This window comes from Propionispora hippei DSM 15287 (assembly GCF_900141835.1).
In the GTDB taxonomy this organism is placed as follows: Bacteria; Bacillota; Negativicutes; order Propionisporales; family Propionisporaceae; genus Propionispora; species Propionispora hippei.
The window spans coordinates 1-57671 of the sequence record NZ_FQZD01000004.1 but is presented as its reverse complement, the minus strand read 5'-3'; the positions used below and the strand labels follow the sequence as shown (position 1 = coordinate 57671).

The 57671-nt window shown below is 48.3% G+C and carries 52 protein-coding genes and 1 other annotated feature (1 of these 53 running past the window's edge); of the genes, 5 read left to right on the top strand and 47 right to left on the bottom strand.

Annotated elements, in window-relative coordinates; translation table 11 throughout:
* From F3H20_RS00270 to F3H20_RS00260, 3 genes are all read left to right on the top strand, one after another.
* Positions 1–491 carry the 3' portion of a lysophospholipid acyltransferase family protein gene (locus F3H20_RS00270; protein WP_188128150.1) on the top strand. Its footprint begins 745 nt before the window's first position, so 491 of the gene's 1236 nt are visible here — the last part of the coding sequence; its start codon lies beyond the left edge, outside the window; it ends in the stop codon at positions 489–491.
* 52 nt (positions 492–543) lie between these two features.
* Positions 544–1704 (top strand): MGDG synthase family glycosyltransferase, encoded by a 1161-nt coding sequence (locus F3H20_RS00265; RefSeq protein WP_149733001.1) that lies wholly within the window; start codon positions 544–546, stop codon positions 1702–1704.
* Between the two features lie 306 nt (positions 1705–2010).
* The gene (locus tag F3H20_RS00260) at positions 2011–2280 is read left to right on the top strand and encodes a hypothetical protein (protein WP_149733000.1); all 270 of its coding nucleotides are present in this window, start codon (positions 2011–2013) and stop codon (positions 2278–2280) included.
* Between the two features lie 50 nt (positions 2281–2330).
* Here F3H20_RS00260 and F3H20_RS00255 read toward each other — a convergent pair whose 3' ends face one another.
* Genes F3H20_RS00255 through F3H20_RS00240 form a run of 4 tightly spaced genes read right to left on the bottom strand, consistent with a single transcriptional unit; the run spans position 2331 to position 6654 of the window.
* Positions 2331–3869 (bottom strand): ArnT family glycosyltransferase, encoded by a 1539-nt coding sequence (locus tag F3H20_RS00255; protein WP_149732999.1) that lies wholly within the window; start codon positions 3867–3869, stop codon positions 2331–2333.
* Entirely contained in the window at positions 3857–4792 is a 936-nt protein-coding gene (locus tag F3H20_RS00250) for an NAD-dependent epimerase/dehydratase family protein (protein ID WP_149732998.1), read from the bottom strand. The genes F3H20_RS00255 and F3H20_RS00250 overlap by 13 nt, the downstream gene beginning before the upstream one ends.
* 31 nt (positions 4793–4823) lie before the next feature.
* Complete coding sequence (locus tag F3H20_RS00245; RefSeq protein ID WP_149732997.1) at positions 4824–5807, bottom strand: lysylphosphatidylglycerol synthase transmembrane domain-containing protein; 984 nt, start codon at positions 5805–5807, stop codon at positions 4824–4826.
* Complete coding sequence (locus F3H20_RS00240; protein WP_149732996.1) at positions 5800–6654, bottom strand: ChbG/HpnK family deacetylase; 855 nt, start codon at positions 6652–6654, stop codon at positions 5800–5802. Before F3H20_RS00240 ends, F3H20_RS00245 begins: the two co-directional genes overlap by 8 nt.
* Before the next feature lie 182 nt (positions 6655–6836).
* On the opposite strand from F3H20_RS00240, the gene F3H20_RS00235 reads away from it, so the two are divergent.
* Positions 6837–7055 carry a hypothetical protein gene (locus tag F3H20_RS00235; protein ID WP_149732995.1) on the top strand — a complete coding sequence of 73 codons (219 nt, stop codon included), beginning with the start codon at positions 6837–6839 and terminating at the stop codon, positions 7053–7055.
* Between the two features lie 43 nt (positions 7056–7098).
* On the opposite strand, the gene F3H20_RS00230 is transcribed toward F3H20_RS00235, so the two are convergent.
* The 41 genes from F3H20_RS00230 to F3H20_RS19785 all read right to left on the bottom strand — a co-directional run bounded on the left by F3H20_RS00230 (position 7099) and on the right by F3H20_RS19785 (position 53778).
* Complete coding sequence (locus F3H20_RS00230; protein ID WP_149732994.1) at positions 7099–9051, bottom strand: Eco57I restriction-modification methylase domain-containing protein; 1953 nt, start codon at positions 9049–9051, stop codon at positions 7099–7101.
* Between the two features lie 187 nt (positions 9052–9238).
* Positions 9239–10030: a GTP cyclohydrolase FolE2 gene (gene folE2, locus F3H20_RS00225; RefSeq protein WP_149732993.1), complete on the bottom strand. Its 792-nt coding sequence runs from the start codon at positions 10028–10030 to the stop codon at positions 9239–9241.
* Position 10031: 1 nt separating this feature from the next.
* Positions 10032–10715 carry a 7-cyano-7-deazaguanine synthase QueC gene (queC, locus tag F3H20_RS00220; RefSeq protein WP_149732992.1) on the bottom strand — a complete coding sequence of 228 codons (684 nt, stop codon included), beginning with the start codon at positions 10713–10715 and terminating at the stop codon, positions 10032–10034.
* A 132-nt stretch (positions 10716–10847) separates the two neighbouring features.
* Positions 10848–11936: an HD-GYP domain-containing protein gene (locus F3H20_RS00215; RefSeq protein WP_149732991.1), complete on the bottom strand. Its 1089-nt coding sequence runs from the start codon at positions 11934–11936 to the stop codon at positions 10848–10850.
* 276 nt (positions 11937–12212) lie between these two features.
* Positions 12213–12701, bottom strand: a complete 489-nt coding sequence (locus F3H20_RS00210) for a hypothetical protein (protein WP_149732990.1) — start codon at positions 12699–12701, stop codon at positions 12213–12215.
* Between the two features lie 272 nt (positions 12702–12973).
* Positions 12974–13711: a YebC/PmpR family DNA-binding transcriptional regulator gene (locus tag F3H20_RS00205; protein WP_149732989.1), complete on the bottom strand. Its 738-nt coding sequence runs from the start codon at positions 13709–13711 to the stop codon at positions 12974–12976.
* A gap of 113 nt (positions 13712–13824) precedes the next feature.
* Positions 13825–14508, bottom strand: a complete 684-nt coding sequence (gene yunB / locus F3H20_RS00200; RefSeq protein ID WP_149732988.1) for a sporulation protein YunB — start codon at positions 14506–14508, stop codon at positions 13825–13827.
* Positions 14509–14802: 294 nt separating this feature from the next.
* Positions 14803–16017 carry a tyrosine--tRNA ligase gene (tyrS, locus tag F3H20_RS00195; RefSeq protein WP_149732987.1) on the bottom strand — a complete coding sequence of 405 codons (1215 nt, stop codon included), beginning with the start codon at positions 16015–16017 and terminating at the stop codon, positions 14803–14805.
* Positions 16018–16137: 120 nt separating this feature from the next.
* Entirely contained in the window at positions 16138–16797 is a 660-nt protein-coding gene (locus tag F3H20_RS00190; protein WP_394349554.1) for a L,D-transpeptidase family protein, read from the bottom strand.
* A gap of 184 nt (positions 16798–16981) precedes the next feature.
* Positions 16982–17710 (bottom strand): 3D domain-containing protein, encoded by a 729-nt coding sequence (locus tag F3H20_RS20335; protein WP_149732985.1) that lies wholly within the window; start codon positions 17708–17710, stop codon positions 16982–16984.
* A 377-nt stretch (positions 17711–18087) separates the two neighbouring features.
* Complete coding sequence (locus F3H20_RS00180) at positions 18088–19311, bottom strand: Zn-dependent hydrolase (protein WP_149732984.1); 1224 nt, start codon at positions 19309–19311, stop codon at positions 18088–18090.
* 149 nt (positions 19312–19460) lie between these two features.
* Positions 19461–19844 (bottom strand): biotin/lipoyl-containing protein, encoded by a 384-nt coding sequence (locus tag F3H20_RS00175; RefSeq protein WP_091752255.1) that lies wholly within the window; start codon positions 19842–19844, stop codon positions 19461–19463.
* 61 nt (positions 19845–19905) lie between these two features.
* Positions 19906–20061, bottom strand: a complete 156-nt coding sequence (locus tag F3H20_RS19790; RefSeq protein WP_177173702.1) for a hypothetical protein — start codon at positions 20059–20061, stop codon at positions 19906–19908.
* Positions 20062–20077: 16 nt separating this feature from the next.
* The gene (mmdA, locus tag F3H20_RS00170; protein ID WP_149732983.1) at positions 20078–21607 is read right to left on the bottom strand and encodes a methylmalonyl-CoA decarboxylase subunit alpha; all 1530 of its coding nucleotides are present in this window, start codon (positions 21605–21607) and stop codon (positions 20078–20080) included.
* 23 nt (positions 21608–21630) lie between these two features.
* Positions 21631–22038, bottom strand: coding sequence for a methylmalonyl-CoA epimerase (gene mce, locus F3H20_RS00165; RefSeq protein ID WP_091752260.1), 408 nt, complete (start codon positions 22036–22038; stop codon positions 21631–21633).
* A gap of 24 nt (positions 22039–22062) precedes the next feature.
* Entirely contained in the window at positions 22063–23001 is a 939-nt protein-coding gene (gene meaB, locus F3H20_RS00160; RefSeq protein WP_149732982.1) for a methylmalonyl Co-A mutase-associated GTPase MeaB, read from the bottom strand.
* Positions 23002–23013: 12 nt separating this feature from the next.
* Complete coding sequence (locus F3H20_RS00155; RefSeq protein ID WP_149732981.1) at positions 23014–23406, bottom strand: cobalamin B12-binding domain-containing protein; 393 nt, start codon at positions 23404–23406, stop codon at positions 23014–23016.
* Between the two features lie 57 nt (positions 23407–23463).
* The gene (locus F3H20_RS00150; protein ID WP_149732980.1) at positions 23464–25116 is read right to left on the bottom strand and encodes an acyl-CoA mutase large subunit family protein; all 1653 of its coding nucleotides are present in this window, start codon (positions 25114–25116) and stop codon (positions 23464–23466) included.
* 27 nt (positions 25117–25143) lie between these two features.
* Entirely contained in the window at positions 25144–26649 is a 1506-nt protein-coding gene (locus F3H20_RS00145; protein WP_149732979.1) for an acetyl-CoA hydrolase/transferase family protein, read from the bottom strand.
* Between the two features lie 519 nt (positions 26650–27168).
* Positions 27169–27822, bottom strand: a complete 654-nt coding sequence (locus tag F3H20_RS00140; protein WP_149732978.1) for a redox-sensing transcriptional repressor Rex — start codon at positions 27820–27822, stop codon at positions 27169–27171.
* A 207-nt stretch (positions 27823–28029) separates the two neighbouring features.
* A complete protein-coding gene (locus F3H20_RS00135) occupies positions 28030–29217 on the bottom strand; it encodes an O-antigen ligase family protein (protein ID WP_223191537.1) in 1188 nt (395 codons plus the stop codon).
* Between the two features lie 143 nt (positions 29218–29360).
* Positions 29361–30668 (bottom strand): bifunctional folylpolyglutamate synthase/dihydrofolate synthase, encoded by a 1308-nt coding sequence (locus tag F3H20_RS00130; RefSeq protein WP_149732976.1) that lies wholly within the window; start codon positions 30666–30668, stop codon positions 29361–29363.
* A gap of 10 nt (positions 30669–30678) precedes the next feature.
* The gene (locus tag F3H20_RS00125) at positions 30679–33330 is read right to left on the bottom strand and encodes a valine--tRNA ligase (RefSeq protein WP_149732975.1); all 2652 of its coding nucleotides are present in this window, start codon (positions 33328–33330) and stop codon (positions 30679–30681) included.
* Positions 33331–33380: 50 nt separating this feature from the next.
* Positions 33381–33611 (bottom strand) — a binding site (T-box leader).
* Between the two features lie 41 nt (positions 33612–33652).
* The gene (gene gltA, locus F3H20_RS00120; RefSeq protein WP_149732974.1) at positions 33653–35062 is read right to left on the bottom strand and encodes an NADPH-dependent glutamate synthase; all 1410 of its coding nucleotides are present in this window, start codon (positions 35060–35062) and stop codon (positions 33653–33655) included.
* The gene (locus tag F3H20_RS00115; RefSeq protein ID WP_149732973.1) at positions 35047–35901 is read right to left on the bottom strand and encodes a sulfide/dihydroorotate dehydrogenase-like FAD/NAD-binding protein; all 855 of its coding nucleotides are present in this window, start codon (positions 35899–35901) and stop codon (positions 35047–35049) included. Before F3H20_RS00115 ends, gltA begins: the two co-directional genes overlap by 16 nt.
* A gap of 36 nt (positions 35902–35937) precedes the next feature.
* On the bottom strand, positions 35938–37605 hold the full coding sequence (locus F3H20_RS00110) for a formate--tetrahydrofolate ligase (RefSeq protein WP_149732972.1): 1668 nt from the start codon (positions 37603–37605) through the stop codon (positions 35938–35940).
* 50 nt (positions 37606–37655) lie between these two features.
* Positions 37656–38525, bottom strand: coding sequence for a bifunctional methylenetetrahydrofolate dehydrogenase/methenyltetrahydrofolate cyclohydrolase FolD (gene folD / locus F3H20_RS00105; protein ID WP_149732971.1), 870 nt, complete (start codon positions 38523–38525; stop codon positions 37656–37658).
* A gap of 24 nt (positions 38526–38549) precedes the next feature.
* Positions 38550–39398, bottom strand: coding sequence for a UbiA-like polyprenyltransferase (locus tag F3H20_RS00100; RefSeq protein WP_149732970.1), 849 nt, complete (start codon positions 39396–39398; stop codon positions 38550–38552).
* Positions 39391–40851, bottom strand: a complete 1461-nt coding sequence (locus F3H20_RS00095; protein WP_149732969.1) for a menaquinone biosynthesis decarboxylase — start codon at positions 40849–40851, stop codon at positions 39391–39393. The genes F3H20_RS00100 and F3H20_RS00095 overlap by 8 nt, the downstream gene beginning before the upstream one ends.
* A gap of 49 nt (positions 40852–40900) precedes the next feature.
* On the bottom strand, positions 40901–41644 hold the full coding sequence (gene tatC, locus F3H20_RS00090) for a twin-arginine translocase subunit TatC (RefSeq protein ID WP_149732968.1): 744 nt from the start codon (positions 41642–41644) through the stop codon (positions 40901–40903).
* A gap of 10 nt (positions 41645–41654) precedes the next feature.
* Positions 41655–41843 carry a Sec-independent protein translocase subunit TatA/TatB gene (locus F3H20_RS00085; RefSeq protein ID WP_091752039.1) on the bottom strand — a complete coding sequence of 63 codons (189 nt, stop codon included), beginning with the start codon at positions 41841–41843 and terminating at the stop codon, positions 41655–41657.
* Between the two features lie 510 nt (positions 41844–42353).
* Entirely contained in the window at positions 42354–43313 is a 960-nt protein-coding gene (locus tag F3H20_RS00080) for a polyprenyl synthetase family protein (protein WP_149733276.1), read from the bottom strand.
* A 137-nt stretch (positions 43314–43450) separates the two neighbouring features.
* Entirely contained in the window at positions 43451–43927 is a 477-nt protein-coding gene (gene ahbB, locus F3H20_RS00075) for a siroheme decarboxylase subunit beta (RefSeq protein ID WP_149732967.1), read from the bottom strand.
* 18 nt (positions 43928–43945) lie between these two features.
* On the bottom strand, positions 43946–44407 hold the full coding sequence (gene ahbA / locus F3H20_RS00070; protein WP_149732966.1) for a siroheme decarboxylase subunit alpha: 462 nt from the start codon (positions 44405–44407) through the stop codon (positions 43946–43948).
* Positions 44408–44648: 241 nt separating this feature from the next.
* Positions 44649–45302 (bottom strand): ribosome biogenesis GTP-binding protein YihA/YsxC, encoded by a 654-nt coding sequence (gene yihA / locus F3H20_RS00065; RefSeq protein WP_149732965.1) that lies wholly within the window; start codon positions 45300–45302, stop codon positions 44649–44651.
* Positions 45299–47614: an endopeptidase La gene (gene lon / locus F3H20_RS00060; RefSeq protein WP_149732964.1), complete on the bottom strand. Its 2316-nt coding sequence runs from the start codon at positions 47612–47614 to the stop codon at positions 45299–45301. The genes yihA and lon overlap by 4 nt, the downstream gene beginning before the upstream one ends.
* A 270-nt stretch (positions 47615–47884) precedes the next feature.
* A complete protein-coding gene (gene lonB / locus F3H20_RS00055; RefSeq protein ID WP_149732963.1) occupies positions 47885–49567 on the bottom strand; it encodes an ATP-dependent protease LonB in 1683 nt (560 codons plus the stop codon).
* Positions 49568–49673: 106 nt separating this feature from the next.
* Positions 49674–50936, bottom strand: a complete 1263-nt coding sequence (gene clpX / locus F3H20_RS00050; RefSeq protein ID WP_149732962.1) for an ATP-dependent protease ATP-binding subunit ClpX — start codon at positions 50934–50936, stop codon at positions 49674–49676.
* Positions 50937–50959: 23 nt separating this feature from the next.
* Positions 50960–51553, bottom strand: a complete 594-nt coding sequence (clpP, locus tag F3H20_RS00045; protein WP_091752019.1) for an ATP-dependent Clp endopeptidase proteolytic subunit ClpP — start codon at positions 51551–51553, stop codon at positions 50960–50962.
* 75 nt (positions 51554–51628) lie between these two features.
* A complete protein-coding gene (tig, locus tag F3H20_RS00040; RefSeq protein ID WP_149732961.1) occupies positions 51629–52918 on the bottom strand; it encodes a trigger factor in 1290 nt (429 codons plus the stop codon).
* 596 nt (positions 52919–53514) lie between these two features.
* Positions 53515–53778, bottom strand: a complete 264-nt coding sequence (locus tag F3H20_RS19785; protein ID WP_188128149.1) for a hypothetical protein — start codon at positions 53776–53778, stop codon at positions 53515–53517.
* Between the two features lie 641 nt (positions 53779–54419).
* Between F3H20_RS19785 and F3H20_RS00030 the strand changes: the two genes are divergently transcribed.
* On the top strand, positions 54420–56264 hold the full coding sequence (locus tag F3H20_RS00030; protein ID WP_149732960.1) for an APC family permease: 1845 nt from the start codon (positions 54420–54422) through the stop codon (positions 56262–56264).
* A 128-nt stretch (positions 56265–56392) separates the two neighbouring features.
* Here the strand turns inward: F3H20_RS00030 and F3H20_RS00025 are convergent, their stop codons facing one another.
* Positions 56393–57046, bottom strand: coding sequence for a YczE/YyaS/YitT family protein (locus F3H20_RS00025; protein WP_149732959.1), 654 nt, complete (start codon positions 57044–57046; stop codon positions 56393–56395).
* A gap of 142 nt (positions 57047–57188) precedes the next feature.
* Positions 57189–57671, bottom strand: a 483-nt coding sequence (locus tag F3H20_RS00020) for an IS256 family transposase (RefSeq protein ID WP_188128148.1), incomplete at its 5' end; no start/stop codon positions are given.

Here is a 57671-nt window from a genome sequence, read left to right as displayed (position 1 = left end):
AACGAAGCATGAACAGCCGGCAAAACAAGCTATACTGCGAAGCCTGCGGCAATACGGCACTGCTTGACAGGCATGGCTTCCTACAGCCTGCCTATGCTCAATGTATTACCTTTGCTACACCTGTCCAATGGTCAGCCTGGCAGCAGCAGCAAATGCTCTCGCTCATAGAAAATAAAAACTTCCGCCTGCAGTTGCCGGTAAAGGAAATCCGGGTTGCCGATCCGCTATACGGTCCCTATCGCCGTTGCAGCAACAGCGGTCAGGTAAACCTTTACCAGGAAGGTCTCTATTTTCACGGAAAGATTGACGGGCAAATGAGGGATTTATTTTTTCCTATTGAACGGCTGCCTACCGTATCCACCGAATTCAATTACGATTTCGAGATTTGCGACACCCATAATGCCTGGTGGATCTTTCTGGAAGAACGGCAACAAACCATTCGCCTGGAAAACGCCATAGCTTTATTGCACCAATTAAGATCATCGGGGTAAGGTACATTCCCTTTAGAATAAATTAAAAAGTTCAAATGTGGAGGTGTCCAGTATGACAGTCACGCCTAAAAAGCTTTTATTTGCCATTTCCGATACCGGTGGCGGCCATCGCAGCGCGGCTATGGCTATCAGTGCCGCGATTAGAGCCAGGGCAGGTTCAGGCATAGATTGTCGCACTATCGACTTTCTGCGGGCAACAAAGCTGCCTGGTTTGAGCAAGGCACCGGAAATTTACGACTATTGCTCCAAAGAACACGTATGGCTTAATAACTTACTTTTTAAAAAAACTAATACCCCTTCCCGGATTACCACCCTGACCAATATTGTCTATCATCAATCCCACCGGCATATTGAGAACGAACTGAGTATCGCGCAACCCGACGCAGTCATTGCGGTCCATCCGCTGGTCATCGGCCTTTTAGCTGCCGCCCGCCAAAGACTGCAAGCTAATTGGCCTATTATAGCAGTGGTTACCGACCTGATAACGATTCACGCCGCGTGGGCTTCACCCGGTGCTGATCTTTATTTGGTTCCCACGCCGGAAGCCGCCCGCTTGCTGACAAAATATAAAATACCGCCGCAACGCATCTTTCAGGCCGGTTTTCCCGTCCACCCTAAATTTTTGCAAAATAAACTTTCCAAGGTGCAGGCCCGCCAAAAGTTAGGACTACACCCCGATTATTTCACCATTATGCTGACAGGAGGCGGTGTCGGTGCCGGCAGCATGGAAGAATGGGTTCAAATGCTGCAAACCCGGTGCGCCGGCAAACAACTTCTGGTGATTACCGGTAATAACAAAAAATTATACCAGACACTGCTCCAGCGTCAAGCCACTCCTCTGCTCCACCTATACGGCTTCGTCCAGAATATGGAACTCATGATGGCTGCCAGTGACCTCATTATCACCAAGGCCGGTCCGGGAACCATTCTGGAGGGTATTGCCATGAGTCGTCCGCTGATCATCACCGGAGCGATCGGCATCCAGGAGACAGGCAACATTGATTATGTCCGCCGTCACCGGTTTGGCTATTACTGTCCCGCTCCAGCCCAAGCCTGTAAAACCATTAATGAGATAGACGCCGGTCTTGACCTTAATTCCCAGAATCCAGCCCTTCCCAATACAACTATTGTCGATGGTTCGGCGATGATTGCAGATATTATCCTCCAACAAGCCGGCTGGACTTATGCCGACCTGCTCGGTGGCGCTTCTTAAAAAAGCTTTCCGCAGGCCGTTTTCAAAGCAATCAGACAAAACAAATTCACCAAACCACCTGCGGGACAAATTCGGCTAGACTAGAACCGCTAAAACATCCTGCTTAAGCGGTTTTAGTCATCCACTACAGAATTGCCGTTTATCCTGCGTACCATAGGCCGTTTGTCATATTGGATCGACAAACCTTCCGGGTTATTGCGATACATAATACAAATTAACAATTTTTTAACAAAAATGTCCTGGTTTTCAGGATAATTATTCGCTATATTGTAAGAATACATAGTTCATGATAACGGAGGGTTTGCCTTGAGAGAAACCATTACAGTCAATCGGATTATCTTATGTTCTTTTATAAACAAGGAAGTTGCTCAACAGGTTTCGGCCTATACGCTCACCGAGCAGGGCAATGCCCAGGTCAGCGAATTACTGACCAAATATTGCAGCGGCGCCCATGCCTGTCAAAGTCCCGATTGTCAGTTTATCATTGGTCCTGCAGGAAAAAATTACTCTAAAACTTTGGAAAGCATCTATCAATACTGGAAAAACCCTGCCCTGGCAGAACCGGATAAAAGATAATTACCCCAATGAATAACCCCGGAGTTATGGCACTCCGGGGCTTGCTTTTTTTATGGTTTTAACAGCACCAGCTTATCGGCGTCCCGGACAAGGACTTGAACGCGCTGCAGCTCTTCAGGGGTCAGGCGCTGATAATCCAGATCCCGGATGACAAAGTAGGACCGCGCCTCCTGGCGAATCCTCGCTCCCACTTCCTCTTTATCTATTTCCTGACCATACAAGCCGGAATAAAAGGTAAAGCCGGGATGCAAAATTTTCATAATGTAAATAGACGAACGTCCATCATAAGCCTGAGAAAATTGAGCAGCCAAATCCTTCGAGGAAAAGTACGGAGCGGCAGCCGGCAGCAAACTGGTCATTAATGCAGCCACAAGCAGCAGCATGCCGCCAACCTGAACGGTAAAAGAAGCGTAAATGCGGCGGCACCAAAGAAAATAAACAGCTATGCCACACACCGTCGCTAGCAAGGCCGCCACCAACACCGCACCGGTTTCCATTACCGGCAGCAGGCGCCCGCCGGTTACGACCGCCACAATCAACAGCGCACAGAGCACCATCAGCAAACCGATCCAGCCCCAGCTCCGTTCCTGGCGCCACAGCCGGCCTGCCAAATCGTCAATATACCAGCCGGCCAGCAAGGCCGCAGGCGGAAACATCGGCAGAATGTACGATACCAGCTTAGTCTGGGAGATGCTGAAAAAGACAAATATGAACAAGGTCCAAATAACCAAAAATAATAAAATTCGTCGTGTCTCCCGTTCATTGTGCCATAGCGCCCGGTAAACAGCCTGGGCGAACACGGCGGTCCAAGGAAAAAAACCGGCCGCAAATACCGGAATATAGTAATACCACAGTGCACCCTCCGGATGCTCCGGCGATGTAAATCGGGTCAGGTTGTGAAACCCCAGGAAGGTGTCAATAAAGATCTGACCATGGATTTGATACATGCTCCAGTACCAGGGCAAAGCAATCACCAAAAACAAAGCGGTCCCCGACAAAAGCCGCATTTCTTTCAGTACCGAAAACTTACGGGTAAACAAGAGGTATAAACAAATAATAGCGCCGGGAAACAGAAAACCGACCGGCCCCTTCGTCAGCGTTGCCAGCGCGGCAAACACATAAAGAAAATAATACCGTTTCTCAATAAAACCAAGCAGGGACAGGGTCAGGCACAGCGTCAGGGTAACATCGGTTACCGCCGCCTTGCCCAAATACCAAAATTCAATGCCTGTGGCAAGAATAAATGCGCCGGTCAATCCCGCCCGCTCGCCCAACAAACGGCGGCCGGCCGCATACACGGACAGAATACAGCCCAGCGCCAATAGCGCCGAAGGAAGCCGGGCGGCAAATTCGTTAATGCCAAACACTTTAAAGGAAGCCGCCACCAGCCAGTAGTACATCGGCGGCTTATCATACCAATATTCCCCATAAATCCGTGGAGAAACAAAGTCCCCGTAGACAAGCATCTCCCGCGGGGTTTCCGCATAGACCGGTTCATCGGGATCCAATAAGGGAGTAACGCCTAAATTAAAAAACAAAATAGTAGAACTAATAATAATGAGCAGCAGCAGACCGCTTAGGTTACGCAACCGTGTTCAACTCCAGTCAGGGAAGCATATGTTCTGGCCAATCCATCCTTGAGCAAGGTTTGGGCACTCCAATTCAAATTTTCGACCGCTCTTTCATTACAGAGTGAAGAACGGTAAATATCGCCTTCCCTCGCACTTTTATACCGTTTCTCAACAGTTTTACCGGATATCAGTTCCAGTTCTTCGACCAGCAAGTTCACACTGCTTTCAGTCTGGGTACCAATATTGTATATTGAGTTTTTAGCAGTTGTCCCCAGCGCCAGCCAGTTGGCTGCGGCCACATCCCCGGCATAAACGAAATCGCGTGTCTGGCCGCCGTCGCCAAATATGGTAACAGGCCGGCCACCACATATGTTGCGGACAAAAATGCTGATTACCCCGCCTTCTCCAAAATCTCCCTGCCGTTCGCCATACACATTGGCATAGCGTAGTACTACATACTCTAAGCCGTATAGCTCCTGATAAAGCGACAAATACCGCTCCACCGCCCATTTGCTTAAGCCGTAGAAAGAAGCCGGCTGCAAGGCGGTTTCCTCCCGCACCGGTACAGCAGTGGTATTGCCATAAACGGCAGCCGTCGAAGAGAAAACTACGCGCTTGACACCGGTCTTGCGGGCGGCCTCCAATAATTGCAGCGTACCGGCTATATTTACATCACTGTCATAGACAGGGTTTTCCAGAGATTTGGGAACCATAGTTTGCGCTGCCAAATGAATGACAGCATCAAACTGCTCACTTTCAAACAGTTGCAAAATTTCCGGACTGCGGATGTCCAACTGTACAAAAGCTGCCGCCTGGTTTAAATTCTTTACCGAACCGGTCGATAAATTATCCACCACGGTTACTCGACAGCCTTGCCCGATTAATTTATTTACAACATGGGAACCGATAAATCCGGCACCCCCTGTTACCAGTACCTTCATAATTTCACCCCTTTACCTAGATCAGAAAAGCCTATTTTATCTGACTCGCCAAGAAGTTGCGGCCAAACACCTTTACGGTAAAATACAGGCCAATAACAAACGGAATATATTCGACAATCATACGCCATACCACTGCCGTGATGCCGACAGTGCCGGAAGGAAGAAACTCGCTGAACAACACGATAAAACCTCCTTCGGCAATTCCTGAACCGCCCGGTGTCGGTGCAAAATACAACAAAAGATTAAGCAGCACCATTCTCCCCATCACACGGACCAGATCAGGGTCTACCCCCATCCCCATAAAGAGTACGGGGACAACGCTGTATAAGGAAAGCAGGCTGGCCGCCGACTCCAAAAATACCCGCACCATACTAACTGGAGCGGAAGACAGCATTAATATAGCCCCCCGCACGTCGCGGTATACCGAAAAAATACGGCGGCGTCTGGTATAATGCAATCGTTTGGTAAAAAGTACTAAAAAATAGGCCAGCGTATTTTTACGTAACAGCCAAATGATAGAAAAAATGCCCAGAATAATCGTCGCCGATATGGCCCGCAGCAAATTCTCCGATAGCCAGGGCATAAGACCTGGATCAAAATATAAAACCATCGGCAAACACAAAAGTAAAAACAAAATGGACAGGATCGTCCTTACGACAACAATAACCGTAGCTTTGCCTGTCGGCACTCCCGCCCGCCGCAGGAATAAAACCTGCGCCACCGCGCCGCCGGCAGCCCCCGGTGTCAGTGCCGCCAAAAAATAGTTGCTGAATACAACCTGGACAGCTCCCATTAACGATATATCTTCGCCCGAAATGCGAACCAGATGCACCAGTCTGGTTCCGTCAAAGTATAGGCCAAGGCCCAAAAAGACAAGCACGGCCAACAGCGACCAGCTTTTAAATGCGTTCAGGTGGTAAAAGGTATGAATATCCACAGTATAGTAAATGACCGTACCAGAAATCAGCCCGGTTAAAGATAAAACCAGCAGTAACCGCTTGTAAAATTTAACCATCTTTTAAATCTCCAAAAGAAAGCAAACAAATCTGCTGATTGACTAATGTTTGCCGAATCTTTTCACTAATTGCCGCCGCATATTCTTCTTCCCAATGATAGTTCCAGAAAAACGTTTTATTTAGGCGGCTATTGTTATAACCGGGATGGAGCATGATTTCCGACACTCCCTCCGGCAGATGTTCAAGGACCTGCAGCAAATGGCTCTCCCCCATATCGCCGCCGGCTAACATGCCAAAAAAATGATCGGGAACAAGCATTCCTTCGGCTCTAGCCCGCCGCCGGGCAAGACGGGCCAAGAAACTTAATCCCGTACGTCCCAAAAGACGGCCCGGGCGAACTGGATAGCCCGCCGTAAACCCATAGGGTTCATCGGGTATCCTAAGCGCCGGAATCTTATAATGCCGGGCCAGGTGCAGCACAATATCAATAATGCCCGGTACGATGTGTAAGTGCTGGTGGCTGTCCAGATGAGTAACCGTAATGCCGCTGGACAGAACCTTCTCAATTTGTCCGGTCAATTCACGGCGAATATCAGTCAGTGCGATTTTCCCTGAAATAAACCGCTTCAGAAAAATCTGATAGTTACTAAAGAATTGCCCTTGATCGTCCACCAGGGATGGAACGGCCACGGCCTCACTGACCGGATCTGCGCCGACCAGCGTCAAGTGGATACCCACCCCCAGCCGGGGATTTTGCAAGCTCAGGGACACGGCTTCGGCAAAAGCGCCGCCGCCCGGCATGATCGACGTACTGGTAATGCAGCCTGTTTGATAACCCTGAATGATCGCTTTATTGATTTCTTCATGCAGACCAAAATCATCAGCATTGACAATTAGTTTTTTCATAATGGCCCCCATATCATTCTGACTCATTTATGGTATCATGGATCGCAGCGTATAGCAATTTTTTCCGTCTGACCGCACTTGATAAGTTAACTGCGTTGGAATGCAAAAACTACCGGGAATGAGAGAAACAAAAAACAGCGATAATAATACCGTTTCCCAATATAAATACGAGGAGGGATACGATGAACAACAAAACAGACTTAAACCAACAGAGCCAAAACGAATTTGGCACATTAACCGCAAAACAGGATGCAAACAACGACTATACCAAATCCAACAAGGGTTCCAATGCCCAGGCCGGCGGCAGCAACAAGTCCAACAAGCAGTCGTCCTCGGCGCAGTCTGCCACCAGCCAGGTGCTTACCTCGCAGTATGATATCAATGAAGACTCTTCCAAATAAGACCGGTCAGGAAAACAGGGAGTCATCGTACTCCCTGTTTTTTTTAACGGCCCCGTTTCGTGCGCAGTGCGGCTTCGTAAGCTTCCACTAAGGCCATTTCCTCATCGGTGAGTTCATAAATTTTATATACCAGTTGATTAAAATAATCATCCAACGCCTGTGCCTGTAAAGCGGATGCCGGCTCGCCCCGGTCCCGACGCTTCACGCAATCAAGCATCGTTTTTACCAATTCCGGGGCCTGCCTGTTAATCTCCTCATTGACAATGACAGGCAGATACTCCAATGACTCAATATCCGTTTGCGCCATGGCCCGGCCATATTCCACACTGACGGCGTGATAATAGAAAGAAAGCAACCGTGAGTTCATCAAAATTAATAAATAGTCGGCACAGACCCCGCTGTTAGCCACAAAACTATGAATGTTATTCAAATGATAATATCCGTCCGGATCAGTACAGGCCGTAAGAGTATCGCCTGTCTGACGGACCAGAATCTTATACCGCCGCACCACATCCGGGCGCCAGCCTCCTTTGTACAGCTTGGTTTCATCAATATTCAACCAGTGGCCTTCATATCTGAGCCCATAGCGCGACAACTGCCCGCCTGACACCAGTCCCTTTTGCCAGGTCACGCCTCGTGATGTCTTGGCAACAATATCCGCTTGTTTAGACAATGACCGGATTCCGGTATGACCGGAAGCAAAATGCCGTAACGGTGTACCAATGTCATCCAGCTTGTCGATAATCCGCTTAATTCTTAAATCAAAAAAAATCCGGAAACGGGAATGAGGCAGACCGCTAAAATAACGCTGCTCATATTGACAGGCCACACAGTCTACTTGCAATCCTCTCATATCATCAATCTTTACAATGCGGCTCTGATGGTCTTCCCCGGCTTTCCCCTTTTGCAATATGACAATTGTCGAATAGCCTGTGGAAGCACTCTTAAACACTGAAGCGGCAATGTGCGCCAGCCGCTCAATCGCCGTATTGTCCAGAATGTATTTTCTAATTTTGGAATAATAACGACCAAGCAGAAAGCTATCAGGAACAATAAAGCCCAACCGTCCACCAGTCTGCAACAATTCAATACCACGCTGCAAAAACAAAACATAGTAACTCAGCTTATATTCAGCCGTAGCCGCATAAGCCTGGCGAAGATAATCGCGGTATGCCGCCTCCAGACGGCCTGCGCCCCGCATTCCAAAGGAAACATACGGCGGATTGCCAATCACACAGGCATAATCGGCAGCCCAAAATTCCCGTATCGCCGCAGGAAGCTCGGCACAATCCTCCGGCCGACGCAGGCTGTCAAAAACAATGACGTTCACCGGCAGCGAATGACTGGCCTTGGGGAGCCGCAACTGGAGACTGAGGCAGGCAATCGCCGCAGCCCGGCTATCGATGTCCGCCCCCCAAATATTCTTCCCGATGATCTGACGATGAATTCCCTCATCCGACCAATCACGGTCGGCATATCGTTGCTGCAGCATACTCCGGGAGGCGCGAAACTTGGCAAACAGCACGTCATAGGCTTTAACCAAAAAAAAGCCGCAGCCACAAGCCGGATCAAGGATCTTCGCATCAGGATTTTGAATAACATCCAGACAGGCCAGCGTATGGTCCATAATAAAATCGACAATTGGTTTCGGAGTATAATAAACGCCTTGCGTTTTCCTGGCTAAGTAGGTTCTCTCATGGAGCTCCCCCAGCAGTGTCACATCCTGCGCCGGTACGGTAACCACCCAATGTAACAACAGCTTTTGTATGTCCGCCGGTATAACGAACTCCTGTTCAGCTTCTACCAATGGCTCGGCTAAACTATCCCGCAACGAGCCGGTATGTACCGCCCGATAGAGAATGTCCGAGGGCTTCCGGTAGCCGGCCAATAACAATGCCAGTATTTTCAGCATACAGGCCCCGGCATCCGCAGTGCCCTGCCGCTCCAGCCACTCCCGTACTTCCCCATACTCGGCCATAAATTTTTTCCAATTCATGAACGACTGTACCTCTCTCCAGCTTTTGTTGACTGTCTGTAGGGAACTACTAAATTTATAAGCTTGTCGACCTGGCGTCAAATTGCTCGCCTGGCAAGAGGGTAAGTTGGATTATTTCAAAACTTTGCTGGTGCGGCGGGACGGAAAAATCCGCCAAGACGCTCAGGGGGAATAAATCAGTAGTGCCTTAGCCACGTTTGATAGTTTCCGTATGGCTGGCATAGGCGCTGTGATTATGAATCGATTCATAGTTCTCACACTCCACCTCAAACCAGGCAATGCCCTGCAAGCCACGCAAAGCCAGCACCAGATCGCGCAGTACATCTTCCACAAATTTAGGATTGTCATAAGCACGTTCGGTTACAAATTTCTCATCTTCTCGCTTTAGCAGCGGATAAACCGGACAGCTTCCCTGTGCCTCCATCAGCGCCACCAAATCTTCAATCCAGATAAATTTTCCGCTCTCCTGCTTTAGCTTGACACTCATCAGCCCGCGCTGGTTATGGGCGCCGTAGGCAGAAATTTCCTTGCTGCAGGGACAAAGTGAAGTGAAGGGCACCGCTACACCCATATAAAAGTCAATGGGCTGCTCCTTTTCCAGGCTGGCTGAAAAAAGACAATCATAATCCAATACGCTTTTCAAGCGACTGACGGGCGCAACCTTTTCGATGAAATATTTAAACCGAATTTCCAAATAAGCCTTATCGGCGCCCAACCTGCCTAAGGTATCATGTAAAATAGCTTCCATTTCGCGGCTGGATACAGGTTTCTGGCTCCATTCACTTAAGATTTCTATAAAGCGGCTCATATGTGTTCCCCGATAATCCTGGTGCAGCTTTACACTAAGCCTGATTTTGGCCAGCACCGATTGCAAAGCCCCTGCCTTTGTCTTAATCAAAAACGGCAAATGAACTTCGCTTACCCCTACTTTCTGTATGGCAATACCACGTTGGTCCACTGTATTTTGAACGTCTTTCAATCTATTCACTCCTAGTGCTGCTATATAAAATAGGATCGGAAATACCGGCTTCGGCAAATCCTTTCAGGCGCAGCAGACAACTGTCACAGGTACCGCAAGCAGCGTCCCCGCCCTGATAGCAGCTGGTAGTCAGCTCCAACGGTGCCCCCAGACGGTTGCCAAGCTGTACGATCTCTTTTTTCGTTAAATGAAGTAACGGTGTCACCACGGAAATTTCTTGGCCTTCCTGGGTCGCCGCTTTGGTCGAATAGTTGGCCACCTGTTGAAACAGGTTGATAAATTCCGGCCGGCAGTCAGGATATCCCGAATAGTCAAGCGCGTTGACACCAATAAAAATCTTCTCCGCCCGGTTGACTTCCGCATACCCCAGGGCGTAGCTCAAAAAAATCAAATTGCGGGCAGGCACATAGGTGGAAGGAATGTCTTCCCTGGCAATATCCCCTTGCGGCACCGTCATGCTGTTATCGGTCAACGCACTGCCGCCAATTGCTTCCATATTAGTTTCTATCACTAAATGACGCTTTACTTTATAGTAGTCAGCAACATTGCAGGCACAAGCAAGTTCACGGTTATGCCGCTGATGATAATTAAAGCTTAACGGTAATAATTCAAATCCCTGCTCTTTCGCCACTGCCATACAAACGGTGGAATCCAACCCGCCGGACAGCAAAACGACTGCTTTCATGACAACACCCCCACAGCCAATTATTATTTTGCAACTATTAATGTTACCATTTTTTACTCTACTCGTCAAAAACATTAATAAGAAACAAACAAAAAACGCCAATACTCGGCGTTAAATGCAAAACATGTATTCTTACCCTTGCCTGCTCTCCAAATTCAAAATTCCAATATCTTTGCGTTTCTCCAAATCGATAAATTCACCCTCATCGGTCCGTACCACCGGGCGTGAGCCGGTAAACTGCCCTAGATAAATGACCTCCGCTTTTCTGCCGTCGCTCAGCTTAACAATGCTGCCAAGGAAGAAGTCACGGACATTGTTTAAGAATATTGTACAAATGTTGGGATCAAGTTTATTAAACATTTCCTGCACCAGCATTTCCGCCACGGAAAAGGGACTTGTCTTATTGGTATATACCCGGTCGGAAGTCATGGCGTCATAAATGTCGGCAACCGCAACAATTCTCGCATAAGGGTGGATTTTATCGGCTTTAACCTGTAAGGGATATCCACTGCCGTCCATGCGTTCGTGGTGCTGTAAAACAGCGTAGGAAACCGCCGGGGTAACCTGCTGGATGGATCGAACCAACTGATAGCCTAACGTGCTGTGGGACCGCATAACCTGCATTTCTTCCGGAGTCAGCTTACCCGGTTTATTTAATATTTCTAACGGCACCTGCGTCTTGCCAATATCATGCAGCAAGCCTGCCAGGATCAATTCCTTCACTTCTTCTGAATTATACCCTAGCCATTTACCCAGAACGCCGGACATGACGGCAACATTGATCGAATGATGGAAGGTATAGTCATCCTCCCGCGGCGCCATCTGCAAATGATTGACCACACCGACCGTTTCCACCAGCGGTTCAATGGCCTGTTCGGCCAGTTCCTGCATTTCCTGAATCGGCACTTCTTTAAAATAGCGCATATTCTGAAAAGCGTTCCGTATAGCATGTACCGCCACATCATATTTCTGGAAAAACCTCTGTTGCTGTTGATTAAGCGGTCCCTGCGGTTCAATTGGCAACTCAGGACCGGGTTCTATCGGGCCCTTGATCAGCAATGAAGTGACGCCCCAGTACTTTAGCCGCTCAATATTGCTAAAATTCAGGGTAGCGCCTTCACTCAAAGCAACTTTACCATCCTCAGTCAGCACTATATCCGCTACTTCCATGCCCGGAACAACATCATGAATATTATATTTCTTTTTAGTATATCGGGACATAAAAAATCCACCTTTATTTTATAAATGTCTTATTGCTAACAGTTAGCCTAGGGCGTATTTTCAAACTAACAGAATGATAAGTGACAAGTGAGCTTTGTGCAAATAAGTTAAGTTTTGGGGGATAGTGCCCTCTATTTCCCAAAAGTATGATGCAGAAGTCACCGTCAGGGAGCGTTTCGGATAATTTGAAAACACGCCCTTATAGTTATAAATTACTTTCTACATTTCACAACTTTTTCCTTCAAAAGTCGACGGCCATTTCCTTTATTTTCTTGTTTAATGATAGACCTGTTCATGGCGCAGCAAATTGAGCAGTTGATCCATCCCTTCTATAATTTTAAACTGTACTTCCTCGGCCATATTAAAGCTTTGGCTAATTAGTACCAACTGGGCATTATGTTGTAAGCCAAAGTCGTTCATCACGGTTTCCAATTGTCGTATAGCCTCTTCCAAATGTTCGGCAGCAGCCAACACATGATCGTCCATCAGATTTTCCAAAAAAGCATAGTGATATATCTGAACCATATCCAAGGCCTTGCTAAAACCAATACCGGTAAAATGATGCTGCGCCAGTAAATAATATTGCTGCAGAAACTCGCCAAAGCCGCTGTGTTCGACTATTCTGGGTTCATGAAGCAAGCCGCCGAGCAATTTGTATATTTGGTTGATATAGGTCATTTCCAATTCCATCAGTTGCACTAACTGTTGCAACCGGAGACTCTTGCCAGATATAAGGCGGAAGTTATCCATATCCCATTCCACCACCTACCACCTCCCGTACTATGTCTTTAATATAGTATTCGCGGCCTCAAGATTATGTTTACTAGGACTTGTTTGTAAAATAACGGAGTGGCCCATGGTGAGTGATTTTTGCGTCAGATGAATTAAAATTTTGCAGGAATAGTGGCCCTTATTTTAAAAAATTTTAATGAAGTATGGTACAAGCAGCACCATCAAGGGACATTTCATATAATTCACAAACAAGCCCTAATCGAAAAGGGATTAGCTTCTCAGCTAATCCCTCGCCACAGCCTTATTTATTCGTCCTCTTCTTCCGGCAAATCAAAGTTCCCATATACTTCCTGAACATCGTCATGGTCTTCCAACATATCAATCAGCTTGGTCAGCTTCGCGGCATCCTCATCGCCTAACTCCACCGTAGTGTCCGGTATCATCCGGATTTGTGCGACAATGGTCGGAATATTTTGGCCTTCCAGAGCATTTTGCACTGCTTCAAACTCTTCGGGAGCCGTAGTAATTTCATAGACATCCTCTTCTTTTTTAAAGTCCTCCGCCCCGGCTTCCAAAGCAAGCATCATAACGGTCTCCTCATCACAGGCCGTCTCCTCAATAACAAAAAGCCCCTTCTTTTTGAACATCCAGGAAACGCAGCCGCTTTCGCCCATATTACCGCCATGTTTAGAAAAGAGATGACGGATATCCGCAGCAGTCCGGTTGCGGTTATCCGTCATGATTTCCACCATAACAGCTACGCCGCCCGGCCCATAACCTTCGTACACCAATTCCTCATAGTTGCTGCCTTCCAAGGCGCCGATTCCCTTTTGAATGGCCCGCTGCACATTTTCCTTCGGGATATTGTTTTCTTTAGCCTTTTGCAGTGCCAGCTTGAGTCGCATATTGCCTGTAGGGTCCCCACCGCCCATGCGTGCTGCCACGGTAATTTCCCGGCTGATTTTAGTCGTAACCTTACCACGGATAGCATCCATTTTTCCTTTTTTATGTTTTATATTGGCCCATTTTGAATGTCCTGACATAGCTATTATTTCTCCCCTTCACACAATATAAATCAGGGATTATTTTAACACAACTATGTTTGTTTGGCAAAGTTTTATCGTTAAGAGAACGGTTATACCCTATACTCCTTCCTTTAAGGCTGCTGTCCGGTTTCATGCATACCGCTCATTTCATTAGATAAAGGAAAGGGAAACTGCACATAGGTGCCCGGCACCTCGCCAACCACCACATACTCGGCAATCGGAACCTGAGTGGTGACATCCACGCTTTTGCTAACCAGCGGAACAACAATCCTAACCTGGGTTGTTGCCAGTAAATAAACCATATGGCGGGTCTGGTTTATGCCGGCCTGTTCGAACTTGTCAAATACTTTCACCTGTACCGTTCCAATTGGAATAACCGTTACGGTAATATTCGGCCCCATACTGGCTAAGAGCTGACTACCAAACACCTGTCCGATAGGTATATGTATTTTTTCTTCCGAAATTCCCGATAGCGCTTCCTGTACCTTCATGGTGGTATCGGCGGCCAGCCGGTTGAATTCAAGGGTATTGGGCTGAATCAATACCACCCTGCCCCGGTCATCCACTTTCACATGGACCAGTGTCTGCGGGTCTACACTGGTACCGACCTGTTCCGTAATGACCCGGTTAATGGTTTCTGTGGCAATGACGGTTGCCTTGGCTTCGGCTATGGCCAGCAGTGTCGGTTTCAACAACTGCTCCATTGTCCAAAAAGTATATATTAAAAACATAGACCCGATCAAACAAACGGTTACGAGCGATACTTTTCTTTTCCTTTGAACGGAAAACCGCACCGGTCTCCCTCCTACCCTGGGATCGCTGATTTAATGAACCTGTCAGCCTGGCAAAATTTTTTTTCTAACGACAAGAAAGTAAAACCGCCGGAATAGCTCCGCTATCTCAATGGTTTTAGTACAAAGCCAGATGGAAAAACTCCGCCAGGATGCATAATGTGAGTAAATCAGTGGTTCCCAATCAGTCACTTTGTTTTATCAGTATATGACGGACTGCTCCCTAATGTTACGGTGTGACCAACCGTTATTTGAGAAGATAAAAAGACTGTATCCCCGCAAGGATACAGTCTCTAATTATTGCAGCTTAATTTTAGCATACTTCCTTTTCCCGTTCTGGACGATCATATCGTCAGTCAAAACAAGCTGGCTGTCAGGATCGGTGAATTTATCACCGTTAATTTTTACGGCACCAGCAACAATTGCCCGCCTGGCTTCACTGTTACTGGCGGCCAGCCCCAGCGTAACCAACAATTTGGGCAGCCAAACCGGTTCGCTGTCCCTAGCCATGCCATGTTCCGGAATATCGGTCGGCAAATCACGCTGCTGGAAAACCCGGATAAATTCAGCCTGCGCCTCGTCAGCCGCCGCCGAACCATGATACAGACGCACTAGAATATGGGCCAGACGCATTTTCAAATCCCGGGGATGGAGCGTATGATTCTCCAAACCCAGACGGATTTGATCCAATTCATCTAATTCCACATCGGTAACCAGCTCATAATAACGCAGCATTAACTCATCAGGCACTGACATGGCCTTGCCGTAAATCTCCTTTGGCGATTCATTAATGCCGATATAATTGCCCAAACTTTTACTCATTTTGTTTACGCCGTCAAGCCCTTCCAGTATGGGCATCATCGCCGCAACCTGAGGCTCCTGTCCATATTCTTCTTGAAGATGTCGGCCCATCAGCAGATTAAATTTCTGATCGGTACCCCCAAACTCAATATCGGCCTTAAGCGCCACCGAATCATACCCTTGCATTAAAGGATAGAAAAATTCATGCACGCTGATCGGACGGCCTTCTTTAAAGCGCCTGCTGAAATCGTCGCGCTCCAGCATCCGGGCCACCGTATACTTGGCTGCCAGTTTAACAACATCTGAAAATTGCAGCGGCGCCAGCCATGAGCTGTTAAACACAACCTCTGTTTTTTCTTTATCTAAAACACGAAATATCTGTTCTTCATAGGTTTTCGCATTTTTAAGCACATCTTCTTCGGTCAGAGCCTTGCGGGTTTCCGATTTTCCCGAAGGATCACCGATTCGCCCCGTAAAATCACCGATAATGATAATAATCTGATGTCCCAGGTCCTGAAACTGTTTTAGCTTGCGCAGCACAACCGTATGTCCCAAATGAATGTCCGGTGCCGTAGGATCCAGTCCCAACTTGACTTTTAACGGAACACCGGTAGCAACTGATCGTTTCAGTTTTTCCACCAATAAAGGTTCTGGCAAGATTTCGGCAACACCGCGTTTAATAATGCGTAGCTGCTGCTCAACAGACAACATAATTCTACCCCCATAACCAATAAATAATATAAATTCAGCTTCCACTGCTATAACTGCGTGACTCCAGCCGCATTATATCACAATCGTCTGGAAATTGCAAATTTTACCTGATTTTTGATATTATAATCCCAATAACTCCAGCATTTGTTTATCAACAATTCCGTTGGCTTCCAGGCCATGCTCCGCTTGGAAATTCTTAACCACCTGTTCGGTATAAATACCGAAAATTCCATCCGAGCGTTCGCCAAAATAGCCCAACTCTTTCAGCTTTAACTGTAGCCTGGCCACATCTGATCCAGTCATTTGATATTTTAGATTGCGGGAAATTTTGATCTTTCTTCCCTCAATGCGTACAGGAGTACCAATGGGAACCCACTCAAACAATTCTTCCACATCCTTATTGCGCATACGAATACAGCCATGACTGGAAAACTGCCCAATACTCCAAGGTTTATTAGTGCCATGAATGCCGTAGATCCCCCAAGGTACATTCAAGCCCATCCAACGCGTTCCAAAGCCCGTACCCCAGTCATAAGACTTCCACACCACATTCCATTCCCCAATCGGTGTGGGAGTCTTGCTTTTTCCGACGGCAATACGATAGGTTTTATGTAATTGATCGTCACTATATACTTCTAATGTGCGCTCCTGTACTTTTATAACAATACTAACCACTCCGGCAGGCCTATCCTTTACCTGGCTGTCAATACCAGCCAATTCCTGTTCATCCAGGTATTCAAAACTTAAAACTCCGCAAATAATTCCCAAAATGACGAACATGGCCACACTGTACAGCAGCTTCCCTCTAACCCGTCTCAAACAATCTCCCCCCATTTTACTCTGTTTTCTAATATATGTATCAAGCTTTTCAGATAGTCTGGCTACGATAGCCCTGATAAGAAGAGAAAAAAACATTATTAAAGGCGGGGGCTTTATGATAAAAAAAGAAACCGGGTTACCCCGGTTAATTCAGAATATATACTTTTGTCGATTGAATTCCATAATCCAAGGCGGTCTGACGATCATCAAAGGCCAGATCAATCCGGTTCCCCTTAATCGCACTGCCTTGATCTTCAGCGACGGCTTCTCCATATCCTTCAATCCATAAGCGGCTGCCCATGGGAATTACTGCAGGATCAACAGCGGCTACGCCTTTGCGCACCGTTCCGCCCATATACGTTTTATTGCCCCAATGGCCGTTATCCAGCATTCCTGGTGCATACGCGGTTGAAGTCATATTAATTACCTTTTTGTAATTATCCGGCGCACCAGGCAGTGAATTATTCTGCTGTACAGCTACCGGCTGCAGCACGCCGCTGCGGGATAATAACTGCGAGATTAGCGTAACCTGCTGCTGATAGGGCTTCAATTGTTCGTCCAGACGCTGTACCATTTGCTCTTTAACGGCTTGCTGCAATACAGCAGTATCCGCGCCGGGAATAAAGGCCGCATGGTTTACAGCCTGGCTGGTCTTTTCTATAGCCAGCTTTTTTAATACGTCCTTTACGTCCTGATTCTTATTCTGCTCCAATAACTGTTGCAATTGCGCCAGTGTCTGAAAGTCAATTTTATCCGAATTCTTAACAAGGACTTGGGGAAGGCTGTCCAAAGCACTTGCCTGTACCCGGGAAATAGCCGGCGAAAACATGGTAAGCGACATCATCAGAAAAGCGATGGCGGCTAATTTTTTCATACTGCTCTCCTTTCAGGCTATTCTATAATTATTCTACTATAAAGTTTACATAATGCAACGAAAAATATTTGCCAGTTACCTAGTCGTTCAGCAAATTTGAAAGTGTAAATGAAACTCTGGGAACTTTCGATAAGGCAAAGCGAAGGAGACGCGTCTATCGATTATAGATAAGCCAATGCAACGAAGCCTTGAGGAAAGATATTCGGCTTACCTTCAGGTTGCTGACCACCAGCCTACCATTGTTCTACTCCAGTAAATGTTAACAGGCTTTTTTCCACTTGGTTAGTAGCTAATTCAATTAAAAAGTAAAAAAAACGGCTGGAACGAATAGTGATTCGTTCCAGCCGCCTTACATCTATAGGCACTGCCCCCCTTGACTAACGGGCCAATTGGTACAGCACTTCCGTTAAAACCTCAATTCCAGTCATGATATCGGCTTCTGCCACGGCTTCCTCCGGATTATGGCTGACTCCATCCTTACAAGGTATCAAAATAAGCCCGCTGGGAGCCACATGCGCCAGATTCATGGCATCATGACCGGCTCCGCTGTGCAAGCGCTGACAAGCTATCTTTTTGTCCCGGCAGATACTTTCAATCAGCTCTGCCATTTCTTCATCCATGGCCACAGGTTTTTCCGCTGAGGTAACTTCAATGGAAACAGGAGTTTCCTGGGCATCGGCAATGGCGCTAATAGCATCCTTAAGCTCCTGCATCGTGGCAATAATGCTATCATGATCAATTCCTCGGATATCCACCCACATTTCCGCCCGGCCAGGCACTACATTAACCGCACCCGGCTGAACCTTAAGCGCCCCTACCGTTGCTACCGTGCCATAATGGGACTGGGCCAACGCAATTTCCTGTACAGCCAGTACAATCATAGCCGCACTAACCAGTGCATCCTGCCGTTCGTCCATCGGGGTAGTGCCTGAGTGAGCGGCCACACCGTCAACAGTGATTTTGCAGCGGGTCGGCGCCGCAATGGAATCAACAATGCCAATACTGTTTTTTTGCCGTTCCAAAATCCGTCCTTGCTCAATGTGTAATTCAATAAAGCTTTTTATCGTTTTGGCCGATCGGGCCGCTTGCTTAACTGAAGCGACAGACAGTCCCTGTTGTTCGATAACCTCTTTAAAAGTAATGTTATTTTCATCTTTCAACCGCGACAAAGTATGTACGTGCAATTGTCCGGTCATGGCCTTGCTGCCAAAAGTCGCCAAACCAAACCGGCTGGACTCTTCGGCTGCAAAAATGACGATCTCTACCGGATGGGCTAGGGTACCTCTTGTTTGCAATTCCTTCACGGCTTGGATTGCAGCGACCACGCCCAAGGTTCCGTCATATTTACCGCCTTCGGGAACGGTATCCAAATGAGAGCCGGTCATGACGACCGCCCGCTCAGGATCGCTCCCCTCCAGACGGGCGATAATATTGCCGGCTCCGTCGACCCGTACCAGCAGGCCCATAGCCTGAACAAGTTTAATTATATAGTTTCGCGCCTGTATATCGGACTCACTGAATGCCAAGCGGGTTATACCCTTCTCACCTTTGCCAAACAGGGCAATTTCCTCGATTAAGCGCAACGCCTCCTGTTTATTCATACTGCTCGCCTCCCGCTTAACTATGTCTTCCTATTGACAGTATACCCTACTCGCCGCTATTTTTCCATATATTCACCAGCAACAGAGGGAACAAAAAAACGCGCAGAGTCACCTCTGCACGTTTTTACGCAATTTAGTCAGACAGCTATTTAGCCGATAACAGCCATAACTTCGCCAATTTTTACACCTTGGCCAGCAGCTACGTTGATGGATTTTACAGTGCCGTCAGCGGGAGCTGATATTTCATTTTGCATTTTCATGGCTTCTAAAATCAGAACTACATCGCCTTTTTTTACTTTTTGTCCGGCTTCGGCTACAATTTTAACCACTTTGCCAGGCATCGGAGCCGATACGGCAGTATCACCAGCACCTACTTGAGCAGGAGCCGGAGCAGCAGCCGGAGCAGCCGGTTTAGCAGCAGGAGCCGGAGCAGCAGCCGGTTTAGCGGCAGGCTTAACGGCAGGTGCAGCTTTTACTTCTTCTACTTCTACTTCAAAGGCAGTACCATTCACTGTGATGTTAAACTTTTTCATTCGCAATTCCTCCATGTTGATTATTAAATTTTGTCAGTCAACACATGCTACGCCGTTTATCTCAATGAGAATTCATTAATTTTTGACGGCCCGCAGCTGCCCAGGCAGCACTTGTGCTAATTTTTATTGCCAGGTTACCTGTCCCCATCATAGCAGTTACTGCAGCGGCAATCGCAGCCACGACTTCAGGCTTTATATCCTTAGCATCAATTTTCATTCCATTCACCTACCCCTTATAGCGGTATATTGCCATGCTTTTTCGCCGGCCGTGCTTCCCGTTTGCTTGCCAGCATATTCAAGGCAGTGATAATACGCGGTCTGGTTTCTTTCGGTTCAATAACGATATCAACAAAACCACGTTCTGCCGCTTTATACGGTGTAGCGAATTCTTCCACGTATTCAGCCGTTTTTGCAGCCACATCAGGATCCTTACGGAAAATAATGTTGGCGGCACCGGCAGGGCCCATAACGGCAATTTCCGCTGTCGGCCAGGCTAATACCTGATCGGCTCCCAAATCCTGCGAGCACATGGCCAGATAAGAACCGCCGTATGCTTTACGGGTAATGACCGTAATTTTAGGCACAGTGGCTTCACAATAGGCATACAGCATTTTCGCACCGTGACGGATAATACCGCCGAACTCTTGATCTGTACCGGGCAGGAAGCCGGGAACGTCCACAAGGTTGACCAACGGAATGTTGAAGGCATCGCAGAACCGGATAAAACGGGACGATTTATCCGAAGCGTTTACATCCAGGCAGCCTGCCATAACAGCCGGCTGATTGGCAATAATGCCTACGCTTTTTCCATCAAAGCGGGCAAAGCAGGTGATGATATTTTGGGCATAATGCTCGTGAACTTCATAAAATTCGCCATTATCGACAACTGCCCTGATGACGTCTTTCATATCATAAGGCATATTGGGATTATCCGGCAGCAAGGTATTCAGTTCTTCATCCATACGGTTGGCGTCATCTTCCGTAGCCACTACCGGCGCTTCTTCCAAGTTGTTGCTGGGCAGGAAGCTGAGTAAGTAACGGATCTGTTCGATGCAGTCATCTTCATTTTCCGCGGCAAAATGGGCCACACCGGAAGTGCTGTTGTGCGTCATGGCACCGCCGAGCTGTTCGGCAGTCACTTCTTCGGCCGTAACCGATTTAATAACAGCCGGTCCAGTAATAAACATTTGGCTGGTATTTTTAACCATGTAGATGAAGTCAGTCAGCGCCGGTGAGTATACGGCACCGCCGGCACAGGGCCCCATGATAACCGATATTTGCGGAATCACACCGGAAGCCTGAGTATTCCGGAAAAAGATCTTGCCATAGCCGGACAATGCGTCTACAGCTTCCTGAATACGGGCACCGCCGGAATCATTAATACCGATAACCGGTGCTCCCATTTTGATCGCCAAGTCCAATACTTTACAAATTTTAGCAGCATGCATTTCGCCTAAGGAGCCGCCTTCCACCGTAAAGTCTTGAGCAAAAGCATAGACCAAGCGACCGTTAACCGTACCATAACCGGTCACAACGCCTTCACCGGGAAGTTCTTTTTCATTCATTCCGAAGTTTACGCAGCGATGTGTAACAAATTGGTCAAGCTCAACAAAGGTATCGGGATCAAAAAATTTGTTGATCCGTTCGCGTGCCGTATATTTCCCCGAAGCATGCTGCTTCTCGACACGTTTCGCACCACCGCCAAGCTTAACTTTTTCCTGTTTTGCTTTAAGGTCCTGAATTTTTTCCTGGACTGTTGACATCTTATACCTCCTACGAAATGAAACTATTTACGCTCCGAAAGCTCCAGCAAAATTCCGCCAGTTGCTTTAGGATGAACGAAAGCAATACTGGCGCCGCCGGCACCATAACGCGGCTTCTCATCGATCAGGCGAACACCTTTTTCTTTGAGATCAGCCAACGCATTTTCAATGTTGTCGACACGAAGAGCGATATGCTGGATACCTTCTCCGTTCTTTTCAATAAATTTAGCAATCGGTCCGTCCGGAGCAGTCGATTCCAAGAGCTCCACTTCACTGTCACCGCTAGGAATAAAGCAGACTTTTACCTTTTGCTGCTCAACAACTTCTTCCCCCATAGCCTTCATTCCCAATACTTCGGTATAAAACTTTTTCGCCTGTTCCAGATCTTTAACGGCGATACCTATATGGTCCACTTTAAGCACTTCAAACATTATATTTGCCTCCTTTTCAATTTCTTAGCGTAATACCGCTTTCAAAATCCCATCCACAGCAGTGTACGGGTCCTGTTCCCGATCTTCCACTTGTTTGATCAGTTGATCAAATTCCCCGGAGACGGTCATCTTATTTATAATATACCGGCCAATCTGTGAATTCAACATGGCAATCAATTCATCTTTTACCCGTTTGCCACGACGAACCACCCTTTCACCGGTTTCTTCCGACCAGGCGGCGTGTTTATCAATGGTATCCGCCAGTTCGGTAATTCCCTGGTTTTGTGATGCAATGACCTTTTTGATCGGGGGACGCCAATCAACTTTGTACTGATTCAAGTCCAGCATCATTTCCAGTTCGACATTGAGCCGATCTACGCCTTCCCGGTCTGCCTTATTGATGGCAAAAATATCGCCAATCTCCAAAATCCCGGCTTTGATGGCCTGAATATCGTCACCGAGACCGGGAACCAGAACAACCAGTGTCGTATCCGCCGTCTTGGCGACATCCACTTCCGACTGTCCCACGCCCACCGTTTCCACAATCACGATATCCTTGCCGGCGGCATCCATCAGCTTAACCACTTCACCGGTCTTATGCGATAAACCGCCCAAACTGCCGCGGGTTCCCATACTGCGGATAAATACACCCTCGTCCAGAGTCAGTTCATTCATCCGGATGCGGTCGCCTAAAATCGCGCCACCGGAAAAAGGACTGGTCGGATCAATGGCCACAATGCCCACCGTCTTACCGCGGCGACGGTATTCCCGTGCCAATTTGTCGGTCAAAGTACTCTTTCCCGCCCCCGGCGGCCCGGTAATGCCAATAACGTAGGCATTACCGGTATGGGGATAAATTTGCTGCATAATCTGCACAGCGTGATCATATTCATTTTCCACGGCCGTAATCGCCCGTGACAGGGCCAGCCGCGAACCGGCTAATAAATCCTTTACAATATCCACGGGATTCACAACCTAGTTCAATTTGCTGTTGATGAAATCGACAATGGTTTGCGTGGCCGTACCGGGAGTAAAGACTTCCGCCACGCCAGCTTCCTTCAACGCCGGGATGTCGGCATCGGGAATAACGCCGCCACCAAGCACCAATACATCGCTCATCCCTTTGTCACGAAGCAGGTTAACTACTTTTGGGAACAGATGAGTATGAGCGCCTGACAACAAGCTCAAAGCAACTACATTTACGTCTTCTTGCAAAGCCGCTTCGGCAATTTGTTCAGGGGTTTGTCTAAGTCCTGTATAAATTACCTCGAAGCCTGCATCTCTTAATGCACGCGCTACTACCTTAGCACCGCGGTCATGACCATCAAGACCTGGTTTTGCCACCAATACTCTTATACGTTTTTCCATGTCTATCTTCCTCTCATGATTACTCTTAAAGTGTGCTACTCTCAAGACCTGTATTATTTACAGGCTTACATGGGCCTCATATTCACCGAAAACACTGCGCATTACATTGCAGATTTCGCCAAGTGTTGCATAGGCTCTGACTGCATCCAAAATAATAGGCATTAAGTTGGTATGCTCGTCTTTGCAGGCTACAGCCAAGGCTGCCAATTTAGCTTCAACCACAGCATTGTCGCGTTTTGCCCGCAATTCGGCCAATTTAGCTTTTTGTCCTACGCCGACGGACGGGTCAACCCGAAGCAATCCTTCTACCGGTTTTTCTTCAATCTGGAATTGATTTACGCCAACAACAATGCGCTTTTTGGTTTCCACTTCCATTTGATATTTGTAAGCGCTGTCCTGGATTTCTTTTTGAATGTAGCCTTTTTCAATAGCTACAGGAGCGCCGCCCATATCATCAATCTTTTGGATGTAAGCGAGGGCTTCTTCCTCCAGTTTGTTAGTCAGAGCTTCGATATAGTAAGAACCGGCCAGCGGGTCAATGGTATCGGCAATGCCGCTTTCATAGGCAACAATCTGCTGAGTTCTCAGTGCAATGCGTACCGAATCTTCGGTCGGCAGGGCCAGAGCTTCATCTTTCGAGTTAGTGTGTAAGGATTGGGTTCCGCCCAATACAGCGGCTACCGTCTGCAGTGCAACACGGACAATGTTATTTTCCGGTTGTTGAGCAGTCAGCATGGATCCGGCTGTTTGCGTGTGGAAACGCAGCATCCAGGATTTGGGCTTTTGCGCTTTAAAACGTTCTTTCATAACTTTAGCCCAAATGCGACGGGATGCACGGAATTTAGCCACTTCTTCCAGCACATTGTTATGGGCGTTCCAGAAGAAGGAAAGACGTCCGGCAAAATCATCTACATTGAGGCCTGCTTTAATAGCCGCTTCTACATAGGCGATACCGTCGGCAATCGTAAAGGCGATTTCCTGCGCAGCCGTGGAACCAGCTTCACGGATATGGTAGCCGGAGATAGAGATGGTATTCCAGTTAGGAACATTCTTCGAGCAATATTCAAAAATATTAGTAATCAAACGCATGGAAGGTTTAGGCGGGAATATGTAAGTACCGCGTGCCGCATACTCTTTCAGGATGTCGTTTTGGATAGTACCGTTTAATTTATCAGGAGTTACCCCTTGTTTTTCAGCCACAGCAATATACATGGCCAACAAAACCGATGCCGGTGCATTGATGGTCATAGAAGTCGATACTTTGTCCAATGGAATCCCGTCAAACAAGGTTTCCATATCAGCCAGCGAGTCGATGGCCACACCCACCTTACCAACTTCCCCTTCGGAAATGGCATCGTCCGAGTCGTAACCGATCTGGGTCGGCAGGTCAAAAGCTACGGAAAGACCGGTTTGGCCGGCATCCAGCAGAAACTTATACCGTTTATTGGATTCTTCCGCCGTAGCAAAGCCGGCATATTGACGCATGGTCCAGAAACGGCCGCGATACATGGTCGGCTGTACACCGCGGGTAAATGGAAATTCGCCCGGGAAACCAAGATCCTTTTCATAATCAAATTCGGTAACGTCCAACGGCGTATACAATCTGTTAGGCTCCAGATTCTTCCGCTCAGGAAATTTGGCTAAGGCTTTCTCAACTTTAGCATCATAGGCTGCTTTTTTTTCTTTCAACTGTTCAACACTCGTACTCACTATTATGTCCCCCTCTTTAAAATTGCTTTATTTTTTCATAGTCCCGGTTTGTAAAAATCTAGCATGCCAAGACAGTGCCTCATCCAGAAGGTGCGGTGTATGGGCAAACTTGGTGGCCTTTTCAGCTCTATCCAAGTAATCCGTCAGCATGGGCTGGTAATCAGGATGGGCACATTTCTCAATAATTACCCTGGCTCTTTCACGAGGACTCAGGCCACGGACATCCGCCAGGCCGCGTTCAGTAATAAACACGTCGACATCATGTTCGGTATGGTCTATATGCGAACACATAGGGACGACGGATGAAATAAGACCTCCTTTGGCCACCGAAGTGGAAAAGAATAACGTTAGATATGCATTACGGGCAAAATCCCCGGATCCGCCAATACCGTTCATCATCTTGCTGCCCATAATATGGGTCGAGTTGACATGTCCATAAATATCAAATTCAATGGCTGTATTCATCGCGATAATACCGATACGACGAGCAATCTCCGGACTGTTGGCAATTTCCTGTGGTCTTAACATCATTTTGCTTCGGTATTTGTCAATATTGGCATACAGGCGTTTCTGACCGTCCGGCGAAGGCGAGAAGGAAGTTCCCGAGGCAAATTTCAATTTGCCGGCATCGGCCAAATCAAGCATGCCGTCCTGAATAACTTCCGTATATACTTCGAGATTTTTAAAATCCGAATCGACAAAACCGGAAATAACCGCATTGGCCACCGAACCTACGCCGGACTGCAACGGCAACAGATCCTTCGGCAAGCGGCCCGCTTTGATCTCATGTTTGAAAAATTCAATGGCCAATTCGGACATAGTTTTGGAATTATCGTCAATTGGGGCAAAATCGCGTACATCGTCCGGAATATCACAGGGAACGATGTATTTTATTTTATCTAGGCCACAGGGTATGTAAGGCGTACCAATACGGTCATCTACTTTGACAATCGGAATCGGTTGACGGTGCGGCGGATCAAGCGGCACATACACGTCATGCATGCCTTCCAAGGCCAGCGGCTGGGAAGTGTTAATTTCAACAATAACAATATCAGCGCTTTGTACATAAGACGCAGTATTGCCCATCGAAGTAGTGGGGATCAGATGCCCCTCCTCGGTAATGGCACAGGCTTCAACAATAGCTACATCCACTTTACCGCCAAAAAAACCGTAGCGTGTCAATTGAGCCGATTCGCTAAGGTGAAGGTCAAAATAATTTACCTTACCGCTATTTAAAGACTTACGCAAGTCACCATTAGTTTGGTAAGGCATTCTTCTGGCAATTCCGTTTACTGCCGCCAGCGAACCGTCCAGTTCCTGGCCCACGGAAGCACCTGTCCATAAATTAATTTGAAAATGCTCTTTGGAAATTCTTTCCGCTAACGCCATGGGCACCGCCTTGGGATAGCCAGCCGGCGTAAAACCGCTTGTCCCCACATTCATATTAGGCTTTATAATTGCCGCCGCTTCTTCAGCAGTAACAATTCTGTCTAATAATGTTTTGTTGCGTATGCGATCTTGGATGTCAATCATATCCATACTCCTTCCCATTCTAGTCTAGGGAAACACTGATTTAACAGGCCTGTCGTCCCAGTACCTCGGGACCTTATCGTTTTAGAATTAACAAGATACTAACAAAGATTTTTTCACCTGGCAAGGGAGCAAAATCGGAGGAATAGTTGGACTATTGTAAGATTTTGCTGACGCAGCCAGACGGAAAAAGCTCCTTCAGGACGCGCAGTGCGAATAAAGCAGTGCTTTTCTAGTATTTTTTTTATTTGGAATACATATACACACAAGTTATCATAAAAAAACACCAAAGGCCTATTTTGTTGGTACAAAACAACCCTAGGTGTATGCTGCTGTCCATAAAACAAAGCAAAAAGGCCATAACTAACCGGCCCAAGCATAACAGCATAACGCTTAGGTTACTTATATGATGTTTTAGATACTGTATATATTTCTTCCTAAGTGTACTTCTATATTCATACCGTATCTCCTGCCAAGTATGTGAAATTTTTATTTATTATAAAAAATATACAAAATACACAATTATATCTGTTGTTTCGGCGGCACTTTTCGCGCCAGGTAATAAGACAGGCTGCTCAACCCGACGGACAAATCTTCATCAATAACATAAATACTGCCGGGAACCCGGATTTTACGGGGCGCAAAATTCCAAATCCCCCGGATGCCGGACACCACCAGCTTATCAGCTACTTCCTGGGCATGCGCTTCCGGAACGGCAATAATGCCAATGTGAATGTTCTTCTCCTGCACAATTTTCTCCATGTCATCCAAGTGAAACACCTGAACACCATTGATATGCAGGCCGATCTTAGTGGGGTCAACATCAAAGATCGCTGCCAAATTAAAGCCTAACGAAGAAAAGTGTCGATAGTTGGCCAAGGCCCAGCCCAGATGGCCTACACCGATAATCGCAAAATTCCAATTGCAGTGCAGTCCCAGTATATCGCCAATATTACGCAAAAGTTCCTTTACATAATAGCCGACACCTTTTTTGCCAAACTGCCCGAAGGATGCCAAATCCTTCCTGATCTGTTCCGGCGTAATTCCCAGCCGGCGGCCCAGCTCCTCTGAAGATATGATCTCCACATCTTCCCGTTGCAACAGGCGCAACGTACGAAAATATAGCGGCAGACGGTCAATCGTCGCTTTCGAAATAATGATGGAGTCTTCTTTCAAAAACTTCCCCCCCTAAGATAAGGATACTTCAAAAAAATAGCTCGTTCATAATTGGCAAAAATCACCCATTTGTTTACAAAATAATACCTTTGAATACCGTACTATATTATAGTCCAGATTCCAGAAATAAACAATAGGCGAGCGATCCTGGCGCCTCATTGGCTACAATCCAAAGTATAGCGCCTGCCTCCATTATGCCGCCCCATTTCAAAATTTGTAAGGCGTGGCAAAAGAGCTGTGATGGATGCGCCAAGCGGCGACAATCAACCCATTGATCAACCAGAACAACATAGACATCTGAATATTAAATAAAATGTAATCGGTCAAGCCGCCAATAACAATACTGGCCATCGCCGCCACCATGCCCAGCATAATGCCAGACAGCCATTTCGATCTCCCCTGAACGGCCATCTTAAAGGCCGCCGCCATGTGCCCGTAAAGGATTCCCATAAAGGCCAGCAGGCCCGGAATACCGGTTTCCGCCGCAACCGCCAGGTACATGTTGTGAGCATGGAAAATGGTCGTCGCCGGATCATGAATGTAAAAATCATAGTCGGGGTAAGCCAGCCAATAGGCTCCCCAGCCGACTCCAAGCAGCGGCTTGTCGTGAATCATGGCCAGTGTACTTTCCCACAGAGCCATGCGCAGTGACGACGAAGTATCGGTCGGATTAAAGATCGACAGCACCCGCTCCCAGGCGGTATGCTGACCGCAGAGCATCAGCAGCGGGATAATCAGCAGCAGCCAGAAAAGCTTGCGGCTGTAAAAGACGCTGTAGATGATAATGACTACCAGTATGCTGATCCAGGCGCCCCGTGAATAGGTGAAAACCAGGCACAGCCCCAGCATGCTAACAATAACCGATAAAAAAAACTTATCTCTCGCTCGTTTTAGACCACAAACAATGCCGGTGGTTACGGCCGCCATAATAACCAGAAACCCAGCCAACAGATTGGGATTATGTAATGTAGAAAATACCCGCGTTTTTAGTTCGGGAAATTGGCTGTCGTCCACCCAGTCCAGCTTCGATATATCAAGACCATGAAAATATTGATAAAAGCCGTATAGAGAAACCAGACAGGAAGACAGTACCATCAATTTAAGCACCCGCTTCAACTGTTCGGGCGAATGAATGTGATTGACCACCAAATAGTAGAGCAGCACATACCGGCTCATCAACTGAAAATAGTTATACGAACTATAACCGGGATCAGGCGAACTTTGAATTGAAAAACCGGACCATATGACAAAAAACAAAATCATTCCGTCGAAAACAGTGGCTTTGGTGTCCAGTCGTCTGGTAATCACCATTTTTACCAGCCACATAAAACCGCCAATTGCCAAAAATACACTGGTAATATCCAGCGAGAGCGGCAAAAAAAAGGCAACCGCCATAATGCAGTGCTCAATAAAAAAGTCCAGATTATATATCCATTTACTAGTGCTATATTGTTTGTACACAGCTTCACCCATTTAATTATTCAATATTCGATACTCTTCCCGACGAATAACAGTTAACCACATAAATATCTAGCTAATTATACCTGATTATTCTGAATTTGTCCACTTAAGGTCCTTCTTCTCACTTCACCGATCAGATACAGTGACCCGGCAGCACAGACAATCCCGTTTTCACCGGCCAGTAAAAAAACCTCCTGTAGTCCGGCTTCTATGGAGTCGGCCGTCTTCACCAATTCGGCCGTAATCAGAGCCGCTACCTCCGCCGGTTCACCGGCCCGCTCGGAAAGCGGCGCCACTACTACCACCCGGTCGCAAGACCGGATCAGGGTTTTCGTCATCCCGGCTACATCCTTGTCCCGTAAAATGCCCAGCAAAAAAGTAATGGGGCGACCAGGGAACAGACTGTCCAGGTTATCCCTGAGCGCCTGTACACCAGCCAGATTGTGTGCTCCGTCAATCACAAAAACCGGCTTGTCTCCGACAAATTCGAACCTGCCCGGCCAGCTTACCTGAAGCAGCCCGTCCCTTATGGTCCGGTCACTGACCCGCTTTTCCTGCCGGCTGAACAGCCAGGCCGCCGCCACTGCCACGGCAGCATTTTTTACCTGATGCGCGCCCAGCAGCGGCAATGCAAAACGCTCCTGTTTTTCCCAGACACCGGCCTGTATATCGATGGTCTGCAGTTGCCCCTGGAACTTGACAAAAGACGCGGTAAAGTCCTCACCCCAACGGTATAGCGGAGCGGCTTTGCCGGCAGCCGTCCGGCCGATCAGCTCCAGCGCTTCCCCCTCGGCGGAGGTAACGACAGGGACCCGTTCCTTAATAATGCCGGCCTTATGGTGGGTAATCTCCGCCACCGTGGCGCCGCAACGGTCAATGTGATCAATCGTTACGTTGGTAATTACGCAAAGCTCCGGTATAATCACATTGGTCGAATCCAGCAAACCGCCCAGACCGACCTCAATCACCGCATACTCCACCCGGCAGCGGGCGAACCAATAAAAGGCCGCCGCCGTCAGCACTTCAAACTCGGTGGGCTGTTCCCCACCCAGCTCCAGCAGCCTGGCCACCTGACGGCTGGTATATTCGATTGCCGCGGCAAAGTCCTCCCGGGCAACCGGCTGCCCGTCAATAGCCAGCCGCTCGGTATAATCCACCAAGTGAGGGGATGTATACATCCCCGTCTTGATCCCGCTGGCAACCAGAATGGCAGACAGCATGGCGGTTGTCGAGCCCTTGCCGTTGGTGCCGGTCACATGGATGGACTTAAACTGCCGCTCCGGATTTCCCATCAGCTCCAGCAGGCGGGAAATCCTCGTCAGTCCCAACTGTATCCCGAAGGTATTTAATCCGGCCAGATAGGCCAGTGCCTCATCGTATGTCATGCTATCACCTTTATAATGCTTCCAGGTAGCTAAGCCGTTCCTGGATCGCCGCTTTTTTCTCCCCGTATTCCTGTTCCTTAGCCCGTTCCTTGGCAATGACATCGGCCGGTGCTTTGGCGACAAACCCTTCGTTGGCCAGCTTGCCGGCCAGACGGCTCAGTTCTTTGTCCAGCGACGCCAGTTCTTTATTCAGCCGGGCTGTTTCCTTCTCTATATCAATCAGCCCTTTCATCGGCAAGTACACTTCCACGCCGTTCACAACGGCCGTCATGGCATTGGCCGGTTTATCCTGGCTGCTGTCCGTAATCAACACAGGCTCCAAAGCAGCCAGCGTTTTCAGGTACTGTACATTATCGGTCAATACCTGCTTAATATCTTCGTTGGCGGCCTGTAAAATGGCTTCACTCTTTTTGCCGGGCGGCACATTGACCTCGGCCCGCATGTTGCGCACCGCCTTGATAGTCTCCATAATGGTTTCCATCTGCTGCTCGGCGGCACCATTTACATATTCCGCCTCCTTGGCCGGCCAGGCGGCTACCATAATGCTGACTCCGTCATGGGGCAGGTGCTGCCAGATATTTTCCGTAATAAACGGCATGAAGGGATGCAGCAGTTTCAGCGTATTTTCCAGCACGTGCCATAATACATATTGGGCCGTCCTCTTCGCTGCAGCCTGTTCTTTATTATACAGTCTGGGTTTTGCCAGCTCGATATACCAGTCACAATACTCATTCCAAATGAATTCATACAGCAGGCGGGCGGCTTCCCCCAGTTCAAACCGCTCCAGATTACGGGTAACAGCTTCCACAGTATGGGCGTAACGGCTCAAAATCCATTGATCGGCCAGCGTACAGGACGCCGGATCAGGCCGCTGGGTCGCATCAAAATCGGTCAGATTCATCAGGACAAAGCGGGAAGCGTTCCACAGCTTATTGGAGAAGTTGCGGCTTGACTCCACCCGCTCCCAGTAAAACCGCATATCATTGCCTGGAGTATTGCCGGTAATCAGCGTGAAGCGCAGCGTGTCGGCGCCGTATTTTTCGATAACATCCAGCGGATCAATGCCGTTACCCAGGGATTTGCTCATTTTCCGACCCTGGCCGTCCCGAACCAAACCGTGAATAAAGACATGCTCAAACGGAATGTCCTGCTGGAATTCCAGTCCCATCATAATCATGCGGGCCACCCAGAAGAAAATAATATCATAGCCGGTTACCAGCACGCTGGTCGGATAGAAGCTTTTCAGTTCCTCGGTCTGTTCCGGCCAGCCCATAGTGGAAAAAGGCCAAAGCCCCGAGCTGAACCAGGTATCCAGCACGTCCGGGTCCTGTTCCAGGCTGCCGCCGCATTTCGGGCAGGCCGTCGGTGAATTGCGGGAAACGACTGTTTCACCGCAGGCACAGTACCAGGCTGGGATGCGATGGCCCCACCAGATTTGCCGTGATATGCACCAGTCTCTGATATTTTCCAGCCAATTTAAGTAAATCTTCGTGAACCGCTCAGGAACAAATTTTATTTTACCCGACCGCACAGCTTCAATAGCCGGTTCGGCCAAAGGCTGCATCCGCACATACCACTGTTTGGAGATTAACGGCTCCACCACCGTCGCGCAGCGCTGGCAATGCCCAACCGCGTGGGAATGATCCTCGATCTTCACCAGGAAGCCCTGTTCCCTTAAATCGCTGACTAACAGCTTACGGCATTCATAGCGGTCCAGACCGCTGTATTTACCGGTGCTTTCCGACATGGTACCATTCGGTTCGATAACGATAATCTCCGGCAGTTCATGGCGCAGGCCCATTTCGAAGTCATTCGGATCATGGGCGGGCGTTACCTTGACGGCACCGGTTCCAAAGGCTGGATCGACATATTCGTCAGCGATAACCGGAATGCTGCGTCCCACTAATGGCAATATCAGATGTTTGCCGATAAGCTGTTTATAACGGCTGTCTTCCGGATGAACGGCTACGGCGGTATCGCCCAGGATGGTTTCCGGTCGGGTGGTGGCAACAATCAGCGATTCGTCCGGATTGCCTTCAACAAAATATTGAACATGATATAAGTGCCCCGGCTTTTCCTCGTGCTCCACCTCAATATCGCTTAACGCCGTATGGCAGCGGGGACACCAATTGGTAATACGGTTGCCCTGGTAAATAAGCCCCTTTTCGTACAAGCTTACAAAAACTTCCCGCACTGCCTTGGAGCAGCCTTCATCCATGGTAAAGCGCTCCCGCTCCCAGTCGCAGGAGGCGCCCAGGCTTTTCAACTGAGTGAGAATGCGGCTGCCGTAGAGCTTTTTCCACTCCCATACCTTGTCGATAAACGCCTCCCGACCTAAATCATAGCGAGAGACATTATCCTTGGCCAGCATTTCTTCCACTTTAATCTGCGTGGCAATACCGGCATGATCGGTGCCCGGCATCCACAGGGTGTTATAGCCCTGCATCCGGCGCCAGCGGATTAAAATATCCTGCAGCGTATTGTCTAGCGCATGTCCCATATGTAGCTGTCCCGTTACATTGGGCGGCGGAATCACAATGCTGTACGGGTCCTTATCCGATGCGGCCGCTGCATGAAACAGCTGGTTTTCCTCCCAAAATTGGTACCATTTTTTTTCTACTGTCTGCGGATCGTACACAGTAGCAATCTGTTGTTCTTCCATGTTTATACCTCCTGAAGGATAAAATCATAACAAAAAAGCTCTTTCGCCCCGGAAAGGACGAAAGAGCCTGCTTTCGTGTTACCACCTTGCTTCTCCGGCAAAAGCTGCCTTCCGCCGGACTCAAACACCATAACGCGGTGATTCGGCCGCACCTACTGACTTTCGTTCAATGCGGCGGCTCCGGGATGACCTTCGGCCCTACTGCGCCGGGAGATCTCACAGCCAAGGATCTCTTCTCTGACAGCCAGTCATGAACCTACTCTTCCCATCATAACCTTTTAACCATATATCAGTTACACTATACTGCCTAACGCAGACAATGTCAAGCCTGACCGGCCCGTTTGCCGCTTAAATAAGCGTCGATGGCGGCAGCAGCCTTCTTGCCGGCGCCCATAGCCAAAATAACGGTAGCAGCCCCTGTCACGATATCGCCGCCGGCAAATACACCAGGCTTGCTGGTGGCGCCGGTTTCGGGATCGGCCACAATATTTCCCTTCTTATTCGTTTCCAGGCCTTTCGTGGTGGACTGGACCAGCGGGTTCGGCCCCTGGCCGATGGCGATGATCACCGTATCGGTAGGCAGCACGAACTCGGAGCCGGGAATTTCCACCGGCCGGCGGCGGCCCGAAGCGTCCGGTTCACCTAGTTCCATGCGGATGCATTTCAGGCCGGTAACCCAGCCTTCCTGATTGCCCTGCACCTCTACCGGCGCCGTCAGCAACGTAAAAATAATGCCTTCCTCTTTGGCATGGTGAATTTCTTCCAGTCTGGCCGGCAGTTCGGTCTCGGAACGGCGGTATACGATATGCACCTCTTCCGCCCCCAGCCGCAATGCCGTACGGGCCGCATCCATCGCCACATTGCCGCCGCCGACAACGGCCACTTTTTTGCCCACATGAATGGGTGTACCCGTATCAGGGAAACGGTATGCTTTCATCAAATTGCAGCGGGTTAAAAATTCATTGGCTGAATATACGCCGTTGAAATTTTCACCGGGGATGTGCATGAAGTGGGGCAGTCCGGCCCCGGTGCCGATGAATACAGCATCAAAGCCTTCCTCCTCGATCAGTTCGTCTACCGTAAAGGTTCGTCCGATAACCGCATTTACTTCGATAGTAACACCCATCTGGCGGAGGCCGTCAATTTCCGCCTGCACAATCTCTTTCGGCAGACGGAATTCGGGGATACCGTACATCAGCACGCCGCCCGGCAAATGGAGCGCCTCGAAAATCGTAACTGCATAGCCTTTTTTAGCCAATTCACCGGCAGCGCTTAAGCCGGCCGGACCGGAACCGATGACAGCTACCTTTTGTCCGACTGCCGCCGCAGCGGCAGTTGCCGCACTTTCACCCTGTTGGCGGGCGTAATCGGCTGCATAGCGTTCCAGGCGGCCAATGCCGACCGCTTCGCCTCTTTTGGTCAGTACGCAGAACTTTTCGCATTGGTCTTCCTGGGGGCAAACACGGCCGCAAATGGCCGGCAAGCCGTTAACTTCTTTTATATTGGCAATGGCGGCTTCCATGTCGCCTTCTTTTATATGCTTGATAAACGCCGGAATATCGACATCCACCGGACAACCCTTCCGGCAGGGAGCAGCTTTACAGTTCAGGCAGCGGGAAGCCTCGGCCTGAGCCAGTTCGGCCTCATAGCCCAGCGCCACTTCGTCAAAATTGCGGGCCCTTACCTTGGGATCCTGTTCGGGCATAGCATTCTTCTTTAGTGAGAGTGACATTTGCATCCCCCTTCCCTGGTTGACGCACAGTGTTCGGCATACTGTTTTTCTTTCGGAATATACATGCGCTGCCGCGCCACCAGACCGGCAAAGTCGACTTTATGAGCATCAAACTCCGGTCCGTCTACGCAGGCAAATTTATTCTCCTCACCGACCGACACACGACAGCCGCCGCACATCCCGGTTCCGTCCACCATAATCGGGTTCAGGCTGACCACGGTAGGAATCTGATAAGGACGGGTGACTTCGGCCACATTGCGCATCATGATCACCGGACCGATGGCAACAACCAAATCAATTTTCTTCCCTTCGGCAATCATTTGCTTTAAAGGATCGGTAACAAATCCTTTAATGCCTTTAGAGCCATCATCGGTGGCAATATGCAGCGTATCGCTGACAGCCGTCATTTCCTCTTCATAAATCAAAATCTCCTTATTTCGGGCCCCGATAATCGAGATCACCTCATTGCCGGCCGCCTTCATGCCCCGGGCAATCGGATACACCGGTGCAATTCCAATGCCGCCGCCGACACAAACCACGGTGCCGAAGTTTTCAATATGAGTCGGTTTGCCTAAAGGACCAACCAGATCCAGCAGGCTGTCGCCCTCGTTCAAAGTGCCCAGCAGTTTCGTCGATGCGCCAACTTCCTGGAAGATCAACGTGATACTGCCTTCTTCACGGTCAAAGTCGGCAATGGTCAAAGGCACCCGTTCCCCATCTTCATCAATCCGCAAAATAACAAATTGGCCCGGCTGCGCTTTTTTGGCAATCAGCGGCGCCTGCATTTTAAACAGCTTTACATTGGGCGCCAATTCCTGTTTCAAGAGTATTTTATACACGATAATCCTCCTTAAGTGAAAACTAATCTATTCCTATTAAAAAATCCCGGTAATCGTTCCCTGCTCATCAATATCCATATTGACTGCAGCCGGTTTTTTCGGCAAACCGGGCATTGTCATGATTTCACCGGTCAGGGCTACCAAAAAGCCGGCGCCGGCCGCTACCCGGACTTCACGTACCGTAATGGTAAAGCCCTGCGGCCGCCCCAGTTTGGTCATGTCGTCACTGAGTGAATACTGCGTCTTGGCCATACAAACGGGTGTCTTATCAAAGCCAAGCTCGGTCAGCTCCCGAATGGTTTTTTCCGCTCCCGGGGTATAATTCACGCCATCTGCGCCATAGATTTCTCTGGCAATAGCAGTAATTTTCTCCTTAATCGGCGCTTTTTCATCATAGATATAAGTAAAACTGCTTTCCTGTTCACAGGCGGCCAAGACTTTCTCGGCCAGTTCCGTGCCGCCGGCACCGCCTTTGGCCCATACCTCGGAAATAGCCACTTCCGCTCCCATAGCCAGGCACTTTTCCTTCACGTGCTGCAGTTCGGCCGGCGTGTCGTTCGGGAAGGCATTAATGGCTACCACCGCCGGCAGTCCGAATTTATGGGTATTTTCAATATGCTTAATCAAATTGTGTATGCCCGAATCAAGAGCGGCCAGATTTTCCCTGTTTAAATCGGGTTTCGGCACACCGCCGTGCATTTTAAGCGCCCGGACAGTAGCCACAATAACTACCGCCGCCGGTTTTAAACCGGCAAAGCGACACTTAATATTGAGGAATTTCTCGGCCCCCAGATCAGCGCCAAAACCGGCTTCGGTGACAACTACATCGGCCAGCTTCAAGGCATATTTTGTGGCCGTCACGCTATTACAGCCATGGGCAATATTAGCAAAGGGCCCGCCATGCACAAAAGCCGGGGTGTTCTCCAAGGTCTGCACCAAATTAGGCTTGATGGCATCCTTGAATAACAGCGTCAGAGCGCCGGTGACCTGCAGTTCCTCCACTGTTACCGGTTTTCCCTCGTAGGTGTAGGCCACGACAATTCGTCCAATCCGCCGCTTCATATCCATCAGATCATTGGCAAGACATAGAATGGCCATCAGTTCGGAGGCTACCGTTATATCAAAGCCGCTTTCGCGGGGCACGCCATTTACCTTGCCACCCAAACCGCAGATGACTGACCGGAGCGCCCGGTCGTTCAAATCCAGCACCCGGCGCCAGGTAATACGGCGGGGGTCAATTCCCAGTTCATTGCCATGATGAATGTGATTGTCAATCACAGCCGCCAGCAAATTGTGCGCCGTGGTAATCGCGTGAAAATCACCGGTAAAATGCAAATTAATATCTTCCATCGGTACGATCTGGGCGTAACCGCCGCCGGCGGCACCACCCTTGATGCCAAAGCAGGGTCCCAGCGACGGTTCCCGCAAGGCAATAACTACCTTCTTTTGCAGCCGCCGCAGCGCATCGCCAAGACCGACGGTGGTCGTCGTCTTGCCTTCGCCGGCCGGCGTCGGATTAATCGCTGTCACCAGCACTAATTTGCCGTCGGGTTTATCTTTCAGGCGCTGCCAGGTCGCTAACGAAACTTTAGCCTTATGTTTACCATACAGTTCTACTTCGTCTTCCGGAATGTCCAGTTCACGGGCTACTTCCAGGATGGGCTTCATGACCGCCGCCTGGGCAATCTCCACATCACTTTTCAACCTGAACCCTCCCCCAGTTTTGTATTTTATCCAAAGCTAAATACGGTTCCTTAAACCTGTACCTTATGCTGAATTTGGGCCGCTTTGACTGTATTATAGAGCAGCATGGCAATGGTCAGTACTCCCACACCGCCCGGTACCGGCGTAATTGCTGAAGCAATCTCTTTGACCGCGTCAAAATCGACATCGCCGACAATCTTCTTATCGCCCACCCGGTTAATCCCCACGTCAATGACAACCGCTCCCGGTTTTACCATATCGCTGGTAACAAATTTAGGTTTGCCGATGGCGGCAACCAGAATATCGGCTTCACGGGTTATGGCCGCCAAATCCTGTGTGCAGGAATGGCAAACGGTTACTGTCGCATGGCGGGCCAGCAATAAATGGAACATCGGCTTACCGACAATATTGCTGCGCCCCAGCACGACCGCCCGCTTCCCTTTTATCGGCAGGCCGGCCAGTTCCAGGAGACGAATACAGCCATGGGGCGTACAGGGTACCAGTTCTTCCTGTCCGGTAGCCAGTTTACCCACATTGACCGGATGGAAACCATCCACATCTTTTGCCGGCTGAATCGCTTCCAGTATCTCGCTTTCATAGGGTTTTATATGTTCCGGCAAAGGCAGTTGCACCAGGATGCCATGAACCGCCGGATCCTGGTTCAGACCGTCAATCACCGTCAACAGCTCTTCCTTACTAACCTGCTCCGGCAAACGAATGACCTGGGAATGTACCCCCATCTCCAGGCTGGTTTTATGCTTGTTCGCCACATAGATTTGGGAGGCAGGATTTTCGCCGACAATCACCACCGTCAGCCCCGGTGTAATGTCATATTGTTGCTTTAATATTTCAACTTTTTTCCTGGTTTCTTCCTTGATCTGGCTGGCGAAAAACTTTCCATCCAATAGTTGCGCCGACAATGCTGCGTCACTCCTTCGTGGTTTTTATAGTAAAAAATTCAGCATAGTAAAAAGTAAAATAAAAATGCCTACAAGACCGTTTCTCATAAAATAGGCCTGTGTTACCCGGCTGAAATCGCCGTCACTCACCAGGCGGTGCTGATAAATAAGCACCAGAGCCGCTAAAATCACGCCACCAAAATAGATAGCTCCCAGCTGCAATTGATAGCCAACCAGCCCAAAACAGCCAATACTGAAGGCATGCATGTACCGGGATAGCGTCAATGCTCCGGGTATGCCAAACCGCACAGGCATCGAATGAAGACCGTGCTGTTTATCAAATGCGACATCCTGGCAGCCGTAAATCACATCAAATCCGGCAATCCAGATTCCTACAGCCAGTCCCAGGTACACGGCCGGCCAGGCCAGCGAGCCGGTAATCGCAATCCAGGCGCCGGTCGGCGCAATAGACAGGGCCAGACCAAGCACCAAGTGGCAGGTCCAGGAAACTCGCTTCATATAAGGATACACCGCCAGCGGAATAACCGCCAGAGGCACCAGTTTCACACAAACCGGCTGCAGATGGGCGGCAGCCAGCACAAATACGCCAAGACTTGCCGCAATCAGCAACACAACTTCACCGGGAGTGACAGCGCCGGTTACCATCGGCCGCTTGGTAAAGCGGGGATGGAGCCGGTCATATTTTAAATCAATTAAGGCGTTTAACCCCATAGCCGCGCTGCGAGCGCCCACCATGGCTAAGGTGATCCAAAACAGATCGCCCATAGCCGGGATTCCCTGCACGGCAAGGATAGCCCCCATGTACGCGAAGGGCAGGGCAAAAACCGAATGGGATAGTGCGATGTTTTCCAGATGCGCTTTGAGTTTATTCAAGACCAAGATCCTTCCATTTGGCGTCCACTAGCCGTTTTATCTCGTCGGACATCACAATCTCATCGGGCCATTCGCGATGATTGCCTTCCTCCGGCCAGGTCTTGGTCGCATCAATGCCCACTTTGGTACCCCAGTTGGGCATCGGCGAGGAGTGATCCAGCACATCCAGCGGACCATCCACCATGACAATATCCCGGCGGGCGTCAATATTGTTAAAGACGCGCCACCAAACCTCACTCATATCCTGCACATTGACATGGGAATCGACTACGATCACCATTTTAGTAAACATCATCTGCCCCATCCCCCAAATAGCATGCATGACTTTCTTCGCATGCTGAGGGTAGCTCTTTTTGATTGCCACGACTGCACAATTATGAAATACGCCTTCCAGCGGCAGGTTAATATCAATAATTTCCGGTAACTGGGCCTGCAATAGCGGTAAAAAGATCCGCTCGGTGGCTTTCGCCAGATAGCAGTCTTCCATCGGCGGCTTGCCAACGACAGTCGCCGGATAGATTGGATTTTTCCGGTGCGTAATGCAGGTAATATGAAAGACCGGATAGTCATCGGCCAGCGAATAGTAGCCGGTGTGGTCGCCAAAGGGGCCTTCCCGCCTTACCTCGTCAATTTTCACATACCCCTCCAGTACGATTTCCGACTGAGCGGGAACCTCCACATCCACCGTTTCACATTTAATCATTTCCACCGATTTTTTCCGTAAAAAACCGGCGAAAACCATTTCGTCAATATCTTTAGGCAGCGGTGCCGTCGCGGCATAGGTAAGCGTCGGGTCACCGCCGATAGCCACTGCCACTTCAATGCGGTCCAGCCCCTTTTCCCGGTAGGCCCGGTAATTTTCAGCGCCGTTTTTATGTATATGCCAGTGCATACCTGTTGTATTATCGTCAAATACCTGCAGACGGTACATGCCAACGTTCCGTTTGCCGTTTAGCGGATTTTTCGTAAAAACCAGCGGCAGGGTAATAAATTTCCCGGCGTCCCCCGGCCAGCACTTAAGTATGGGAAACTTAGCCAGCGACGGCCGGTCTTTAATAATGACCTCCTTGCAGGGCGCTGATTTCACATATTTCGGAAAATTAATCGCCCGCTTGGCGGTGGGAATGATCCTTACCAAGTCCAGTTTATTTTGCAGGGAAATGTGCGGTAGTTTTAAAATGCTGCGAATTTCGTCGGCAATATCGTCCACCTTCTCGACGCCAAAAGCCAGCGCCATCCGTTCCATACTGCCGAAAGCGTTCATCAATACAGGCATATCATAGCCCTTCACATTTTCAAACAGGAGGGCAACATTTTTATCACCCTTCATTTTGGAAACCCGGTCGGTAATTTCGGTAATCTCCAAATCGGCATCAACGCTTTGTGCAATGCGCCTGAGCCAGCCCCGCTTTTCCAGGGCTTCGATAAACTCTCTTAAATCGGTAAAAGCCATAAGCTCATCCTTTCCATGAATCCCCTCGTATATATCGTGTATATATTGTTTATTTACGCAGCAAATATTTGACCATAAAAATGCTTAATTCATATAAAAGCAGCATGGGTACGGCTATCATCGTCTGGGAAAATATATCTGGAGTCGGCGAAATGACCGCACCGATTACAAAAGCCAGTACTAAAACGACCTTGCGTTTAGCTTTTAAAAAGGCGGACCCAATGACGCCCAGTTTCGCCAATACTAGAATAAACAAGGGAAGCTCAAAAACAAAGCCAAAGGGCAGCAAAAAAGAAATAACAAAAGATAGATATTCCCCCAGAGAAAACATGGGCTGCAAATTCTCCGTGGCAAAGCCAAGGAAAAAATTCAGTCCCGCCGGCAATGCAAAAAAGTAAGAAAAAACCACACCGGCAAAAAAAAGCACCACCGATGACGGAATCAAAATAAAGGACAGCGTCCGTTCGGTCCGGGTAAGAGCCGGTACAATAAAAGCCCATAGCTGGTACAGTACCACAGGCAAAGCCGCCAAAAAACCGGCGAAAAAAGAAACCTTAAGATAAGTAAAAAAAACTTCTGCCGGGTTCATAAAATACAATTTACCGGCAGGAGCAGCAATAAAGTTCACTAATTTTTCGGCATAAAAATAACTCACTGTACTTGTAATGCCAACCGCAATAAGACTGATAATAATCCGCTTACGGAGTTCCTGCAAATGATCAACCAGTGACATTTCACCAATATTGGAGGAAACAACCGTTGTTTCCTCCTCTTTGCTCTCTATACTAGTCATGCAAGCTGCCTCACTTTTTTTCTTCAGCTTTGACTTCCGGTTTTGTTTCTTCTTTCGTCAATTCGCCGCTCGTTGCCTTGCGGAATTCCTGAATCCCTTTACCCAATGCCTTGCCTACCTCCGGCAGTTTGCCGGGACCAAATACGACAAGAGCAATAACCAGGATCAATATTAATTCGGTCATACCAATATTAAACATTGTCATATCACCTTCCGACTTTATTTACACAGACTCATTATACCTATTCCTACTCTAAAAAACAACCTAGTGGTCATTCTACTTTGAAAGCGTAAAAGAATTCGCGGTTTTTCCGCAAGGCGAGGCGAAGGAGGAGCGCCTACCGAACATAGGTAAGACAACAACAAAGCATTGCGAAAAAGGCACGTGAAAGTAATTATGGCTTCAGGTTAGACAGACCACTGATTCATTCGCCCCGCGCGTCCTGACGGATTTTTTCCCACCTGGCTGCGTCAGCAAAACCTTAAAATAGCCCAACTACTCCTCAGTTTTTCTTTCTTGCCAGGCGAAAAAATCTCCCGCCATGCCGACAGCCTCTTTCCATCACTGGCTCCCTAATAGAAAAACAGAGACGTTAAACGTCTCCTGTAGTATACCCTATTGCCTATATAATAACTGGTAAGCCCTGTGGCAACCAAGCCTGTCATCGGCCCACTTACGGTTTATCGCCAGATAATATTATAATTTCAATCAATAATTGCGTAAGCCGACATAATCGGCAATGGTAATCAAGGTTTCCCGGATTTCTTCCGGTAAAGACGCCGGCAGGCATTGCCGGGCCTCATTCAAATAATCATCCACCCGGCTATAGCAATACTCAACCGCCTTAGTTCCATGCATGATTTCGAGCCCCCGCGCCACCTGACCGTCCGCCATATTGCGTTCGGTTACAATGGAGCGCAGTTCCTCCCTGTCAGCACTATGCTGCAAAGCGTAAATCACCGGCAGCGTCACAATACCCTGTCGGAGATCATTGCCCGCCGGTTTACCAAGCTGCTCGGAAGAGGCGGTAACATCCAAAATATCGTCAGTAATCTGAAAAGCCATACCCAGACTGTAGCCATAGCAGCGAAGCGCTGCCAACTCCGTTTCGGAAAGCTCCGCCGTCATGCCTCCCAGTACGCAACTGGCTGCCAGAAAATCAGCCGTTTTTTTGGCAATCCTCACCAGATATTCCTCTTCGGTTTGCTGCGGATTATAGATATCCTTGTTTTGGATAATCTCACCTTCACACATGGAGCAAATAACTTCCGCCAAAATCTTCAGCATATTGTTGTTAACAAGGCCGGAAATCAGGGAAAATGCTTTAGCAAACAGATAGTCACCGGCTAAAACTGAGGAATGATTTCCCCAGCGCGCATTGGCCGTGATCTGACCACGACGGGTAGCCGCTTCATCAATGACATCATCATGTACCAAGGTTGCCATATGTATGAGTTCAATAGCCACTGCCATAGGAATGGCCCGTTCTGCCGTATCCGCCTCGGCTCTGCTTTTAGCACATAATAAATACAAAGCTGGTCGCAGCCGTTTTCCGCCGGCCTGGGTCAGATGAGTGCCAATATCGGAAATTAACTTCACCGGCGATTGTACCACAGAAAGAAGTTCCGTTTCCAGGGTGACCAAATCATTTTGTACAATATCAAACATTGTTTTTTTCACTGTATTATCACCTTTAAAGAAAGTCAATATCTATGATACATGCTGTCCGCCAGAATGTCCACTCTTTTATTTCATTTTTCTACACAAATCGCCAGAGCAACCTTGCTACGAAGCTATCCGTTTTTTTATAACTCCTCCTGAAAATAGCGCATACTTGTTTTCTTCCATTCTTTTGTGCTGAACAACATCCTATAAGCGTCCAACCCGTTCTCAGCCGCAAAGTCTTCCACCATCATCCGGCATTCCTCCTGGCTGTGGGCATGTACCATGGTATAAAAATTATAGGGCCAGTCTGCCCCCTGCTCGCGGGAATAGCAGTGCGAGATATAGCTGGATTTGGCCGCCTGCCGGCCCACCTCTTCCAGGCGTTCTTCCGGGACCTGCCAAGCACACAGCGCATTTGCGGAAAAACCGACCTCCCGGTGCCTTAACACGGCACCCACTTTGCGAATTTTTCCTTGCGCAAAATACTGGTTCAGCCTGCGCAAAAGCTCTTCTTCCGTAATTCCCAATTGACCGGCAATATCACGATACGGTTCGGCAACCACCGGCAAATCATTTTGCATAATAGCAATAATTTTTTTATCTAACGCATCCAACATAGGGCACACTCCTATAGCTCATAAAGTAAAACGGACACTAACCTTGTATTTTTTTATGGCCGGCAGGCTGATCAGGCGTTCCACACCAGGCATATTTTCAATCGACGCCAGCACCTTGACCTGACTGGCGGTATCGGGTGACAGCAAGGTGAACCACAGATTGTACCGGGTATCTCCTTCACTATACCGTTCATAGTTATGGGTTACACCGCTATAGGCATTAATAGCGGCCGCTACGGTCGGCACGTTCTCTTCCCGGACCCGTACCGCCACCAAAGTACCGATGTACCCCAGCTTAGCCGAGTCAAAAAAGGGACCGATACGGCGGATATAGCCCTGTTCCCTTAAAAAGTTCAACCGCTCGATCACCGCCGTTTCTTCCACGCCAAGCTTTTTGGCAACTTCGGCATAAGGCCGGCTTACCAGGGGCAGATTTTCCTGAATCTTATTCAATAATGCTTTATCAAATGCAGTTAACATGTTACACTGCCTTTCTGTTCATTCGCTCTATACAAACTTAAGAAGTCGGACGGATCGCCCCACTTCTAGTGCCTCCTCCGGCGGGGTTATAAAGTATAGCGCCGAGAATTTTTTGTCGTCAGGTGAGGCGGAGGAGCCACGCATATCGGAAATATGTAAGGCGGCGACAACGAAGCCTGGCGACAAAAAGGCCGGCGATATACTTCATGTTCTCGCCGGACGAGGCACTACTATACTCCCTTTAGTTTAACAAAAGATGACCAATAACGTCAAGCAATTGGTCCCGCCCGGTCCCTTTAGCGGAGGAATAGGGCAAAATCTGTCCATCCCGCATGCCGATACCTTCCTGAATGGTTTTAAGTTGTTTATTCACCGTCATACGGGAAATCTTGTCGGCCTTGGTCGCTATCACCTGCAGCGGCAGGCCCTGTTCCTCCAGCCAGCGATAGGTTAATACATCGCTTTCCATCGGTTTATGACGGATATCAATCAACTGGCAGACCAGCTTAATGCGTGGCGAAGACAGCAGATACTCTTCAATAAATTTAGCCCACTGACGGCGCGCCTCCCGTCCGGTACGGGCATAACCATAGCCGGGTAAATCTACCAGAAAAAAACGTTGGCGCCTTGTTTCATCCAATTTGGCCGTTAACTGATAAAAATTAAGCGTCTGCGTTTTTCCCGGTGTACCGCTCGTCCGGGCTAAGCCATGCTGGCGTGAAAGGGAATTGATGAGCGACGACTTCCCGACATTGGACCGCCCGACAAACACGAATTCCCTGTCTTCCTCATTCATCGGCGGATACTGGCTCTGTTTAACCGCCGAAGCAATATACTCGGCTCTGATAATCTGAATCGGACCACGCTGCTGCGTGTCCTCCCTGTTTTCCGTCATTCCCTCACCAATGCCTTTTCTAATACTTCATCCATATGTTCTACCAAATAAAATTCCAGACTTCGCTTTATATTTCCCGGTATATCATCCATATCCCGCTTGTTCTCTTTCGGAAGAATGATCCTTTTTATACCTGCCCGGTGTGCCGCCAGCACCTTTTCCTTAATGCCGCCAACCGGCAGCACCCGGCCCCGCAGGGTAATTTCCCCGGTCATCGACAAATCACTGCGAATAGGAATACCTGTTAAAGCTGAAGCAACAGCGGTAGCCATCGTAATACCGGCGGAAGGTCCGTCTTTGGGAATAGCGCCTTCCGGCAAATGGATATGAATATCGTTTTTCTCATAAAATTCAGGATCAATGCCTAGTTCTTCCGCCCGTGAGCGGATATAGCTAAAGCCGGCTTGCGCCGATTCGCGCATAACCTCACCCAATTGGCCGGTAAGGGTCAATTTTCCTTTACCTTTCATAATCGAGACTTCTGTGCCCAAAATATCGCCGCCTACTTCCGTCCAGGCCATGCCGGTAGCCACACCGACCTGATGGCTGGTTTCTACCTGGCTGTGGCGGTATTTGGGCGCTCCCAGGAAAGTATGCAGGTTTTGCGCCGTGATCTTAATCGCCGAACGAGCGTTTTGTACAATTTTACGGGCCGACTTGCGACACAAATTAGCAATATTCCTTTCAAGATTACGCACACCGGCTTCTCTTGTATAATCCCGGATCACCTTTTGCAGTGTTCCCTCCGAAAAAACGATTTGTTTTTCTGTCAGACCATGGTCGCGAATTTGTTTAGGAACCAGATAGCGTTTGGCAATTTCGATTTTTTCCTCTTCCGTATAACCGGCAATACTGATTACTTCCATACGATCAAGTAACGGTCGCGGAATGTTGTGCATGACATTGGCCGTAACCACCCACAATACCTTGGAAAGGTCAAAGGGTAGCTCAATGTAGTGATCGCTGAAGGTATTATTCTGCTCCGGATCGAGCACTTCCAGCAAGGCCGCCGAAGGGTCACCCCGGAAGTCAGCGCTCATTTTATCAATTTCGTCAAGCAAGAATACCGGATTTTGCGAACCTGCCGTCCGGATCCCCTGCAGGATCCGTCCCGGCAGCGCCCCTACATAGGTACGGCGATGGCCCCGGATTTCGGCTTCATCCCGTACACCGCCCAGCGATATGCGAACAAACTTGCGTTCCATCGAACGGGCGATAGAACGGGCCAGTGAAGTTTTCCCTACACCGGGTGGTCCAACGAGACATAAAATTGGTCCCTTCATTGTCTCAGTCAGTTTGCGTACCGATAAATACTCCAAGATACGCTCTTTTACCTTTTCCAGACCGTAATGGTCATTGTCTAAGGTTTGCTCAGCCAGGGAAATATCCAGCCGGTCCTCAGTTCTATCCAACCATGGCAAACTGAGCAGCCAATCAAGATAGGTGCGGATAACGGCGCTTTCCGCCACCATAGGAGGCATTTTTTCCAAGCGTTCAATTTCCTTGTTGATTTTCTCCGCCACATCTTCCGGAAATTTCTTTTCGGTCAAACGCTGACGGTATTCATCAACTTCGGCTGTCCGGTCATCCTTGTCGCCCAATTCCTTTTGAATGGCTTTTAACTGTTCCCGGAGATAATATTCTTTTTGTGTTTTTTCCATTTGCTTACGAACCCGCACATTGATCTTCTTTTCTAGTTCGAGAATTTCCATCTCCCGGCCCAGTATTTCGCACAATTTCTCCAGCCGTTCGGCCACACCGATGGCATCCAGCAAGGCTTGCTTATCTTCAATCTTTAGAGACAGGTGACTGGCAATCAAATCGGCCAGCCGGCCCGGCTCTTCCACTACCACGACTGAAACCAGCGTTTCCGGCGGAATCTTCTTGCTTAGTTTAACCCACTGTTCAAACTGGTGAACCACCGTCCGGGTCAGCGCTTCGATTTCCGGCGTCTTTACATCCTCTTCGCTAAACTCATCAATCTCCACCTGATAAAAGGGTTCCTGTTCGGTATATTCTATAATCTCAGCCCGGTGAAGTCCCTCCACCAATACGCGGATTGTACCACCGGGAAGCTTTAACAGTTGTTTTACTTCGGCAACCGTGCCAATGCTGAAAATATCCTCGGCTTCCGGTTTGTCATCCTGAGCATCCCGTTGAGTAGCGAGCATAATTAAGCGGTCATGTACCATTGCCTCTTCCAGAGCACTGATTGATTTTTCCCGGCCTACATCCAAATGGATGATCATATAGGGAAAAACCAGAATACCTCGTAGCGGCAATAGCGGAATTGTACGTCTGTTCTTTGCCATGTCATTCGCCTCCTCAAACCTATGTACTTTGCTTATAAAAAATGGTGGTATAGTCATGTACGTATTTCTCGCAGGGTTATTTTCCGCTTCCAGATTTATAAATATTCTCGTGCCTCTGCTAAAAATCCTCTCTCTGCAAAAAAATATTAGGGAACCTCTTCCACCCAGGCCCTGGTGCCTGCTGTCTTTTTATTGCAGGAAGCGGCCCACTCTGACCGGAGACGAATATAAAACCTGGTTCCCGGTCTAACGGGTTCCAGGCTTTTGCTGCTACACTATGCTTGCCGCCGACAGCAACTCGGGTTGCGGCGAAACCACTTCTTCCGCTGTGGCCTGTGTCTTTTTCAGCAGGGCATACTCCAGTGCCTCATCAATGGTATTGATGGGGATAACCTCCAAATCCATTTCCTTAAATAATTCCTGCCAGTTCTCACGGGGAATAAGTACACGGCTGGCACCGGCCTGCTTGGCAGCGGCAATTTTAGCGCTTACCCCGCCGACCGGTTTTACATAGCCCCGGATGGATACCTCACCGGTCATGGCAATGGTATTATTGACTGGAATCTCATATATGGCTGAATAAATTGCCGTAGCAACGGTTACACCGGCTGAAGGTCCGTCAACAGGCACCCCGCCAAGAAAATTTATGTGTACATCATATTTAGCAAAATCAATATGATATTTATTCGCCAATACGGTCATTACATTATCCATCGAACCCTTCGCCATACTTTTCCGGCGCATCGTTCTGCCGGGCGTCCCAAACTCCTCTTCATCAACCACACCTGTTATGGTAACCTTTCCCGTACCGTAAGCATTTGGTACGGCCGAAACCTCCAACTCCATGATTGTACCGATATTGGCACCGTAAACGGCCAAACCATTGACATAACCAATTTGCGGTTCCGTCGGAATCTTACGTTCCGGTCGCGGATTATACTGACCAAAATTGATGACCCACTCCACATTAGCCGTTGTTATTGCCTTACTTCCCTCGTTTAAGGCCACACCTGCCGCAATCTGCACAATATTCACGGCATCCCGGCCATTCATGGCATAGTTTTTGATAACCTCGACAGCTTTCTCCTCCAGGGGAAAGCCAACTTTCTTTGCTGCATTGGCCGCAATCAAGCTGATTTCATTGGCGAACAAGGGCCGGAAAAAAATTTCAACACAGCGGGAACGAATGGCCGGGGGAATATCCTGTGCCGTCCTGGTCGTAGCTCCCACTAACCGGAAATCAGCCGGCAGCCCATTTTGGAAGATATCATGAATATAAGAAGGGATGTTGGTATCTTCGCTGTTATAATAGGAACTTTCAAACAAAACTTTCCGATCTTCCAGCACCTTGAGCAGTTTGTTCATTTGAATTTGATGCAATTCGCCAATTTCATCGATAAACAGAACGCCACCATGGGCCTTAGTCACAGCACCGGCTTTAGGCTGAGGTATGCCCGCCACCCCCATCGATCCCGCTCCTTGATAGATCGGATCATGCACAGTGCCAATCAGCGGGTCGGCAATACCCCGTTCATCAAACCGGGCGGTTGTGGCATCCAGTTCAATGAATTTGGCACTCTGGGCAAAGGGAGAAAACGGATTTCGCTTCGCCTCCTCCAAAATCAGCCTTGCTGCCGCGGTTTTACCGACACCGGGAGGCCCGTAAATCAGCACATGCTGTGGATTAGGTCCGCAAAGTGCCGCTCGAAGCGCCTTCAAGCCTTCCTCCTGTCCGACAATTTCTGCAAAGGTAGACGGACGGGTCTTTTCAGCCAGCGGTTCGGTCAGCGATATTTCCCGCATACGCTGCAGTTTTTCCACCTCTTTTTTGGACTCCCGCTCCACGGCCACACGGCTTCCTTGCTGCGATTTCAAGAGATTCCAGAAATACATCCCAATGACCATTGCGAAAAAAAACTGAATAACTGTAATCAAATTTACTGCATAGTCCACTAAACGTCAACCTCCCTCCACAGCTTTTCTCATGCTTTTAGTATAGGCAGACCACATGATTTTATCCGGGAAAAAGGCAACAAAAAAGAGGAGATGATCTCTCCTCTTAAGCAGACTCTTCTTTCTTCTTGTTTTTACGTTCACTGGTCACCAGAATCGGTTCTTCCTTGTTCAGGACCACTTCCTTGGTAACCGTGCATTTGGTAATATCGGTACGCGATGGCACTTCATACATGACATTGCGCATAATTCCTTCAATAATGGCCCGCAACCCGCGAGCGCCTGTGTTTCGCTTCAAGGCTTCCGTCGCGATGGAGCGCAACGCATCTTCCTTGAATTCCAATTGCACATTGTCCATTTCCAGGAACTTCTGGTATTGTTTTACCAGCGCATTCTTGGGTTCCAGCAAGATCCGGATCAAGGCTTCCTCATCCAGTGCGTCCAAGGTAACAATGACCGGCAGACGCCCTACGAATTCAGGAATCAAGCCGAATCGCAGTAAATCCTCCGGCAGGATGCTGCGCAGAACTTCACCGAATTTTTTCTTGTCCTTACTGGTAACTTCCGCACCGAAACCCATTGTCTTTTTACCGGTACGGGAACTGATGATTTTATCAATACCGTCAAAGGCACCGCCGCAGATAAAGAGGATATTCGTAGTATCAATCTGAATAAACTCCTGATGCGGATGTTTGCGCCCGCCTTGCGGCGGTACGCTAGCTACCGTGCCTTCTAAAATTTTCAAGAGCGCCTGTTGTACACCCTCGCCTGAAACATCGCGGGTAATAGAAGGATTTTCGGATTTGCGGGCAATTTTATCAATTTCATCAATATAAACGATTCCCTTTTCGGCCTTCTCCACATCATAATCGGCCGCCTGAATAAGTTTTAAAAGAATGTTTTCCACATCCTCTCCCACATATCCGGCTTCCGTCAGGGAAGTAGCATCGGCAATAGCAAAGGGCACGTTCAATATTTTAGCCAGCGTCTGAGCCAGTAGAGTCTTGCCGCTGCCGGTGGGCCCAAGCATAACGATGTTGGATTTTTGCAGTTCCACATCATCCATCTTGGAACCGAGGTTGACCCGTTTATAGTGATTGTATACAGCCACAGACAGAGACTTCTTAGCATCATCCTGCCCTATGACATACTGGTCAAGAATATCCTTTATCTGCTTAGGCTTAGGGATATCACGCAGTTCCAGTTCTACGTCATCACTCAGCTCTTCCTCAATAATCTCATTGCACAGTTCAATGCACTCATCACAAATATATACTCCGGGTCCGGCTACCAACTTTTTAACTTGTTCCTGCAGTTTCCCGCAGAAGGAGCACTTCAACTGACTCTTGTCATCCCCAAATTTTAACATTCTATCACCTCTCTAATTGGGCCCTACTTATGCCGGGCCTCCCTTGTAATGACAGAATCAATGAGGCCATAAGCTTTTGCCTGTTCACTGGACATAAAGAAATCACGCTCAGTATCCTGCCCAATTTTTTCTAACGGCTGGCCAGTATGGTGCACCAGTATCCCATTCAGGGTTTCACGCAAACGTAAAATTTCACGGGCGTGAATTTCAATATCGGTAGCCTGACCTTGCGCACCGCCCAGGGGCTGATGAATCATAATGCGGGCGTAAGGCAGCGCAAACCGCTTCCCTTTCGCACCGGCACTTAGGAGCAACGCTCCCATGCTGGCGGCCGAGCCTAAACAAATCGTGGAAACATCCGGTTTAATATACTGCATGGTGTCATAAATAGCCAGTCCGGCTGTAACCACACCGCCGGGGCTGTTGATATAAAGATGAATATCCTTATCCGGATCTTCCGATTCTAAAAACAATAGCTGAGCAATAATCAAATTGGCAACTTGGTCATCAATCGGACCGCCCAGAAAAATAATACGGTCTTTCAACAGTCTGGAATAAATATCGTAGGCCCGTTCACCACGATTAGACTGTTCAACAACAATTGGAACGAAACTCATAACTAACACCTCGATTCAAGACAGAGTATCTGACGGAATCAACTTCCGGTTTTGGCACGCGTACATTAGCAAAAACTAAGCTTTTACCGCACTTTCGATAATAATATTAGCCGCTTTTTTACGCACGATGGAACCGGCCAGAGCGTCCATTCTACCCTGTTCACGAATAATTTTAGCTACATCAGCAGCTTTTGCCTGATACGTTTCAGCCAGCAGGGCGACTTCAACCTGCATATCTTCTGCGGTAACGTCCAGTTTTTCTTCTTTGGCGATGGCTTCCAACATCAAATCGGTCTTCACATTAATGGCAGCCGATTCACGGTAGTTCTGCCTTAGCGTATCCATATCCATTTTTACATATTCCAAATATTTATCAAGCTGCATGCCGCGATTTTGCAAATTAACGTTCAGATCCTCGATCATATGATCAATGCGGTCCTCAACCATAATGTCCGGAATATCAACAGTTACAGCATCTACCGCCTGTTTCACAGCCGCATTTTTAAAATCGCTTTCGGCTTTTTCCTGCGCAGCCTTCTCTAACTTATTCTTGATATCAGCCTTTAATTCCTCTATATTTTCAAATTCACTTACGTCTTTTACGAACTCATCGTCCAATTCCGGCAATTCTTTCCGTTTTACGTCCTGCACGGTAACCTTGAACAGAGCCGGTTTGCCTGCCAGTTCGGCCACATGATAATCTTCCGGGAAGCTGACATTTACCTCCCGTTCTTCACCGGCTTTCGCACCGATCAGTTGCTCTTCAAAGCCGGGAATAAAACTGCCTGAGCCGATTTCCAACGGATAGGCCTTGCCTGCGCCGCCGTTAAACGGAGCTCCATCCACAAAACCTTCAAAATCAATAATAGCAAAGTCGCCATTTTGCAGTTCCGCTCCCTCAGCCACTACCATTCTGGCATGGCGGCTGCGCAGCGATTCCAAATGGTTGCTAATCTGTTCTTCCGAAACCTCGGCGGCCGGCTGTTCTACCTTTAAGCCCTTGTATTCACCAAGTACTACTTCCGGTTTGGCAATCACTGTAGCTTTAAACACTAGCGGTTGATCTTCCTGCAGTGTAACCACGTCGATTTGCGGGCGGCCTACCGGCTCAATGCCCTGCTCTTGAAGTGCCTGGGCATAGAAGCGCGGAGCCACAATTTCAAAAGCTTCATCCAATAAAGCTTCTTTGCCGATGCGTTTTTCCAAAATGCTGCGTGGCACTTTCCCTTTACGAAAGCCTGGGATGTTCACTTGATTCGCTAATTTATGATACGCCTTATCCAGGGCTTTTGATACCTCTGGTTGCGGTATCTCCATTTCCAAAACGACCTTATGTTTGTCTATTTTTTCTGCGTTCACTTTCATTATATATTGATCCTCCCTATGTAGTTTTCGGACATTGCCGTCTAGTAAGATTAGTATTGCCAAATTTAGTATCAATCCAAACTTAGCACGCTATTCATCTTATCATATCACAATTAGATAATAAAGACAATATACGCACTAAGCCCCAGCAGTAACAACTGCTGAGGATAATTATTTAGCATGGGACCGATCACACTTCAGTCAGCAATCTTATTCCGCTGCTGGAAATATCAGTTATCTTACCACCGGACGATATATTTGTCAACATAAGCTGCCATTTTCTTTTCACGCCCTAGCGCTTACCAGCATACCATATAATAGCAATAGAAAGACAACAGAATGACTCACAACCTGTTAAGGAGGCGCGATAGCTGTGTCTGACAGTGAAAAAGATAATTACAAACGGCCAAAATGGGCTTCCCCTGAACTGATAGATTGGGACACGGAAACACCACCGGTTGACCGGGACGAGTTAAGTGCGTCGGGAGATACGGGGGGTAATCAGGTCTCCCACAGTGAGACAACTTTGGATACTCCTTATGATAATAACGATACCGCTGAAACGACTGATGACAGTTCCTCTGCGGATGAACGTCTTATTGGCTGTTTTCCCACCAGTACACCTTGCCTCCCCCGTCCTTGCCCACCACGCCCTTGTTTTCCGCTGCCTTGTCCACCCCGTCCTTGCAATCCACAGGTTTGTCTCCCGCGCCCCTGTCCACCGCGGCCTTGTTTTCCACTGCCCTGTCCACCCCGTCCCTGCAATCCGCAAGTTTGCTTCCCACGCCCTTGTCCGCCGCGGCCTTGTTTTCCGCTGCCTTGTCCGCCCCGTCCCTGCAATCCGCAAATGTGCTTCCCACGGCCCTGTCCGCCGCGACCCTGTCCGCCCAATACTTGCAAGCCCCGTTAATACCGGGTGAACGTTCTTGCCTGCTCACCTCATCTTTTACATTCCCAAAGCAACTTACTACGGGAAAAACAAAACAACACCTTCTAGGTGGTCTGTCTATTTTCAAAGCATAAATAATTCGCTGGAATTTTATCGAAAGGGCGATATGAAAGATTCATCTCTCGGGCATAGACAATAAGCATTGTGAAAAGGGTTCGTAAAATCATTATGATTTAAGAGCAGACAGACCACTATCATGGTATAATTCCTCAAAAACCAGCGAAAACTGACAAAAGATCAAGAGAGCGGATAACCTTATCAAAATTAATCTTGCCAAAGCATGCCATTCAGTCTAATGGCATTAAACAGAACTTTCTTTATTGCGCCAATCCGCTATAATTGATCTTATGAGATGAGCCAATTTCATTGCGAAGGGGTTACGTTTCAGGAGGGAATCCTGCCTAGGCATGGAATGTTTCCTTGTCATTCCACCGCCATCTGCCTTCGCAAAGCCAAAACAAGGGCACGAGACCGCTTGTAGGTCTTCTTTTTTGTTTTTATAGTATTTTATCCTATTACGTACATACTAGAATTTGGAGGTAGATCTATCCTATGATGCGTTTGCTCAGGCGCCTGCTGATCGGTAAGCCGCTGCACAATCAAGAAATGGCCCATGAAAAGCTTTCCAAGCTGAAGGCTTTAGCTATTTTTTCCTCAGATGCGCTTTCCTCAGTGGCCTACGGTCCGGAACAGATCATGATTATTCTGGCTGCATCTCAAGTCATGGCCTACGGTTATCTGTGGCCTGTTGCTCTGGCCATTCTGGTGCTGCTGTTTATTGTAACCATCTCTTATGTCCAGGTCGGCAAAGCCAACCCCGGCGGTGGTGGTTCTTATTCGGTGGCCATTCACAATCTGGGCGAATTCCCTGCTCTGACTGCCGCCGCAGCATTGTTTGCCGATTATACCCTTACCGTGGCCGTAAGTGTTTCCGCCGGCACAGCAGCGCTGATGTCAGCGTTTCCCGAGCTGCTGCCTTACGAAGTCCCCATCGATCTTATCATTCTATTTGGTATTTTAATGCTTATTAATTTGCGCGGTATCCGTGAGTCTTCCACAACCTTTGTCTTTCCTACTTACTGCTTTGTCTTCGGCATATTTGCCCTATTGCTTGCAGGCTTTTATCAGGCCCTGACCCAACAGGCACCGGTTATCCCGGCTGAATCGCTATCCAAACAGTGGGATTGGACCATATCCTTTTTAATCCTGCGGGCCTTTGCCAACGGCTGCAGCTCCATGACCGGGGTAGAGGCCATTTCCAACGGTGTTCCCATGTTTAAAGCCCCTGCGCCTCGCAACGCCACCATCACTACGATGTGGATGTCGGGCATTTTGGGCTTTATGTTCATTGGTATTTCCTTCTTGATCATGCATTTTCACATTTTACCTCAGGACGGTGTAACGGCGCTCTCCCAAGTTGCCGAAGATATCTTCGGACGCAACTGGCTTTATTACTACATCCAGTTCACCACGATGGGTGTGCTGTATCTGGCTGCTAATACTTCCTTCAACGGTCTGCCGCCGCTGCTTTCCATCCTCGCCCGTGACGGCTATATGCCCCGTTATTTAGGAGCAAGAGGTGAACGGCTAAACTTTTCCAACGGCATCATCCTGCTAAGTGTTGTTGCCGGCATTCTGATTGTTGCCTTTAACGGCAATACGGAACATTTGATTTCCTTATATGCCATCGGTGTATTTATTTCCTTCACCATCGCTCAAACCGGCATGGTGGTCCACTGGAAAAGGGAAGGCGGCCATTATTGGTTGCCTCGGGCCGGCATTAACGCAATCGGCGCGGTTGTGACCGGCATTGTTGTTTTAATTATTGGTATAACCAAGTTTTTCTATGGCGCTTGGATTGTCCTGATCTTTATTCCGTTAATGATCACCATGTTTAAAAAAATTCGTAAGCATTATGACGACATGGCCGATCAACTTCATCTGCCGATGGAAGAACTCAATCCCGCCATAGCGGCCAAGATATTTCCGGGGAAGAACATTGTTATTGTGCCAATTGCCAGTCCTACCAGCGTAGTGGCCCACACTTTAAAATATGCCAAATCGATTAGTGAAGAGGTAATTGCTCTTCATATTGCCACTGACGAAGAAACAGGACAAAAGATTCAGGAAAAATGGCATAACTGGAATCCCGGGGTACAATTGATTACGTTATATTCTCCTTACCGCTTAGTCATCCAGCCGCTAATCGACTACGTGAGCGAACTGGCAGAGAAAAAAGGCCCCAACGACTATATCACCGTGCTCATCCCAGAATTTGAAACCCGTAAATGGTGGCACCGGCTCCTCCACAATCAGACAGGCTGGATTTTGCGAACCCTGCTGATTCTAAAAGAAAACGTTATCGTAACCACCATTCCGTTCCATTTGACAAAATAAGCAAGCATAAAAAGGTGCTGTCAGCGTCTAGCAAGACGTCGACAACACCTTTATTATTTATCTGATCAATGCTGCTATCTTCTACCCTATCCCAAGAATTCCCGGTAAAGAAATAGTTCACTGCCATCTTATTGACCACTTGCCTTCAACCTGCCATCATTTTGTTTTTCGTAGCTTACATGCTTTAAGAAAAATCGTACTACAGAACCTGTAAGCAACGCCGAAAGCAAAGTACCCTCACGGATACCCCGCAGCTCACCAAAGTAAAGCCAGGATAATAAACCGGCCAAAAGAACGATACTGGTGTCGAAGCAGGTCTTGGTATAGCCAAATTCAAAATTCCAATGTGTGGCAATAGCCTTAACAATCCCCTCACCTGGCAAAATAACAACATTGCCGATAATCTCTAAAGCGATGCCAAATGCCATACTACAGATTCCCAGCAATAAAGCAATCATTTTCCCTAGGTACATGGCCGGAGCCACATTGCTAAGCAGGAACATCGTAAAATCAATAAAACAGCCAAACAGGCCTGTCATGGGAATTTGCAACAGTTGAATATAGGGAAATTGGCGACGCAAAATGATTATTTGCCCAAGCAAAAACACCATATTAATGATAAAGGTAAATGCCCCCAGCGAAACAGGATAGCGCAAACTTAAAATATAAGGGGCACTGGAAATGGGCGCGGTGCCAAGCATGCTTTTAATAATACAAGTGATGCCTAAAGATACAAAAAAAAGACCGCAAACAAACAATCCATACCGCTTGGTTATCGACATAAGAAACCCTTCTTTAAAAGAGAATGTAATTTTGTTTTAACACAAATAAAAGTATACAAAAAGATCGCCAATCGGCGATCTTTTAGGTAGCGCGTAAAATTTTGTGTAAAGTCCAAATGTCAGGATAAGGTCGAGAGCTGAATTACAGAGTAATCTTTACTCTGTCGCCGAAGAAGATCAAGAGATTGCCCAGGATAGATCCCCAGTCTTTAATAGGCATTGTCCACTTATCCACGATGCTCATAGTTGTCAAATACAGTATCTTCATGAGAGCGTCATCGGAAACGAAGGCGCTCTTGGTCTTGGTAACTTTTCGGAGCTGCCGGTTAAAATTTTCGATGGCGTTAGTTGTGTAAATCAGCTTGCGAATTTCCGGCGAGTATTTGAACATCGTGGAAAGCTCGTTCCAGTTAACCCGCCAGGACTTTACGGCCAACGGGTATTTTCCACCCCACTTGGCCTCAAATTCATCCAGGGCCGAAAGGGCGGTCTCCTCGGTCGAAGCCTTGTACACCGGCTTCAAATCCGCCGTGAACTGTTTGACATCTTTGTAGGAGACATACCGCGTAGAGGAGCGAATCTGATGGATGATGCAGCGCTGCACTTCCGTTGTAGGAAAGGCCAC

What these genes read in the sequence shown, in the direction of transcription:
- tyrS (WP_149732987.1), bottom strand. Translation starts at nt 16,017, where the DNA reads ATGTTGTCTGTTGAGCAGCAGCTACGCATTATTAAACGCGGTGTTGCC.
- F3H20_RS19790 (WP_177173702.1), bottom strand. Translation starts at nt 20,061, where the DNA reads ATGAAAATTGATGCTAAGGATATAAAGCCTGAAGTCGTGGCTGCGATT.
- queC (WP_149732992.1), bottom strand. Translation starts at nt 10,715, where the DNA reads ATGAAAGCAGTCGTTTTGCTGTCCGGCGGGTTGGATTCCACCGTTTGT.
- F3H20_RS00230 (WP_149732994.1), bottom strand. Translation starts at nt 9,051, where the DNA reads ATGAATTGGAAAAAATTTATGGCCGAGTATGGGGAAGTACGGGAGTGG.
- F3H20_RS00215 (WP_149732991.1), bottom strand. Translation starts at nt 11,936, where the DNA reads ATGTCCCGATATACTAAAAAGAAATATAATATTCATGATGTTGTTCCG.
- F3H20_RS00240 (WP_149732996.1), bottom strand. Translation starts at nt 6,654, where the DNA reads ATGAAAAAACTAATTGTCAATGCTGATGATTTTGGTCTGCATGAAGAA.
- mce (WP_091752260.1), bottom strand. Translation starts at nt 22,038, where the DNA reads ATGTTTGAAGTGCTTAAAGTGGACCATATAGGTATCGCCGTTAAAGAT.
- F3H20_RS00135 (WP_223191537.1), bottom strand. Translation starts at nt 29,217, where the DNA reads ATGGCGGTTGCCTTTTTTTTGCCGCTCTCGCTGGATATTACCAGTGTA.
- ahbB (WP_149732967.1), bottom strand. Translation starts at nt 43,927, where the DNA reads ATGTTGGATGCGTTAGATAAAAAAATTATTGCTATTATGCAAAATGAT.
- F3H20_RS00190 (WP_394349554.1), bottom strand. Translation starts at nt 16,797, where the DNA reads ATGTTCGTCATTTTGGGAATTATTTGCGGAGTTTTAAGTTTTGAATAC.
- mmdA (WP_149732983.1), bottom strand. Translation starts at nt 21,607, where the DNA reads ATGTCAACAGTCCAGGAAAAAATTCAGGACCTTAAAGCAAAACAGGAA.
- F3H20_RS00080 (WP_149733276.1), bottom strand. Translation starts at nt 43,313, where the DNA reads ATGTTTGATATTGTACAAAATGATTTGGTCACCCTGGAAACGGAACTT.
- F3H20_RS00030 (WP_149732960.1), top strand. Translation starts at nt 54,420, where the DNA reads ATGATGCGTTTGCTCAGGCGCCTGCTGATCGGTAAGCCGCTGCACAAT.
- tig (WP_149732961.1), bottom strand. Translation starts at nt 52,918, where the DNA reads ATGAAAGTGAACGCAGAAAAAATAGACAAACATAAGGTCGTTTTGGAA.
- F3H20_RS00180 (WP_149732984.1), bottom strand. Translation starts at nt 19,311, where the DNA reads ATGAATAAACAGGAGGCGTTGCGCTTAATCGAGGAAATTGCCCTGTTT.
- F3H20_RS00250 (WP_149732998.1), bottom strand. Translation starts at nt 4,792, where the DNA reads ATGAAGGTACTGGTAACAGGGGGTGCCGGATTTATCGGTTCCCATGTT.
- yihA (WP_149732965.1), bottom strand. Translation starts at nt 45,302, where the DNA reads ATGACGGAAAACAGGGAGGACACGCAGCAGCGTGGTCCGATTCAGATT.
- clpX (WP_149732962.1), bottom strand. Translation starts at nt 50,936, where the DNA reads ATGTTAAAATTTGGGGATGACAAGAGTCAGTTGAAGTGCTCCTTCTGC.
- F3H20_RS00085 (WP_091752039.1), bottom strand. Translation starts at nt 41,843, where the DNA reads ATGTTTAATATTGGTATGACCGAATTAATATTGATCCTGGTTATTGCT.
- F3H20_RS00245 (WP_149732997.1), bottom strand. Translation starts at nt 5,807, where the DNA reads ATGGTTAAATTTTACAAGCGGTTACTGCTGGTTTTATCTTTAACCGGG.
- F3H20_RS20335 (WP_149732985.1), bottom strand. Translation starts at nt 17,710, where the DNA reads ATGAAAAAATTAGCCGCCATCGCTTTTCTGATGATGTCGCTTACCATG.
- tatC (WP_149732968.1), bottom strand. Translation starts at nt 41,644, where the DNA reads ATGACTAGTATAGAGAGCAAAGAGGAGGAAACAACGGTTGTTTCCTCC.
- lon (WP_149732964.1), bottom strand. Translation starts at nt 47,614, where the DNA reads ATGGCAAAGAACAGACGTACAATTCCGCTATTGCCGCTACGAGGTATT.
- F3H20_RS00125 (WP_149732975.1), bottom strand. Translation starts at nt 33,330, where the DNA reads ATGGAAGAACAACAGATTGCTACTGTGTACGATCCGCAGACAGTAGAA.
- F3H20_RS00025 (WP_149732959.1), bottom strand. Translation starts at nt 57,046, where the DNA reads ATGTCGATAACCAAGCGGTATGGATTGTTTGTTTGCGGTCTTTTTTTT.
- F3H20_RS00205 (WP_149732989.1), bottom strand. Translation starts at nt 13,711, where the DNA reads ATGTCAGGACATTCAAAATGGGCCAATATAAAACATAAAAAAGGAAAA.
- F3H20_RS00145 (WP_149732979.1), bottom strand. Translation starts at nt 26,649, where the DNA reads ATGATTGACATCCAAGATCGCATACGCAACAAAACATTATTAGACAGA.
- F3H20_RS00235 (WP_149732995.1), top strand. Translation starts at nt 6,837, where the DNA reads ATGAACAACAAAACAGACTTAAACCAACAGAGCCAAAACGAATTTGGC.
- F3H20_RS00095 (WP_149732969.1), bottom strand. Translation starts at nt 40,851, where the DNA reads ATGGCTTTTACCGATTTAAGAGAGTTTATCGAAGCCCTGGAAAAGCGG.
- ahbA (WP_149732966.1), bottom strand. Translation starts at nt 44,407, where the DNA reads ATGTTAACTGCATTTGATAAAGCATTATTGAATAAGATTCAGGAAAAT.
- F3H20_RS00130 (WP_149732976.1), bottom strand. Translation starts at nt 30,668, where the DNA reads ATGACATACGATGAGGCACTGGCCTATCTGGCCGGATTAAATACCTTC.
- F3H20_RS00155 (WP_149732981.1), bottom strand. Translation starts at nt 23,406, where the DNA reads ATGGAAAAACGTATAAGAGTATTGGTGGCAAAACCAGGTCTTGATGGT.
- clpP (WP_091752019.1), bottom strand. Translation starts at nt 51,553, where the DNA reads ATGAGTTTCGTTCCAATTGTTGTTGAACAGTCTAATCGTGGTGAACGG.
- F3H20_RS00265 (WP_149733001.1), top strand. Translation starts at nt 544, where the DNA reads ATGACAGTCACGCCTAAAAAGCTTTTATTTGCCATTTCCGATACCGGT.
- gltA (WP_149732974.1), bottom strand. Translation starts at nt 35,062, where the DNA reads ATGTCACTCTCACTAAAGAAGAATGCTATGCCCGAACAGGATCCCAAG.
- F3H20_RS00175 (WP_091752255.1), bottom strand. Translation starts at nt 19,844, where the DNA reads ATGAAAAAGTTTAACATCACAGTGAATGGTACTGCCTTTGAAGTAGAA.